General features: G+C 68.1%; 41 protein-coding genes (2 of these 41 cut by a window edge). 9 read left to right on the forward strand and 32 right to left on the reverse strand.

Annotated features, from left to right (window positions below; genetic code table 11):
• On the forward strand, positions 1-551 hold the 3' portion of the coding sequence (locus NMB40_RS17645; protein ID WP_494359270.1) for a hypothetical protein. It extends 88 nt beyond the left edge of the window; only the last 551 of its 639 coding nucleotides appear in the window; the start codon falls outside the window, past its left edge; the stop codon is at positions 549-551.
• Positions 552-609: 58 nt separating this feature from the next.
• Here NMB40_RS17645 and NMB40_RS17650 read toward each other — a convergent pair whose 3' ends face one another.
• The 8 genes from NMB40_RS17650 to rpmB form a co-directional block, all read right to left on the reverse strand.
• A complete protein-coding gene (locus NMB40_RS17650; RefSeq protein WP_494359271.1) occupies positions 610-1,164 on the reverse strand; it encodes a hypothetical protein in 555 nt (184 codons plus the stop codon).
• A gap of 103 nt (positions 1,165-1,267) precedes the next feature.
• Complete coding sequence (locus NMB40_RS17655; RefSeq protein WP_494359272.1) at positions 1,268-1,849, reverse strand: hypothetical protein; 582 nt, start codon at positions 1,847-1,849, stop codon at positions 1,268-1,270.
• Between the two features lie 142 nt (positions 1,850-1,991).
• Entirely contained in the window at positions 1,992-2,315 is a 324-nt protein-coding gene (locus tag NMB40_RS17660) for a low molecular weight protein tyrosine phosphatase family protein (protein WP_494359273.1), read from the reverse strand.
• 15 nt (positions 2,316-2,330) lie between these two features.
• Complete coding sequence (uvrD, locus tag NMB40_RS17665; RefSeq protein WP_282243539.1) at positions 2,331-4,523, reverse strand: DNA helicase II; 2,193 nt, start codon at positions 4,521-4,523, stop codon at positions 2,331-2,333.
• Between the two features lie 55 nt (positions 4,524-4,578).
• Positions 4,579-5,991: an FAD/NAD(P)-binding protein gene (locus tag NMB40_RS17670; protein ID WP_494359274.1), complete on the reverse strand. Its 1,413-nt coding sequence runs from the start codon at positions 5,989-5,991 to the stop codon at positions 4,579-4,581.
• Positions 5,992-6,012: 21 nt separating this feature from the next.
• A complete protein-coding gene (gene cls, locus NMB40_RS17675) occupies positions 6,013-7,431 on the reverse strand; it encodes a cardiolipin synthase (RefSeq protein WP_448143883.1) in 1,419 nt (472 codons plus the stop codon).
• 119 nt (positions 7,432-7,550) lie between these two features.
• Complete coding sequence (gene rpmG, locus NMB40_RS17680; RefSeq protein ID WP_170272460.1) at positions 7,551-7,718, reverse strand: 50S ribosomal protein L33; 168 nt, start codon at positions 7,716-7,718, stop codon at positions 7,551-7,553.
• 10 nt (positions 7,719-7,728) lie between these two features.
• Entirely contained in the window at positions 7,729-7,965 is a 237-nt protein-coding gene (gene rpmB, locus NMB40_RS17685; protein ID WP_005411638.1) for a 50S ribosomal protein L28, read from the reverse strand.
• A gap of 302 nt (positions 7,966-8,267) precedes the next feature.
• Here rpmB and NMB40_RS17690 point away from each other — a divergent pair, with 302 nt between their 5' ends.
• Complete coding sequence (locus NMB40_RS17690) at positions 8,268-9,503, forward strand: glycosyltransferase (RefSeq protein WP_494359275.1); 1,236 nt, start codon at positions 8,268-8,270, stop codon at positions 9,501-9,503.
• Between the two features lie 2 nt (positions 9,504-9,505).
• On the opposite strand, the gene NMB40_RS17695 is transcribed toward NMB40_RS17690, so the two are convergent.
• The 14 genes from NMB40_RS17695 to NMB40_RS17760 form a co-directional block, all read right to left on the reverse strand.
• Positions 9,506-12,694, reverse strand: coding sequence for an efflux RND transporter permease subunit (locus tag NMB40_RS17695; protein WP_494359276.1), 3,189 nt, complete (start codon positions 12,692-12,694; stop codon positions 9,506-9,508).
• A complete protein-coding gene (locus tag NMB40_RS17700) occupies positions 12,684-13,664 on the reverse strand; it encodes an efflux RND transporter periplasmic adaptor subunit (RefSeq protein ID WP_494359277.1) in 981 nt (326 codons plus the stop codon). Before NMB40_RS17700 ends, NMB40_RS17695 begins: the two co-directional genes overlap by 11 nt.
• Complete coding sequence (locus tag NMB40_RS17705) at positions 13,661-15,004, reverse strand: TolC family protein (protein WP_494359278.1); 1,344 nt, start codon at positions 15,002-15,004, stop codon at positions 13,661-13,663. The genes NMB40_RS17700 and NMB40_RS17705 overlap by 4 nt, the downstream gene beginning before the upstream one ends.
• Before the next feature lie 55 nt (positions 15,005-15,059).
• Complete coding sequence (locus NMB40_RS17710) at positions 15,060-15,461, reverse strand: DUF2946 family protein (protein ID WP_282243556.1); 402 nt, start codon at positions 15,459-15,461, stop codon at positions 15,060-15,062.
• 58 nt (positions 15,462-15,519) lie between these two features.
• Entirely contained in the window at positions 15,520-16,752 is a 1,233-nt protein-coding gene (locus tag NMB40_RS17715; protein WP_494359279.1) for a membrane-targeted effector domain-containing toxin, read from the reverse strand.
• 165 nt (positions 16,753-16,917) lie between these two features.
• Positions 16,918-18,699, reverse strand: a complete 1,782-nt coding sequence (locus NMB40_RS17720; protein ID WP_494359280.1) for a DUF885 domain-containing protein — start codon at positions 18,697-18,699, stop codon at positions 16,918-16,920.
• Between the two features lie 167 nt (positions 18,700-18,866).
• Entirely contained in the window at positions 18,867-19,208 is a 342-nt protein-coding gene (locus NMB40_RS17725) for a lipid-A-disaccharide synthase N-terminal domain-containing protein (protein ID WP_392922168.1), read from the reverse strand.
• Positions 19,208-19,930: a glycosyltransferase family 2 protein gene (locus tag NMB40_RS17730; RefSeq protein ID WP_494359281.1), complete on the reverse strand. Its 723-nt coding sequence runs from the start codon at positions 19,928-19,930 to the stop codon at positions 19,208-19,210. The genes NMB40_RS17725 and NMB40_RS17730 overlap by 1 nt, the downstream gene beginning before the upstream one ends.
• An 87-nt stretch (positions 19,931-20,017) precedes the next feature.
• Entirely contained in the window at positions 20,018-20,983 is a 966-nt protein-coding gene (locus NMB40_RS17735) for an NAD-dependent epimerase/dehydratase family protein (protein WP_494359282.1), read from the reverse strand.
• A gap of 54 nt (positions 20,984-21,037) precedes the next feature.
• A complete protein-coding gene (locus NMB40_RS17740) occupies positions 21,038-21,343 on the reverse strand; it encodes a helix-hairpin-helix domain-containing protein (protein WP_068847862.1) in 306 nt (101 codons plus the stop codon).
• Between the two features lie 34 nt (positions 21,344-21,377).
• Complete coding sequence (locus NMB40_RS17745; RefSeq protein ID WP_494359283.1) at positions 21,378-22,301, reverse strand: ParB/RepB/Spo0J family partition protein; 924 nt, start codon at positions 22,299-22,301, stop codon at positions 21,378-21,380.
• Positions 22,301-23,098 carry a ParA family protein gene (locus tag NMB40_RS17750; protein ID WP_494359284.1) on the reverse strand — a complete coding sequence of 266 codons (798 nt, stop codon included), beginning with the start codon at positions 23,096-23,098 and terminating at the stop codon, positions 22,301-22,303. Before NMB40_RS17750 ends, NMB40_RS17745 begins: the two co-directional genes overlap by 1 nt.
• 64 nt (positions 23,099-23,162) lie before the next feature.
• Positions 23,163-23,801 carry a 16S rRNA (guanine(527)-N(7))-methyltransferase RsmG gene (gene rsmG, locus NMB40_RS17755; RefSeq protein WP_448143890.1) on the reverse strand — a complete coding sequence of 213 codons (639 nt, stop codon included), beginning with the start codon at positions 23,799-23,801 and terminating at the stop codon, positions 23,163-23,165.
• A gap of 51 nt (positions 23,802-23,852) precedes the next feature.
• Positions 23,853-24,452, reverse strand: coding sequence for a 4'-phosphopantetheinyl transferase family protein (locus NMB40_RS17760; protein ID WP_282243567.1), 600 nt, complete (start codon positions 24,450-24,452; stop codon positions 23,853-23,855).
• Between the two features lie 96 nt (positions 24,453-24,548).
• On the opposite strand from NMB40_RS17760, the gene NMB40_RS17765 reads away from it, so the two are divergent.
• Complete coding sequence (locus NMB40_RS17765) at positions 24,549-24,800, forward strand: GlsB/YeaQ/YmgE family stress response membrane protein (protein ID WP_494359285.1); 252 nt, start codon at positions 24,549-24,551, stop codon at positions 24,798-24,800.
• Between the two features lie 48 nt (positions 24,801-24,848).
• On the opposite strand, the gene xth is transcribed toward NMB40_RS17765, so the two are convergent.
• Complete coding sequence (xth, locus tag NMB40_RS17770) at positions 24,849-25,616, reverse strand: exodeoxyribonuclease III (protein ID WP_494359286.1); 768 nt, start codon at positions 25,614-25,616, stop codon at positions 24,849-24,851.
• 113 nt (positions 25,617-25,729) lie between these two features.
• On the opposite strand from xth, the gene NMB40_RS17775 reads away from it, so the two are divergent.
• Positions 25,730-26,890 (forward strand): Fic family protein, encoded by a 1,161-nt coding sequence (locus NMB40_RS17775; RefSeq protein ID WP_494359287.1) that lies wholly within the window; start codon positions 25,730-25,732, stop codon positions 26,888-26,890.
• An 18-nt stretch (positions 26,891-26,908) separates the two neighbouring features.
• Here the strand turns inward: NMB40_RS17775 and NMB40_RS17780 are convergent, their stop codons facing one another.
• Positions 26,909-28,324, reverse strand: coding sequence for a coniferyl aldehyde dehydrogenase (locus NMB40_RS17780; protein ID WP_494359288.1), 1,416 nt, complete (start codon positions 28,322-28,324; stop codon positions 26,909-26,911).
• 145 nt (positions 28,325-28,469) lie between these two features.
• Between NMB40_RS17780 and NMB40_RS17785 the strand changes: the two genes are divergently transcribed.
• Positions 28,470-28,799 carry a hypothetical protein gene (locus tag NMB40_RS17785; RefSeq protein WP_494359289.1) on the forward strand — a complete coding sequence of 110 codons (330 nt, stop codon included), beginning with the start codon at positions 28,470-28,472 and terminating at the stop codon, positions 28,797-28,799.
• Positions 28,800-28,859: 60 nt separating this feature from the next.
• Here the strand turns inward: NMB40_RS17785 and NMB40_RS17790 are convergent, their stop codons facing one another.
• Together NMB40_RS17790 and NMB40_RS17795 are read right to left on the reverse strand one after the other, a co-directional pair.
• Positions 28,860-30,515, reverse strand: a complete 1,656-nt coding sequence (locus NMB40_RS17790) for an MFS transporter (protein ID WP_494359290.1) — start codon at positions 30,513-30,515, stop codon at positions 28,860-28,862.
• A 63-nt stretch (positions 30,516-30,578) separates the two neighbouring features.
• Entirely contained in the window at positions 30,579-32,006 is a 1,428-nt protein-coding gene (locus tag NMB40_RS17795; protein WP_282244603.1) for a DcaP family trimeric outer membrane transporter, read from the reverse strand.
• A 236-nt stretch (positions 32,007-32,242) separates the two neighbouring features.
• Here NMB40_RS17795 and acs point away from each other — a divergent pair, with 236 nt between their 5' ends.
• From acs to mntP, 3 genes are all read left to right on the forward strand, one after another.
• Complete coding sequence (gene acs, locus NMB40_RS17800; protein WP_494359291.1) at positions 32,243-34,186, forward strand: acetate--CoA ligase; 1,944 nt, start codon at positions 32,243-32,245, stop codon at positions 34,184-34,186.
• An 18-nt stretch (positions 34,187-34,204) separates the two neighbouring features.
• On the forward strand, positions 34,205-34,870 hold the full coding sequence (locus NMB40_RS17805) for a response regulator transcription factor (protein ID WP_282244608.1): 666 nt from the start codon (positions 34,205-34,207) through the stop codon (positions 34,868-34,870).
• Between the two features lie 329 nt (positions 34,871-35,199).
• The gene (mntP, locus tag NMB40_RS17810) at positions 35,200-35,778 is read left to right on the forward strand and encodes a manganese efflux pump MntP (protein ID WP_494359292.1); all 579 of its coding nucleotides are present in this window, start codon (positions 35,200-35,202) and stop codon (positions 35,776-35,778) included.
• A gap of 31 nt (positions 35,779-35,809) precedes the next feature.
• Here mntP and NMB40_RS17815 read toward each other — a convergent pair whose 3' ends face one another.
• The 3 genes from NMB40_RS17815 to NMB40_RS17825 all read right to left on the reverse strand — a co-directional run bounded on the left by NMB40_RS17815 (position 35,810) and on the right by NMB40_RS17825 (position 41,875).
• Entirely contained in the window at positions 35,810-36,955 is a 1,146-nt protein-coding gene (locus tag NMB40_RS17815) for a hypothetical protein (protein ID WP_494359293.1), read from the reverse strand.
• A gap of 75 nt (positions 36,956-37,030) precedes the next feature.
• Positions 37,031-40,477, reverse strand: coding sequence for a hybrid sensor histidine kinase/response regulator (locus NMB40_RS17820; protein WP_494361098.1), 3,447 nt, complete (start codon positions 40,475-40,477; stop codon positions 37,031-37,033).
• A 51-nt stretch (positions 40,478-40,528) separates the two neighbouring features.
• Entirely contained in the window at positions 40,529-41,875 is a 1,347-nt protein-coding gene (locus NMB40_RS17825; protein ID WP_494359294.1) for a sensor histidine kinase, read from the reverse strand.
• 109 nt (positions 41,876-41,984) lie between these two features.
• Here NMB40_RS17825 and NMB40_RS17830 point away from each other — a divergent pair, with 109 nt between their 5' ends.
• Positions 41,985-43,850: a tetratricopeptide repeat-containing diguanylate cyclase gene (locus NMB40_RS17830; protein WP_494359295.1), complete on the forward strand. Its 1,866-nt coding sequence runs from the start codon at positions 41,985-41,987 to the stop codon at positions 43,848-43,850.
• Between the two features lie 42 nt (positions 43,851-43,892).
• Here the strand turns inward: NMB40_RS17830 and NMB40_RS17835 are convergent, their stop codons facing one another.
• The 3 genes in view from NMB40_RS17835 to NMB40_RS17845 are tightly spaced (at most 10 nt apart) and all read right to left on the reverse strand, a layout consistent with a single transcriptional unit that may run on beyond the window.
• Complete coding sequence (locus NMB40_RS17835; protein WP_494359296.1) at positions 43,893-44,903, reverse strand: OmpA family protein; 1,011 nt, start codon at positions 44,901-44,903, stop codon at positions 43,893-43,895.
• Between the two features lie 10 nt (positions 44,904-44,913).
• The gene (locus NMB40_RS17840) at positions 44,914-48,267 is read right to left on the reverse strand and encodes a hypothetical protein (protein ID WP_494359297.1); all 3,354 of its coding nucleotides are present in this window, start codon (positions 48,265-48,267) and stop codon (positions 44,914-44,916) included.
• Positions 48,264-57,671, reverse strand: partial view of an SdrD B-like domain-containing protein gene (locus NMB40_RS17845; protein ID WP_494359298.1) — the 3' portion only. The gene runs 135 nt beyond the window's last position; the window shows 9,408 of its 9,543 coding nt (coding positions 136-9,543); its start codon lies off the right edge, out of view; its stop codon occupies positions 48,264-48,266. Before NMB40_RS17845 ends, NMB40_RS17840 begins: the two co-directional genes overlap by 4 nt.

A 57,671-nucleotide genomic window follows, 5' to 3' on the forward strand; every position in this document is an offset into this window, starting at 1 on the left:
TCCGCGTGAACCCCGAGCAAGGACCCGTCGTCGTTGTAGGCGCCGTGCAGGACGTCCGCAAGGACATCCTGGAAGCTGTACCTACCGCGGACAGGTCAAGAAATGTTGGGGGATTTGCACGTGGGGGCAATGGATCGCTGGTCAATCTTGAATCCGGCACCGTCGCCGACAAGACCCGCGAGATCCTGATCCAGGCGCTACGCAACATGGGTTACAGGACCGCAGCCTCATGCGAGGCTTCATGCACCTACGTGGACGCTTCAATGACGAAGTTCTCGGTCACCATGCCATTCGAGTTCTGGCGAGCGGCCGGATGGTCTCAACGGATGCTGGCAGAGATCTCCATAGACGTTACCTCACGCAGTGACGGTCAGACCAAAAGGTTCACTGCGGAGGGCCACGGCTCCAACGTGTACCAGGTGGTCTCACGAGAGAACTGGGAAATAGCGCTGGAGCGGGCAGTCGCGGATTTGACCGCCAATTTCAAACAATCCATGTCTGGGCAGGGCCAATCCGAGGACATTCCGGACCACCAGCAGTCAGGCCACTGACGGTCCAGTGATCAATTGCATGGCGCCCGCGGCTCAGCCCGGCGCTATGCGAATCGCGTCAGGCGATCTGAACCACCCGCGCGCCCTGGCACAGCGGGTAGGTTGCCACCAGCTCGGCGATGCGCTCGCGCAGGGTCTCGAACGAGGCGCCGTACAGGTACAGCGCGGTTTCGCTCGGGCCCTGCCACCAGCTGCAGACTTCGCCGTGGCCGTCGATGCGCTCGACGATCTGGTCGAACACGTAGTTCGAGTCGCACTGCTCGTAGACCTCGTCGGGCAGGTCGGTGCCATTGAGGTACAGGCCCAGGCCTTCGGTGATGCCGAACGATACATCGGCCTCGCCTTCGCGCTGGATCAGCGAGCCCTTCGGGGCGCCGAGCTGTTCGAGCAGTTCGATGACGGTCGGCAGCGCAGCCGGGTCGTGCAGCTGGATTTCCAGGTCACCGTATTCCACTTCGCCTTCGTCGGTCAGCGCGGTGCCACCGCCCATGATTTCGCCGATGCCGGCAGCTTCAAGCATCGCCTCGAGCGGGTCTTCGAACAGCTGCAGGCGGTGCTCGGGCTGGAGCCGGGCGTTGAGTTTGACGTTGATGGCGACGAGGGAGGTGGACATGGGGCACGCCTGGAAAGGTGGGTGGGTCATTGTAGAGCCACGCCATGGGTGACCCTAAAAGTACGGCACTTTCCCCACCAACAGCAGCCGTCCCGCATTTGGGTCAGGGTGCGGCGTTCTGCAACCCGACCTGGTCACAGAGCTCGATGAATTGGCGCTCAGCCACAGGAGCGCTTGGGCAAGGCGTCCACGCCGCGCGAAGCCCGACCAGATACTCCAACCTGTCATGGAAGAGCTTGAAATCATCAATGTTGTTATCGGCCGTCACCGGCAGGTTCGACTTGAGACCAGGATGGAACATCCCTGCAGGTTCGGCGTTGAGATACGTGAAGCGCGCGCGCGTCCCGCCTGCTTCCTCGTCGAACGTCACGTCGTACCAGGTAGCTCCTTGCGCCTGCACTTTTGAAAACGACGTCGTACTTCCGACGTACCCAATGCGGTTGGCGATGTAGCTGTAGGAGTGCCTGGCGCGAACTTCATTCTCCTTCACCTCCACCCTGATCCTGTCCGGCGCGAGCAGGGTCAAGGCCTTCTCTGCCGCCGACTTCAGCTCTACTGCGCTTTTGCCCGGGTAGAAGCGGCTGGACGCCGCTGTCTGTTCGGGAGTGACCTTCCTGGCGACTGTTCCACAGCCACTGATGAGTGACACGACAGCGATGATCGCAATTGCTCGCACGATGTACATTCCTTTGCAGGTGTTTCGGTGGGGTGCCGTCCGGCAGGGGGGAAATTATGAGGGCACAAGGTGCCAGCCGGCATAGGGCAATTCCCTACACGCTTGCAATAACCATCCATCGTTTACCTACGCGGACCGCCATCGCACGGCCCTAGAGGTGCGGAACTACCTTCTTTTTCAGCAGTTCGACCAGTGCCGGCGCCATGAAGTCGTAGTCGTCCGGAATATCCAGGCAGATCACCCGCTTCCCGTTCAACCACTGCCGGTACCGGCTGGCCAACCGGGTGCGGTGCGCCCGCTCCATCACGAAGATGACCTCCGCCCACTGCAGCAGCTCCGGGCTCACCGGCACATCCGCATCGGCGAGCACGCCGGCCGACGCGGTTTCCACGCCAGGCCAGTCGGCGAATACCTGCTCAGCGGTCGGGCTGCGCAGGCGGTTCTGGCTGCAGAGGAAAAGCACATGGCGGGTCATCCGTGACACGCCCGGTCAGATCACGGTGAGGTTGGCGTAGGCCATCACCAGCCACTTGCTGCCGGCCTCGGCGAACTCCACCTGCACGCGCGCGTGCGCGCCGCTGCCTTCGTAGTCGGTCACCATGCCTTCGCCGAAGCGGGCGTGGGTGACCATCGCGCCCAACTTGAGCGGCGGCGCTTCCAGCGCAGCGTGGCCGGCCGGGCGGCTGGCACCGAGCGAGGCACCACGCGAGACCTGCACCTTGGGGCGCACTTCGTTGAGCAGCTCACGCGGGATCTCGCGCAGGAAGCGCGAGGGCACGTTGTAGTTTTCCTGGCCGTGGATGCGGCGCGATTCGGCGTAGCTGAGCACCAGCTTCTGGCGCGCGCGGGTAATGCCCACGTAGGCCAGGCGGCGCTCTTCTTCCAACCGCCCGCTTTCTTCCAGCGAACGCGCGCTCGGGAACAGGCCATCTTCCATGCCGGCCAGGAACACCAGCGGGAATTCCAGGCCCTTGGCCGAATGCAGCGTCATCAGCTGCACGCCCTCCTCACCCGCCTGGGCCTGGCCTTCGCCGGCTTCCAGTGAGGCGTAGGACAGGAAGGCGACCAGCTCGCTCATGGTCTCGCCGGTTTCCTCGATGTCGTCCTCGCGCCGGGTGAAGCGCGAGGCCACCGAGACCAGCTCGTCCAGGTTGTCCGCGCGCGATTCCGAATCCAGCGCGTTGCGGCTTTCCTTGGACCAGTGCTCGCGCAAGCCCGAGCGGATCAGCACGTGGTCGATGCGCTCGGCCAGGGTCATCTCGCCGGCTTCGGCATGCAGCTGGTTGACCAGGGTGAGGAAGCCTGCCAGCGCGTTGCGCGCGCGGGCGGCCAGCTCGTTGCCCTGGGTGGTGAGCATGGTGGCTTCCCACAGCGAGATCGCCTGGGTGCGCGCCAGCCGGCGCACTTCGTCCAGGGTGCGGTCGCCGATACCGCGCGTCGGTGTGTTGACCGCGCGCTCGAAGGCGGCGTCATCGTTGCGGTTGGTCATCAACCGCAGGTAGGCCAGCGCGTCCTTGATTTCGGCGCGCTCGAAGAAGCGCATGCCGCCATACACGCGGTACGGCACCTGCTCGGAGAGCAGCGCTTCTTCGAATGCACGCGACTGCGCGTTGCTGCGGTAGAGCACGGCGGCGTCGCCATAGCTGCCGCCATCGCGCACCCACTGGCGCGCGCGCTCGACCACGTAACGCGCCTCGTCCATTTCGTTGTAGGCCGCGTACAGGTCGATGGGGTCGCCATCGCCACTGTCGGTCCACAGTTCCTTGCCGATCCGGTCCGGGTTGTGCGCGATCACCGCATTGGCCGCGCCCAGGATGTTGGCGCTGGAGCGGTAGTTCTGCTCCAGGCGCACGGTCTGCGCGCCGGGGAAATCCTTCAGGAAGCGCTGTACGTTCTCGACCTTGGCGCCGCGCCAGCCGTAGATGGCCTGGTCATCGTCGCCGACCACGAACACGTGGCCGCTGTCGCCGGCCAGCACGCGCACGAAGGCGTACTGGATGGCGTTGGTGTCCTGGAACTCGTCCACCAGGATCTCGCGGAAGCGCGAGCGGTAGTGGGCCAGCAGCGCCGGGTTGTCGCGCAGCAGTTCGTGCGCGCGCAGCAGCAGCTCGGCGAAGTCGACGAGGCCGGCACGGTCGCAACGCTCCTGGTAGGCCGCGTAGGCCTGGCGCATGGTTTCCAGCCAGGCATCGTTCGGCTCGGGCTGGATGTGCTGCGGGCGGCGGCCTTCGTCTTTCTGCTCGTTGATCCACCACGCGATCTGCTTGGGCGGGTGCTTGCTGTCGTCGATTTCCAGCTGCTGCACCACGCGCTTGACCAGCCGCAGCTGGTCGTCCGAATCCAGCACCTGGAAGCTGTCGGGCAGCTTGGCTTCCTGGTAGTGCAGGCGCAGCAGGCGATGGGCCAGGCCGTGGAAGGTGCCGATCCACGCGCCACGGCTGCCCTGCGGCAGCTGCACGTCGATGCGGTGGCGCATTTCGCCGGCGGCCTTGTTGGTGAAGGTCACCGCGAAAATGCCATGGGTGGGCACGCCGCAGACTTCATTGAGCCAGGCGATGCGGTGGATCAGTACGCGGGTCTTGCCGGAACCGGCACCGGCAAGCACCAGATGGTGGCCAGGCGGGGCGGACACAGCTTCGCGCTGAGCGGGGTTGAGCCCGTCGAGCAGGTGGGAGACATCCATGCGCTCATTTTACCCCGCCCGCCGCCCCACGGGGGCCGGCCAGCCAACCGGTAGGTCACGACCGTGGGTCGTGACCCGACGCTGCCATGGCGGCCTGTTGCGCCTGAATCCGAAGCTCAGGAATGGCCAGGCTTTCCCACAGGGTGCCGATGCGCAGGCTGCCCACCAGCTGCACGCCCGGCTGCGGCCTGCCCTGCGCATCCAGCAGGAACCCTGCCCCGTCGCTGTCCAGCCCCAGCCCATGCGGGCCGGTGCGCGCATGGCCATCGGCCAGCAGCTGCTGCAGCAGCGGGTTGCGCATGGCCAACGCGCGGGTTTCCACGCCGGTGGCGTTGATGACCGCGCCTACGTTCAGCGGCTGCATGCCGCCCTGCGGCCCGTGCGCGTGCAGCTGCAACGTACCGTCCAGCACCAGCACCGCATCCAGCCGCGCACGGTGGCGCTGCAGCTGGCCCGATTGCTCCAGTTCCGCCAGCTGCGCATGCACGGTTTCGGCAATGCGGTGGCGGTGCACGTCCCAGTAGCGCACCACGTGGCGCAGGAAACGGCGCTGGTCAGCCGCATCGAGTCCCTGCCACAGCGCCTGGCCCAGAGGACGGATGCGGTCCATCACGCCCTGCCACGGAATGCCCTTCGCCGCCGCGTCGCGCACATGGCCGCGCAGCGCGCGCATGCGGGCGCGCAGTGGCATCGCCAGCAGCGGCTGCGGATCGAACTTGGCGATGCCGCCGTGCGCGTGTGGCAGGGGCAGCAGTGCGTGCCGCGACAGCACGTGGATGCGGCCGCGATGACCCGCCGTGGCCAATGCCACCACGCTGTCGGCCATGCTCAGGCCCGAGCCGATGATGGCCAGGTCGCCATCGCCGGCCAGCAGGCGTACGCCGTCGTAATCCCATGCATCGACCACACGGCCGGGCGGCAGGGCCTCGGCGCCGGGCGCGGGCAACGGGCGCATGCTGTTGCCGCAGGCCAGGACCACCTGCGGCGCTTGCCACTGCCCGCCGTCGGCCAGCAGCAGTGTGTGCAACGGCATGCCCGGCACCAGGGAGACGACCGGAGCGTGCACCACCTGCAGCTGCGCCGGGCTCTGCGCCTCGGCGTCGGCAAGGCGATGCTGCAGGTACGCCGCGTAATGGCGGCGCGGAACAAAGGTCTCGGCCAGTGCATCGCGCGACAGGCCCGGCAATGCGTCGGCCTGCAGCAGGTAATCGACGAAATCACCCGGCTGCTCGGGCAGGCCGCTCATCTTGCCGGCCGGCACGTTGAGCAGGTGCTCCGGCCACGGCGTGGCGTAGGCGATGCCCTGGGCCAGCGTGGACGCGGGCTCGAACAGGACCACCTGCAGCGGCACCGTGGCGCTGCGCAGCGCGTTGAGCGCGACCAGCACACCGGCCGCACCGCCGCCGATGATGGCCAGGTCGGCCTGGAGCATGGGTTCGGAGTCGGTCATGGCCGCATTGTAGGACATGCGCCCGCAACGCCCCGTGCGCTACATCAGCGCATCGGCCAGCCGTGCGATGCCTTCGCGGCTGCGTCGCCACGCGGGCCGCAGCCGCCACGCCTTCAGGTCGAGCTGGCGCGACTGCCGCAGGTAGTCGTCTTCGATCTCGATCAGCTGTCGCACCAGCCCCCGGTCGTAGCAGAGCATGCCGATTTCGGCGTTGAGCGCGAACGAGCGGATGTCCAGGTTGATCGAGCCGACCAGCGCGATGTCCTCGTCCACGGTGAGGTGCTTGGCATGCAGGAAATGCGGCTCGTACAGCGCCACGCGCACACCGGCGCGCAGCAGTTCGTCGTAATACGCCTCCTGCGCCCAGGCGGTGAGGTGCTGGTTGTTGCTGGCCGACAGGATCAGCTGCACCTGCACCCCCGACAGCGCGGCGATGCGCAGCGCGCTCAGGGTGGCCTCATCCGGCACGAAGTACGGGGTGACCAGCACGATGCGGCGGCGTGCGAGGTGGATCAGCGCGTTCACCGCATCGCGCGCGTTGCTGAAGGGGTAGGCCGGGCCGCTGGGCAGCAGCTGGGTGGGCACGTCATCGGCGCAGACCGGTTCGACCATCATCACTTCCAGGCGCTGGCCGGTTTCCATGTACCAGTCGCTGGCGAACACCGCCTCCAGGTGCGCCACCGCCGGGCCACGCACCCGCGCCACCAGTTCGCGGTTGGGGTAGCCGGGCACGAAGCCGGGCTGGGCCAGGTTCTGCGAGCCGATGTAGCCGACCCGGTTGTCGATCACCGCGATCTTGCGGTGGTTGCGCAGGTCCATGCGCCCGCTGCGGCGCCAGCGCAGCCCGCCGGGCAGCATGGCGCGCACGTCAACGCCCAGCGCCTGCAGGCGGTGCCGGTAGCGGCGCAGGCCGCGCTTGGCGCCCACCGCATCCAGCAGCAGGCGGCAGTGCACGCCACGCGCGGCGGCGCGTTGCAGGGCCTCCACCACCGCTTCGCCCACCGCGTCGTCGAACATCAGGTAGTACAGCAGGTGCACGCGGTCGCGGGCCTGGTCGATATCGTCGATGAGCGCCTGCAGCGAGGCGTCGTAATCGGTCAGCAGCTCCACCGCGTTGCCATGCACGGGCATGAAGTCGCCCTGGCGCTCGATCAGCGGCACCATTTCGGCGGTGGCGGTATCGGGCACCGGGTTCCAGCGCAGCGGCGGCTGCAGCGCCTGCTCCTCGCGGATCACCTGCGAGGCCTCGGCCTGGCGCTGCACGCGCTGGCGCGACAGCCAGGGGTGGCCGAACAGGAGGTACAGCGGCAGGCCCAGCAGGGGTACGAAGCCGACCAGCAGCAGCCAGCTGCGCGCGGCGCCGGGCGTGGTGCGGCTGGGAATCCAGAACAGCGCGGCCAGCCGGATCAGCCAGTCCAGCATCAGCAGCCATGAACCCAGCAGCCATTCGAACAGCATCGGTTCGCCCGTTTGGGGTGTGCCGGCATTCTGCCATGGCCGGCGTGCACGTCCCCGGAAACGAAAAAACCCGCCGTGAGGCGGGTTCTTCCTTGGCCATCGAGCAACCCCGTGAGGGATTACTTGATCTTGCCTTCCTTGTACGGGACGTGCTTGCGCACGACCGGATCGTACTTCGAGAATTCCATCTTCCCGGGGGTGTTCTTCTTGTTCTTGTCGGTCGTGTAGAAGTGACCGGTACCGGCGGTCGAAATCATACGGACCTTATCGCGCTTGCCTGCCATGATCGTCTACTCCTCAGACCTTTTCGCCGCGCGCACGCAGCTCAGCCAGAACGGAATCGATGCCGTTCTTGTCGATGGTGCGCAGTGCATGCGCGGAAACACGAAGCTTGACCCAGCGGTTTTCGCTGGCGACCCAGAAGCGGCGCTCGTGCAGGTTGGGCAGGAAACGGCGACGGGTCTTGTTGTTGGCGTGCGAGACGTTGTTACCCGTCTGCACTCGCTTGCCGGAAACTTGGCATACGCGGGACATTGCGCACCTCGATGAAAGTATGTGTCAGCCCATAGCCCGGGCGACGGCGGCCTCGACGGTTTCCCGCCACACGTCATGAGAATCAAAGGGTTACGCTGACGAGGGCAGACCGGATGACGTGTTCCCGGCCGCCAATCCGGACAAATCCGGACACAGCGAGCCGCGCATTATGCCGGAGCCGCCCCGTGGGTGCAAGTTGTCCACAACCGACCTGGCCCGCCGTGGCTGAACGGCCTGCCCCCTCCCTGCACGCCACGGTCGCAGAGGGTGGCGATACTGGCCCCTCTACCCGGGAGGATGGCATGCGGCTGCTGGCGGTGACCTATGGAACAGAAGGCGACTCCCGGCCGCTGGTGATGCTGTGCCATGGGCTGCAGGCGGCTGGACATGAGGTGATGGTGCTGGCCGAGGGTGGCACGCTGGGCAGCGCGCAGGCGCTGGGCGTTCCGCATGCGGCGCTCGAAGGCGACATCCACGACGAGGTGGTGGCGCTGGTGTCGCGGGGCAACGACATGGCTGCGGCATCGCGCGGGCTGGCGCGGATGGCGCAGCGGCATGTGCCGGCCTGGACGCGGCAGGCCGATGCTGCCGCGGCTGGGTGCGATGCGGTGTTGACGGGCGGGCTTGCCGCCTTCGTGGGCATGACGGTGGCCGAGCACCACGGGGTGCCGGCCATTGGCACCGGGATGATTCCGCTGACCCCGACGCGTGCGTTCCCCTCCCCGTTCCTGCCACGGCTGCCGCTGCCTGGCCTGCTCAACCGGCTCAGCTACGGGCTGGTCAACCAGGCGGTGTGGCGGACCTTCCGCGCACCCATCAACGACGCACGGCGGGCGCTGGGCATGCCGGCGCGACGATCGCTGTGGCGCGGCCTTCCGATGCTGTATGGCATCTCGCCGAGCCTGATGCCGCCGCCTGCGGACTGGCCGGCCAATCACCATGTGTGCGGGCAGTGGCGTGCACCGGATGCGGACTGGCAGCCAACACCGGAACTGCAGGCCTTTCTCGATGCGGGCCCGCCGCCGGTGTATGTGGGATTTGGCAGCATGACCGGATTTGATCGCGACACGGTATTGCCTGCGCTGCTGGCGGCACTGGCACCACGCCGCGTGCTGCTGTTCCCGGGGTGGGCAGGCCTTCCAGACGGTCCGTTGCCAACAAACGTATTCGTCATTGGTCCTGTTCCGCACGAAGCGCTGTTCCCACGCTGTTCGGCGGTGATCCATCACGGCGGCAGCGGCACAACGCATTCGGCATGCCGCGCAGGCGTGCCGTCGTTGGTGATGCCGTTCGCGGCAGATCAGTTTTTCTGGGCAGCGCGATTGCAGGAGATCGGCGTCGCTGCCGAACCTCTTTCGCCAAAACGCCTGGACACCGAGACGTTGGGGCGTGCGATTGCCGTTGCCGAGCATGCGGACACGCGGGCACGTGCAGCTGCGTTGGGACGGGCCATGGCGACGGAGGATGGCGTGGCGAAGGCCGTTCGGCTTATCGAGCACGCGCAACGCCCGACCAACGGTCGGGCGCTACGCGGGTGACGTTACTTCCCTCTGTGCAGCCAGCGGTACAGCACCGGCAGCACCAGCAGGGTGAGCAGCGTGGAGGAGACGATGCCGCCGATCACCACCGTGGCCAGCGGGCGCTGGACTTCGGCGCCGGCGCCGACGTTGAAGGCCATCGGCACGAAGCCGAGTGATGCCACCAGCGCGGTCATCAGCACCGGGCGCAGGCGGCCCAGCGCGCCTTCCCGCACCGCATCGGCCAGCGGCATGCCACCCTCGCGCAGGCTGCGCACGAAGCTGATCATCACCAGGCCGTTGAGCACCGCCACGCCCGAAAGCGCGATGAAGCCCACGCCTGCGGAGATCGACAACGGAATGCCACGGGCGGCCAGCGCCAGCACGCCACCGGTGAGCGCCAGCGGTACGCCGCTGAACACGATGGCCGCGTCCCTGACCGAGCCGAACGCCCAGAACAACAGCGCGAAGATCAGGGTCAGGGTGACCGGCACCACGACCGCCAGGCGCTGGCTGGCCGAGATCAGCTGCTCGAAGCTGCCGCCGTACTCGATCCAGTAGCCATTGGGCACCTGCACATCGCGGTTGATCGCCTGCTGCAGGTCACTGACGAAACTTCCCAGGTCGCGATCGCGCACGTTGGCGGTGACCACGATGCGGCGCTTGCCGTTCTCGCGGTTGATCTGGTTCGGGCCCTCGCTGTTGGCCAGCGTGGCCAACTCGCGCAGCGGCACGGTACGCGCGGTGCCGCTGGTCCAGCCGCCGGCCTGGCTGGATTCGTCGGCATCGCCCTCCAGGGCCGGCGCCAGCGACACCGGCAGGTCGGCCAGCGCGGCCGGGTCCTGGCGCAGCGCCTCGGGCAGGCGCACCACGATGTCGAAGCGTCGGTCGCCTTCGAACAGCTGGCCAGCCACCTGCCCGCCAACCGCCGTAGCGACGGTGGACTGCACCTGCCCCGGGTTGAGCCCGTAGCCCGCCAGTGCGCTGCGGTTGGGGGTGACCGTGAGCAGCGGCAGGCCGCTGGTTTCCTCCACCCGCACATCGGCCGCGCCCGGTACGCTGCCGGCCACGTTGGCGATGCGCTTGCCCACCTTCAGCAACGTCTCCAGGTCATCGCCGAACAGCATCACCGCCACGTCGGCACGCACGCCGGAGATGAGCTCGTTGGTGCGCATCTGGATCGGCTGGGTGAACTCGTAGTTGTTGCCGGGCAGCTGCTCCACCGCCGCTTCGAGCTCTGCCAGCAGCGCCGCGCGCGGCTTGCGCGGGTGCGGCCAGTCCTTGCGCGGCTTCATCATGATGAAGGTATCGGCCACCGACGGCGGCATCGGGTCGGAGGCCACCTCGGGCGTGCCGATCTTGGAGAACACCTTGCTTACTTCCGGAAACTGCACCAGGCGGTTCTCGATCAGCTTCTGCATCTCGATCGATTGGCTCAGGCTGGTGCCGGGAATGCGCATGGCGTGCATGGCCACGTCGCCTTCGTCCAGGTTGGGCACGAACTCGCTGCCCAGCCGGGTGGCAAGCAGGCCGCAGCCCACCACCAGCACCAGCGCGCCACCCACCATCCAGCGCCCGCGCCGCAGCGAGAACGCCAGCAGGGGTTCGTAACGCCGGCGCACCCAGGCCATCACCCGGTTTTCCTTCTCCTGCACGCGGCCGCCCAGGAACAAGGCAATGGCGGCCGGTACGAAGGTCAAGGCCAGCACCATCGCACCGCTCAGCGCGAGCACCACGGTGATCGCCATGGGGTGGAACATTTTTCCTTCCACGCCCGACAGCGCGAAGATCGGCAGGTACACCGCAGTGATGATGCCCAGGCCGAACAGGCTGGGTCGGATCACTTCAGCGGTAGCACGGGCGGTTTCGGCAAAGCGCTCCTCGCGGGTCATGTCGCGGCCCAGCGCGTGCTGGCGTTCGCCGAAGCGGCGCAGGCAGTTTTCGATGATGATCACCGCGCCATCGACGATCAGCCCGAAGTCCAGCGCGCCCAGGCTCATCAGGTTGGCCGAGACGCCGCCACGCGCCATCCCGGTGAGGGTGAACAGCATCGCCAGCGGAATCACGGCAGCAGTGATCAAGGCCGCGCGGAAATTGCCCAGCAGCAGGAACAGCACCACGATCACCAGCAGCGCGCCTTCCACCAGGTTTTTGGCCACGGTCTGGATGGTGCGGTCCACCAGGGTCGTGCGGTCGTAGCTGGCGGTGACGGTGACGCCGGCCGGCAGGCTGCGCTGCGCCTGTTCCAGCCGCGCGGCCGCAGCCTGGGCCACATCACGGCTGTTGGCACCGATCAGCATCACCACCGTGCCCATCACCACTTCATGGCCATTCTGGGTGGCGGCGCCACTGCGCAGTTCGGGTCCATCGGCGACGTCGGCCACGTCGTGCACGTGGATCGGCACGCCTTCGCGGCGGGCCAGCACGATGTTGCCGATCTCGTCCAGGTTGGCCACCTGGCCGGGAATGCGCACCAGGAACTGCTGCCCGTTGCGTTCGATATAACCGGCGCCGACGTTCTGGTTGTTGCGCTCCACCGCCTGGGCCACGTCTTCCAGGGTGAAGCCCAGCGCGCGCAGGCGGGCCGGATCAGGCGTGATGTGCACCTGGCGCTGGAACCCACCGATGGTGTTGACCTCGGTCATGCCCGGCACGTTGCGCAGCTGCGGACGGATCACCCAGTCCTGCAGGGTGCGCAGGTCGGTGGAGGTGTAGGCGCTGCCATCGGGTTTGCGCGCCGCCGGATCGGCGTCGATGGTGTACATGAAGATCTCGCCCAGGCCGGTGGAGATCGGCCCCAGCTGCGGGTCCAGCCCGGCCGGGATCTGCGACTTCACCTGTTGCAGGCGTTCGGCCACCTGTTGCCGTGCGAAGTAGATGTCGGTGCCGTCTTCGAACACGACGGTGACCTGCGACAGCCCATAGCGCGACAGCGAGCGTGCCTGTTCCATCCGTGGCAGGCCGGCCATCACGGTTTCCACCGGGTAGGTGATGCGCTGTTCGGCTTCCAGCGGCGAATAGCCCGGGGCGGCGGTGTTGATCTGCACCTGGACGTTGGTGATGTCCGGGGTGGCATCGATGGGCAGCTTGGTGAAGCTCCACGCGCCCACGGCGATCAACGCCAGGGTCAGGCTCATCATCAGCCAGCGATGGGCGATGGAGGCGGCAATGATGCGTTCGAGCAGGGCGGGGCGCGTGTATTCAATGCTCATGCGACGCTCCCGCCTTGCCGATGTCGGCCTTCACCACGTAGCTCTGCGCGGTGACGACGTCATCGCCGAGGGTGAGGCCTTCCAGCACTTCCACCTGGTTGGCATCGCGCGCGCCGAGGCGCACCGGACGGGCGGTGTAGGTCTCGCCGGTGCGCACGAACACCACGTCCTTGCCGTCCATGGTCTGCAGCGCGCTGAGCGGCACCACCTGCGCGGCGGGCCGGGTGGCGACTACGATGCGCGCCTTCACCGCAGCGCCCGGCCGCCACAGGCCGTCGTCGTTGCGCAGCGTGGCGCGGGCCACGGTGCTCTGGCTGGCGGTGGCGGTGCCGGGCAGCACGCGTTCCAGCGTGGTGGCCTGGGTGACCCCGTCGGTCATGCGCGACACCGTGACCGGTACGCCGGCGGTGATGTGCTGGGTGTCGTTGCCGAAGATGTGCAGGTCCACCCACAGCGTGGACAGGTCGCCGATTTCGAACAGCGGCGTGCCCTCGCCCGCCACGCCGCCAACCTGCGCCTGGCGGGCCAGCACCACGCCGCTGATCGGGGCGCTGACCGTGTAGGTGGTGAGGCTGAGGTTGCTTTCGATGCTGGCCAGTACCTGGCCGGCCTTGATGGTGTCGCCCACGTTGGCTCGCAGCGAGCGGATCGGGCCGGGGAAGCGGGCCATCACCTGCGCGACACGGCCGTCCACCGGGGTCAGCAGGCCCTGCACGTCGTGTTCGTCGGCGATGGTGCCGGCGGCGACCGGGGCGACGCGGATACCGGATTGTTCGGCCATCGCCGTGGGAATGGTGGTGCTCTCGGGGGCGTCGTCGTGGTCTTCGCTCGTGTCGGTGTGGCCCGGTTCGCCGTGGCCGGCGTCGGTGTTGGCGGTTGCCGTCGGTGCGTCCCTGGCGCAACCGGCCAGTGCGAGCAGGCACAGCAGGAGGGCGGCGATGCGCGCCGCGCGGGGGATCGAAAGGTTCATCGGCGGTCCTCCGTGGACACGGTCGCGGTAGCGGGGGCGGTGCTGGCGTGGGCAAGCAGGCCCTGGCCGGTCAGTCGCTGCAGTTCGATCAGCGCGCTCTGCGCGGCGATGGCGGCATCGAGCTGGCGTTTCCGCGCCTCGATGCGCATGGCCTGCAGCTGCGCCCATTCCATGTAGCTGATGGCACCCGCGCGCCAGGCTTTTTCGGCGGCGTTCTCGGCGCGCCGCAGTTGCGGCAGTACATCGCTCGCCATGCGGGTGACTTCCAGCCGCGAGGTTTCATAGCGGCCATGGGCCTCGGCCAGCGTGGTGTACAGCTGCAGCGCGCGCGCATCGCGTTCCACCCCGTTCAGGGCGAGCTCGGCTTCGGCTGCACGGATCTCCGGACCAGCGCGTCGCACGCTGCCCAGTGGCAGACTGAAGCCGCCGACCAGCGCGGTATCACCGCTGTCGCGGCTGTTGCGCACGCCGACCTGCCAGCTGATATCCGGCCGTGCCTGGGTGCGTGCCAGCTGCAGCTGCGCTTCGCGCACGCGACGTTCGCCCGCCAGCACGGCCAGTTCCGGCGTGCGCTCCAGCTCATCGGCGAGGACGTCGAACGGTTGCAGCGCCGGCAGCTGCAGCGGGTCACCGCTGACCACCTCGAAGCCGGGCTCGCGTTCACGCCACAGCGCCGACAGCGCCAGACGCGCGGCGCGGTCGGCCTGCCGGGCGCGATCGCGGTCCACTTCGGCCTGCGCCAACATCGCCTGCGCGGTCATCAGCACCGATTCGGGCGACGCGCCCGCCTGCAGCCGCACGCGCGCGGCCACCACGGCGCGCTTGCGCTGGTCGATGTCGGTGTCGGCAATGGCCAGCTGGACGCGGGCTTCGGCGATGGCGAGGTAGCGCTGGGCCACGGTGGCCATCAGGTCCAGCCGCGCGGTTTCGCGCTGCGGTGCCAGCGCATCCAGGTTGGCCTGGGCCAGCACCCGGCGCGCATCCAGCTTGCCGCCGCGCTCCAGCACGCCTGCCAGGGTGACGGTCAGCTCGGCGGCATCGAACCCACGGCTGCCGCCGGTACCCAGCGCGTTCTCCAGCTCCACGCCGACCGTCAGTGGCGGGCCGAACGCGGCCGCCTCACGGCGCGCTTCCCAGACCGGGCGCTGGGCATCGGCCAGGCGCAGGTCGGGGTGGTAACGGGCGACCCGGGCGATGGCCTCGTCCAGGGTCAACGGGGGGTTCGACGCCGCTGCAGCGGGCGGCGCTGCTTGGGCAGAAGGGGTAACAGGCGCCGTGCCCTGCGCATACGCGCACGGCACGAACGCAATGGCAGCAACGGCTGCCAGACGCATCCACATGGGAATCTCCAGAAAGCGGTTCAGAGGTGAAGCCGCGGCCGTTGGCCGCGTGGCATCACGCCGCTATCGGGGGGCGCAGCAGGCTCTCGGGCGGCTGCGCCAGCAGCTGCGCGGTCAGGCCGCCCGGCACCAGGTGTGCAGGCGCAGCTGGCAGCGACCATGCCGATGCGGCCAGCGGCAGCACGCCGCCGTGGCCATGGCAATGCCCGCAGTGGACCAGCGCGTGCAGCAGGCGCGCGCTGTCGTCTTCGTCGTGATCGGCGTCGGCATCCAACGCCGCGGTGTCATCCACCGGCTGCGCATGCGACAGCGCATGGGCCAGGCCGGTGTCGCTGTGCGACAGCGCGTGCAGGTCACCCAGCGCCGACGCCAGTGCGCCACCGGCCGTGCCGAACAGCACCACCACCAGCATCAGCAGGCGGAGGGGCAGCGACAGGCGGCGGCGCAGGCGGGACATCATCGGCGCAGGGTAGCGGCGGCGCTGCCCGTTACACAATCGCAGCGAAGGCGCGCGTTCATGCGCTGCGTGCCTCGGGCAGACCACAGATGGCCTGACGCACCTCGCGCAGGCGCAGTGCTTCGGCGGAGGTGCAGGGGGCCGGCGTCTCGGGCTGCGGACGTCCCTTGCGGGCAGGCACCTTGAGCAGGTAGTCGCACTGGATCTGGCCGCCACTGCGCTGCAATGTTGGCGGAACCGTCCGGCCGGGGTCGCAGCCGACCTGCACCCAGGTGCTCCAGGTGGGGCTGGCGTCTTCCATGCGCAGGCTGGGAACGCCCAGGCGCTCGGCAATGCCGGGCGTGGTGTTGAAGGTTCCCGCATGGGCATTGCCGACCAGCGCCACCCAGCGCTGCGGCCCAGGCTTGCCGACCTGCTGCCGCTGGTCATGGCCGATGCGCTCGACCGCCACGTGGTTCATGACGTTGATGCGGGTTTCCAGCCCGTCCGCCGCAATGCCTTCCCGGCTGCGGTGCAGCCCGCGCAGGTGATAGCTGGTCATCAGGTCCAGCGCCACGATGCGCATGCCTACCTTGAACGCGGCATCGACCAGATTGCGGAACGTGGCGCCGCTGTCCGCGTCGGTCATGTGGCCGCTGTCCTGTTCGGCAAGGAACCGTGCCAGTGCGGGCGAGAGGACGCCAGTGCGGTGGTGCCGGTCCAGGTCGGCCTGGTGGACATCGCCCTGCAGGTGTTCCAGGTACAGGGTATCCACGCCCAGATGGCGCAGGTGCGGCATGCTGTCGATCAACAGCTGTTTGCTGGCCCGGCCCGCGTGGACTTCCGCCACGATCAGGCCTTGGTTGCTGCCGAGCAGTTGCCCGAGCAGGGCGGCGTAGCTGCGCACGGGGGCGAGATCCGGCCACGCACGCAGCGCGTGGTTGGCGCGCGGCACGCTGGACAGCGCCGCGTCCAGCAGCTGCAGGCGTTTGCCGAAGAAGCTGTCGAGCGCGGCACGTTGCTCCGGTTCCACCTGCATGTAGTAGTCCGGGTCGAGCACTTTGCGGTGACGTTGCAGCAGGGCGACCAGCAACGTTCCCTGTTCGGGCGACATCGCAAACGGGTGCAGCGGATCCGGCTCAGAGGCGCGTTTTGGCAGGGATCGGGCACAGCGGGCCGCAAGCCGGAGCGTGTCGGCATCGGGCAGGTTGCGCAGGGTGAGCAGGGTGGGTTCGGCGCGGGCGCGGCGCGGCGGCGGCGACGCGCAGGAAGGCAACAGACGGTGTTTCAGCGCGGACAGGGCATCCAGCATGGTCAGGCTCCTTGTGGGGGAAAGCGCGCCGCAGTGGGCGCGCCCTGACCAGCCTAGTGATCTGCTGCAACAGCGCTGCGATGCGCTAAGCAGTTTCGGGTGTCGTACTTCAGGCCGTGTGCCGATGCGTGCGCGAGCGCACATCGGCACCGACCAGTTGCGACATCAGGGCGCGCGGCGCGCGTCGATGTACGCGCGGATCTGCGCATCCAGCACCGGCAGCGGCACCGAGCCCTGGCTGAGTACCGCGTCATGGAACGACTTGACGTCGAAGCGGTCGCCCAGCGCCTTCTCGGCCTCGCCACGCAGGCGCACGATCGCGATTTCACCCAGCTTGTAGCTGAGTGCCTGGCCCGGCCACGAGATGTAACGGTCCACTTCGGTGGTGACTTCGTGCTCGCTCAGCGCGGTGTGGTCGCGCAGGTAGGCCAGGGCCTGGTCGCGGGTCCAGCCCTTGTGGTGCACGCCGGTATCGATCACCAGGCGCGCGGCGCGCCACATTTCATAGGTCAGGCGGCCGAAATCCTCGTACGGGGTTTCGTAGATGCCCATTTCCACGCCGAGCTTCTCGCTGTACAGGCCCCAGCCTTCGCCGTAGGCGGAGATGTAGGCGTTGCGGCGGAACTCGGGCTGTTCACCCTGCTCGGCCGCCAGCGCGCCCTGCAGGGCGTGGCCGGGGTCGGACTCATGCAGGGTCAGCGCCGGCAGGTTGTACAGCGGGCGGGCCGGCAGGTTGTAGGTGTTGACCCAGTAGGTGCCCATGCCGCCACGGCCGGCGGTCCAGAACGGGGCGATATCCGGCGGCACCGGCACGATGGTGAAGCGTGCGCGCGGCAGGGTCATGTACTTGCCGATGACGCCGTCCACGCGCTTGGAGATCCAGGCGGCGCGGTGCAGCAGTTCGTCGGGGGTCTTGGCGTAGAACTGCGGGTCGGTGCGCAGGAAGGCGAGGAACTCGGCAAAGCTGCCGTTGAACTTGACCTCCTTGATGACCTCGTTCATCTCCTTCTGGATGCGCGCCACTTCCTTCAGGCCGATCTCGTGGATCTGCTGCGGGGTAAGGTCCAGCGTGGTGTATTCGTGGATCTGCTGCTGGTAGTACGCCTTGCCATCGGGCAGCGCTTCGGCGGCCAGGGTGGTGCGCGCCTGCGGCACGTACTCGCCGACGAAGAAGGTACGCAGCTTGACGAAGGCCGGCACCACGTTGGCGCTGATGGCCTGGCGTGCCTGCGCCTGCAGTTCGGCCTGTTCGGCGGCAGGAATGCTGGCCGGCAGTTTCTTGAACGGCGCGTACAAGGGGGACTGGGTCGGGTCCTTCAGCTCGGCCACGGTGGCGATGGAGACTTCACGGCCATCGAGCACGGCGCGCGGCACGCTGAAGCCGCGCTTCAGGCCGGCCCGCATGTTGTCGGCCTGCTGGTCGAAGTAGCGCGGCACGTCGTTGAGCCGGGCGATGTAGTTGCGGTAGTCGGTGGCGGTCTTCATCTCGCGACGCGCCATGAACGAGAGGTTGGACCAGAACGAGGAATCCGAGTTGAACGGCATCTCGTAGCCGCGCAGGCGCACTTCTTCGGCGAGGTTGAACACCTGGTCGCGGTAGATCGCGTAGTTGACCTGGTTGGTGGGCGAGAGCGCCTTGGTATCGACCTTGCCGAGCTGGGCCAGCACGTCATCCCACACCGCAAGGCGCGCCTGCTGCGCCACCGCGCCCACGTCGGGCATGCGGGTGGCGGTGGCCGGGCCATCGCCATCTTCGCTGGCTTCGCCGCCACCGGCCTGGCGCCAGGCCCATTCCTTCTCGTAGATGGCGCGGAACGCGGCGTCGGCCGGCGATTCGTTGGCCAGGCTGGCCGGCGCGGCCGCCGGTGCGGAGGGCGGTGCGGCCAGCGCCGCATGGGCAGGAAGGGCCAGGGCGAGCAGCAACGCAGCAACGAGCGGTGATTTCACGAGCAGGGGTTCCCGGGAGACGGCAAACCCCGATCATGGCACCCCGATCCAAGCTACGCATGGATCAAAGGTCCTGCCCGCGCAGCGGGCAGGACCGGGGATCGGCCAACGGCCGAGACCCACGCGCCAACGGCGCGGTAGCTACCGACCGTCGGTCGGTAGACCGTTCAATGTTCCGCCTTGTCCCGCTTCCACCCACGGTGCTGGATATCCAGCTTCAAGCTGTAAAGCGCGGTAAACGCCGGAAACAGGTTCTGCAGCACGCCCACCGAATCCTGCTTGGCCGAAAACAGGAAGTAGCTGAGCGTCATCAGGCTGCCCACCACGCTCATGTACCAGAACAGGCGCGGGATCACCGGCTTGCCGGCCCGGCGCGAGGCGACGAACTGCACCAGCCAGCGGCCGCCGAACATCAGCGCGCCGGTATAGCCGATCAGCTTCCAGCCGGTCACGTGCAGGCCGGTCCAGAACAGCCAGGTCAGCGGTTGGTCGAGCCAGTGCAGTTCCATCAGCGTTCTTCCACGGCCGTGCGCTTGCTGCGCGTGATCAGCCAGGCCACCCCGCGCAGGTCGCGGATGCCGACCAGCGCACGGCCCAGGTTGTTGTACTTGGACACCCCGGCGGTGCGGTGGCGGTGGTTGACCGGCACGCTTACCGTCTTCCAGCCGGCGCGCTGCATCAGCGCGGGCAGGTAGCGGTGCATGTGGTCGAAGTACGGCAGCTCCAGGAACGCGGCACGCTCGAACAGCTTGATGCCGCAGCCGGTGTCGGGGGTGTCGTCCCGCAGCATGCGGGCACGGATCGCGTTGGCCCACTTGCTCGCCCAGCGCTTGCTGCCGCTGTCCTGGCGGTTGACCCGCCAGCCGGCGAACAGCTTCACCTGGGGTTCGGCGGTCGCACGCGCGGCCAGCAGCTTGGGAATGTCGGCCGGGTCGTTCTGGCCGTCGCCATCCAGCGTGGCGATCCACGGCGCACGGGCATGCTTGACCCCGTTCTTCACCGCCGTGCTCTGCCCGCTCTGGGTGACATGGTGCAGGACCCGCAATTCGGTGTTGGCCGGCTTCAACGACTCCAGCACGGCCAGGGTGTCGTCGCGCGAGTGGTCGTCGATGTAGACGATCTCGAACTCCACCTGGCCGCGCAGCGCCGCGGTGATCTCCTCGATCAGGGGCTGCACGTTGTCGCGTTCATTGAATACCGGGACGACGACCGACAACTGGGGTTGGCTCATGATCGGGCTCTGCGAAAGGCCAGGAATGAAAAAGACCGCGCATTTTCCGAAATCAAGGTTATCCGAAGATGAACCTGCCGATGTGAGTCAGGCGCGATCACCGAAATAATCGCGGCACCACGCCACCACCGGCGGCAGGCCGCGCTCGATCGGGGTGACCGGCTCGTAGCCGAAAGCGTCATGCGCACGCCGGGTGTCGGCCATGGTGCGGACCATGTCGCCGGGCTGCATCGGCTTGTAGACCTTCTGCGCCGGGCGTCCGGCGGCGGCCTCGATGACCCCGATGAAATGTTCCAGCTCGATCGGGGTGTGGTTGCCCAGGTTGAAGACACGGTGTGGTAGGTCCTCGCCGGACGGATGCGCCAGCGCGCCGAGGATACCGGCCACGATGTCGGAAACATGTGTGAAGTCGCGCTGCATCTTCCCGTCATTGAACACATCGATGGGGCGCCCGGCCAGCACCGCGCGCGAAAACAGCAGCGGCGCCATGTCGGGGCGGCCCCACGGGCCGTACACGGTGAAGAAGCGCAGGCCGGTGGCGTGCAGGCCGTACAGCTGGGCGTAGGTGTAGGCCATCAGCTCGTTGGCCGCCTTGGTGGCCGCATACAGCGAGCGCGGCTTGTCGATGCGCTGGTCTTCGGAGAACGGCGGGGTGGCCGAATCGCCGTAGACCGAGCTGCTGGAGGCGTACACCAGGTGGGCCACGCCGCGATGGCGGCACAGCTCCAGGATGTTGACGAACCCGGTCAGGTTGCTGTCCACGTAGGCATGCGGGTTTTCCAGCGAGTAGCGCACGCCGGCCTGCGCGGCCAGGTGGATCACGCGGGTCGGCTGGACCTCGTCGAACAGCGCGGCCAGGCCGTCGCGGTCGGTCAGGTCCAGCACGCGGATATCCGCTTCCGGGCACAGCGCGGCCACGCGATCGCGCTTGATCTGCGGGTCGTAGTAGTCGTTGTAGTTGTCCAGGCCGACCACCGTGTGCCCGGCATCGAGCAGGGCACGCACGGTATTGGCGCCGATGAAGCCTGCAGCGCCGGTGACAAGAAGGGTCATGGCAATCGTCCCGGAAGTTCCAGGCGACAGGATAGCGCCGTTACCTTGACGTCACTACAGGCTCAGCGGCGCCTCGCGCGCCAGCGTGGCCTTGCGTTCCTTGCTGAAATCCCACCAGGGACGGGGTGCTTCGCCCTGCATGAAGCGCACGATGGAGAGGAACACATCGATCACGCAGGGGTCGTGCAGCACCCCGGTGCGCATGCACAGCTGCGCGTACATGTCGTAGGCATCGCGGCCGCGCACGTGCGCGGGAACACGGATGCCGATCAGACGAAGATCCTTCTCACAGGCCGGCCCGACGTTTGGCAGGTCGGTCAGGCGCAACAGATGGTTGCGATCGACCTTGGTGGGGTTCATCAGGTGAGTGGGTTCCTCTTGCGTGGTGGGGGACTCAGCCCTTGCGTACGCGGAGCTTCTCGAGCACGCCGTCCAGCGTGTCCAGGTCGGTGTAATGGATGATCAGCTTGCCCTTGCCGCCGCGGCCGTGGTTGATTGCCACGCGGGCGCCCAGCGATTCGGACAGCTCGGTTTCCAGCGAGGCGATATCGGCCTGCGGGGCGGTCGCGCTCGGCTTGCGGCGCAGCGAGGCGGGCACCTTGCCGGCGGCGAACTGCTGCGCACGGTGTTCCACTTCGCGCACCGACCAGCCCTGGTCAGCCGCTTCCTGGGCCAGCTTGCTGGCCAGTTCCGGGGCCAGGGTCAGCAGTGCGCGGGCATGGCCCATTTCCAGCCGACGGGTTTCCAGCAGCAGGCGGATCGCCACCGGCAGCTCCAGCAGGCGCAGCAGGTTGGACACCGCCGCGCGCGAGCGGCCGACGGCCTGGGCGGCCTCGGCGTGGGTCAGGGCGAATTCGCTGATGAGCCGCTGCAGGGCTTCGGCTTCTTCGAGCGGGTTGAGGTCTTCGCGCTGGATGTTCTCGATCAGCGCCATCGCGATGACGGTGCGGTCTTCCAGCTCGCGCACCACCACCGGCACTTCGTCCAGCCCCGCCAGCTGCGACGCGCGCCAGCGGCGTTCGCCGGCCACGATCTCGAAGCTGTCCGGGCCGAGCTGGCGGACCAGGATCGGCTGGATCACGCCCTGCGCCTTGATGGAATCGGCCAGCTCGGCGAGCTTGGTTTCGTCCATGTCGCGGCGCGGCTGGTACTTGCCCGGCTGCAGGTGCTTGACCGGCAGCTTGCGCAGCACTTCACCCGGCAGCGGTTCGATCACGGCCGCGGCCTGCACCTGTGTCACCGCGCCCTTGGGCCCCAGCAGCGCATCGAGGCCACGGCCGAGGCCGCGTTTCTTGCCGGGGGCGGGCTTGGTGCTCATCAGGCGGTCTCCATGGCCTTGCCGGCCGTGTTGCGTTGTTGGTGGCGGCGGATGATCTCGCCGGCCAGGCCGAGGTAGGCGACGCCGCCGCGCGAGGCGCGGTCGTAGCCGACGATGCTCTGGCCGTGGCTGGGCGCCTCGGCCAGGCGCACGTTGCGCGGCACGATGGTGCGGAACACGCGGTCGCCGAAGTGGTCGGTCAGTTCGGCCGACACGGCGTTGGCCAGGTTGTTGCGCACATCGAACATGGTGCGCAGCACGCCCTCGATCTCCAGGCTGGGATTGAGGTTGGCGCGCAGCGCATCGATGGTTTCCACCAGCGCGCTCAGGCCTTCCAGCGCGTAGTACTCGCACTGCATCGGCACGATCACCGAATCGGCGGCGGCCAACGCGTTGAGGGTGAGCAGCGACAGCGCAGGCGGGCAGTCGATCAGGATGAAGTCGTACTCGTCCTGGATCGGGGCCAGCGCACGCTTGAGGCGTTGTTCGCGTTCGCCCTGGTCCATCAGCTGGATCTCGGCGGCGGTCAGGTCGATGTTGCCCGGCAGCAGGTCGAAGCCTTCCGGGGTGGTCACCCGGACTTCGGCCGCGGTGCTTTCGCCCAGCAGCAGGTCGCAGGTGGAGGCGGCAACTTCGCGCTTGTCCACACCGCTGCCCATGGTCGCATTGCCCTGGGAATCGAGGTCGACCAGCAGCACGCGCTTGGGCGCAGCAGCCAGGGCGGCGGCCAGATTGACGGCAGTCGTGGTCTTGCCGACGCCACCTTTCTGGTTGGCGATGGCGATGATGCGGGCCATGCGGGTGAGCCTCATCGGCAGGGGGTGGGACTGGGCATTATGCGGGCATGGGGCGTGTCGTGTCTCACGGACCGGCCACCACCACCAGATGTCGCTCGCCGGTCAGCCCCGGAACATGCAGCGGCAGCACCTGTTCCACCTGCCAGCCGGCCGGCAGCTGGGCGATCTCATCGTGCGGATGGACACCCTTCATGGCCAGCAGGCGTCCGCCGGGGCGCAGCAGGTGTCCGCCGACGGCGATGATGCCGGCCAGGGTGTCCATGGCGCGGGCGGTCAGGTTGTCATAAGCGCCTGGTTCGGCCAGCGCTTCGGCACGGGATTCGGCCACGCGGGCGTTGGTCAGCCCCAGCTGGCGCACCGCTTCGCGCATGAAGCGGGCCTTCTTGCCGTTGCTTTCCACCAGGGTCACCTGCAGCTGCGGGCGGGCGATCGCCAGCGGAATGCCGGGCAGTCCGGGGCCGGTGCCCAGGTCGGCCAGGGTGCCCTGCTCCAGGTACGGCTGCATCGCCAGCGAATCGAGCAGATGGCGGGTGACCATCTCCATCGGGTCGCGGATGGCGGTGAGGTTGTAGGTGCGGTTCCAGCGGTCGAGCAGCGCCAGGTAGGTCAGCAGGGGCGGCGCCAGGGCGGCATCCAGGCCCATGGCAGCCAGGCCGCGCTCAAGCGCTTCGGCCACGCCGGCCGGGAGTTTGTGTTCGGTCATGACCCCATTATCGCAGGCTGGGGGCCTGCTGACTGCGCGGATTCGGTGCGCTTACAGCGCGTGCCAGGCCAACGCGGCGCGGAAATCGTCCGCGGCCTGCCATTCGTGCAGGTGCCAGCGTGGGGCCGGGCCCAGTTCCGGGTCGCACCAGGCCAGGTGCAGGGCGCCGTCGGCGCCGGGCGCCAGCTGCAGGCGGTGCAGGCCGAACGAGATGCCCTGCCCCTGCGCCTTGAGGATGGCTTCCTTGGCGCACCAGACCCGGAAGAACCAATGGGTGCGGGCGTCCTCATCCAGGCCCAGCAGCCAGGCCACCTCGGAAGGGTGGAAGAAGCGTTCGATGATTTCGGCCATGCGCGGGCGCGGGCGCAGCGGTTCCAGGTCCACCCCCAGCCGAACGCCCTCGCCCAGCCCCACCAGCAGCAGGCCGTGGCTGTGGCTCCAGCCGGTGCCGAAATGGGCCAGCGGGCCCTGCAGCTCCGGGCGGCCGCGCGGGTCGCGCTGCAGCGGCAGGCCCTCCGGGCTGCCGCCCAGCTGTTCGGCCAGCAGCACCCGCGCCTGCGGTTCGCCACGGGTGCCGGGCACGTGCGGCAGGCGCCAGACGGTGACCGGGCCGAACCGCCAAGGGCCGTCCAACGTGGCCGGCAGGCTCATGCGAACACCCTGCCAATACGGCTGCACGACGACTTCACGGGGGCTGCCGTCAACTGGCCCCGTCTCATCGGCACACAAACTCTGGGAGTGGACAACATGGGCATCATCATCTGGTTGATCGTCGGTGGCATCGTGGGCTGGCTGGCCAGCATCATCATGCGTCGCGACGCGCAGCAGGGCATCATCCTCAACATCGTTGTCGGCATCATCGGTGCGCTGATCGCCGGTTTCATCTTCGGCGGCGGCATCAATGAAGCGATCACGATCCGAACGTTCCTGTTCTCGCTGATCGGTGCGGTGATCCTGCTGGCAATCGTGAATCTCTTCACCCGCAAGAGCATTCGATAACCTGACACGGTGGGTAACGACCAACGGTCGTTACCTACCTCTCTCCCCTTACCCCAGCTGCACCCACGCCGGTGCGTGGTCGCTGGGCCGGTCCCACGTCCGCGGCTCGCGGTCGATGCCCGAGGCCAGCGCGCGCGCCTTGAGCGCATCCGAAATCAGGGTCAGGTCGATGCGCAGGCCCAGGTTGCGGCGGAAGCCGGCCGCGCGGTAATCCCACCAGCTGAAGACGCCCTCCTCCTCACTGTGCAGCCGGAAGGCATCGTGCAGGCCCAGCTGAAGCAGCTTGTTGAGCGCGCCGCGTTCGGCGGTGGAGGTCAGGATGTGGTTCTCGTTCCAGACCAGCGGGTCGTGCACGTCGCGCGCATCGGGGGCGATGTTGAAATCGCCCATCACCACCAGTTCGGGGTACTTCTGCAGTTCCGAGGCGACCCAGCCGTGCACCGCTTCCAGCCAGCGCAGCTTGTAGGCGTACTTGTCGGTGTCCACGTCCTGGCCGTTGACCACGTACAGGTTGATGATGCGCACGCCGTTGACGGTGCCGGCGATGGCCCGCTTCTGTTCGTCCTCGAACCCGGGAATGCCGATCTGCACATCCTGGGCCGGCTCGCGCGACAGCAGCGCCACGCCGTTGTAGGTCTTCTGCCCGGCGAACACGCTGCGGTAGCCCAGCCCGGCCAGCACCGCGTCGGGGAACTTGTGGTCCTCCATCTTGGTTTCCTGGATGCCGACCACGTCCGGCGCGAACGCGGTGAGCCACTGTTCCAGGTGCGGCAGGCGCACGTTGAGCGAATTTACGTTCCAGGAGGCGATTTTCATGGGGGCATTCTACCTGCTACGGCTGGCGCGTGAGCCGATTAGGGGCCATAATCGGCTCACCATATGAGCCGATTAGCCGGTATATTCGGCTCAGCCCTGCCTGAGGTAAGCCCATGAGCGCGCCCCGCTGGATCTGGCAACAACCCGATTGGCCGCACTTCCGGTGGCAGAACGACGCCCTGGCCCAGCCGCTGCGCGACTGTCAGCAGGCCTACGGACAGCTGCTGGGCATGGCCGGTGCCGTAGCCGGCGACCTGCAGGCAGAGGATGCGCTCGATAATCTGCTGTCCAACATTGTCACGTCATCGGCGATCGAGGGCGAACAGCTGGATGTGGGTTCCGTGCGATCGTCCCTGGCGCGCCATCTCGGGATGGCCGATGTCTCCCCCCGACGCCCGACGCCACGCAGTGAGGGATTGGCCGATCTCATGCTCGACGCGACCGGGCAAGCCGATGCTGCGTTGGATCTGACTCGACTGCTGCAATGGCATCGCTGGCTGTTTGCCGCCCAAGACACGGTTCTGCCGCTACGCATCCGCGTGGGCGCGCTGCGCGGAGAAGAGCCGATGCAGGTCGTCTCCGGCCGCCTGGATCGTCCGACTGTCCACTTCGAGGCACCTCCGCGCGAAGGATTGGAAGCGCAACTCGATGCGTTCCTGACCTGGTTCGCCAGCTCACGCAACGAGGTAACGCTGGACCCGCTGCTGCGCGCCGGCGTCGCGCATTTCTGGTTCGTTACCCTGCACCCGTTCGACGATGGCAACGGTCGCCTTACCCGTGCACTGACTGACCTTGCCTTGGCCCAGGCACAGCCGCAGGCGATCCGCTTCCACGCGATGTCCGCCAGCATCCTGGCCGACCGGTCAGGCTACTACCAGATCCTGGAAACCAGCCAGAAGGACGGGCTCGACATCACGGAATGGCTGATGTGGTTCCTGCATACCCTGCACGACAGCCTGGTGCAGGCACTTCACCGTATCGACCGCGTGCTGGCCAAGGCCCGGTTCTGGCAACTTCATCGGGAGCAGTCGCTGTCGCCGGAGCAGATCAAAGTACTCAATCGTCTGCTGGATGGCGGCGAGCGCGGCTTCAAGGACGGGATAAATGCTGCCCAGTATCAGGTTGTCGCGAAGGTGTCCAAAGCGACGGCTACCCGTCATCTGGCGGATCTGCTGGAGAAAGGCTGCCTGCGCCGCCTGCCTGGTGCCGGCCGAAGTACCCGCTATGAAATCAACATGCCTGCTTCGGATATCGCGCTGCCGGCGCTGCCTTAGTCGGCTCACTTCATACGATCAACGGACCAGCGCCTTCAGCATGCCGGCGATCCTTGAATAGGGCGGCTTGAGCAGGTCGCTCGCTGCCCAGCGTGACTGCCACAGGATCGGCAGCTGTTTGCTCATGGCGTCGAAGCCGGCGCGGCCGTGATAGGCGCCCATGCCGCTGGGGCCGACGCCGCCGAACGGCAGGCCGTTGATGGCGAAATGCAGCAGGGTGTCGTTGACGGTGACGCCGCCGGCCACGATCTGGCCGAGCACGCGCTCCACTACCGGCCGCTGTTCGCTGAAAACGTACAGCGCCAGTGGGCGGTCGCGGCCCTGTACGGATTCCAGGGCGGCATCCAGGTCGGGATAGGCGCAGACCGGCAGGATCGGGCCGAAGATTTCGTCCTGCATCAGGTCCAGGTCGGCCGGCGGGTCGAGCACGATGGTCGGCACGATCAGCCGCTCGCGGCGCGCGCGCCCGGGATCGATGCTGGCCAGTTCGATCACCGGTACGCCGCGCTCGCGCGCCTGGGCCAGGTAGCCGAGCAGGCGCTGGTACTGGCCTTCATTGATGATGCGGGTGTAGTCGTCGGTGCTGCTGAAATCGCCGTAGCGCGCGCGCACCTGGGTCTGCAGCTGCTGCACCAGCTCGCGCTGGCGGCGGCCGTCGATCAGCACGTAGTCCGGCGCGATGCAGGTCTGGCCGGCGTTGAACCACTTGCCGGTGGCCAGCCGCGCGGCGGCCTTGTCCAAGGGGTAGTCGCTGCACACGATGGCCGGTGACTTGCCGCCCAGTTCCAGGGTGAGCGGGGTCAGGTGCTGCGCGGCAGCGGCCATGACCTTGCGGCCCACGGCCGTGGAGCCGGTGAACACCAGGTGGTCCAGCGGTGAGCCGGCCAAGGCCGATGCCAACGCGGCATCGCCCTGCACTACCGCCACCCGGTCGGCGGGGAACACCTCGGCCAGCAGGTCATGCAGGAAGGCGCTGGTGCGCGGGGTGTGTTCGGAGGGTTTCAGGAGGACATGGTTACCGGCGGCAATCGCAGTGGCCAGCGGGATCAGCGCCAGGTTCACCGGGTAGTTCCAGGGCGAGATCACCCCGACCACGCCCAGTGGCACCGGCCGGGTCTGCGCCCGCGCCGGCCAGAACCGCCAGCCCACCCCGACCCGGCGCGGGCGCGTCCACCCGCGCAGGTGTCCCAGCAGGTAGTCGATCTCATTGAGCACGGTCATGCCGTCGGCGATCAGCGACTCGTGGGTGGAGCGGTGGCCGAAATCGGCGGCGATGGCCTCGGCCATCTGCGGCAGGCGCGCCTTGAGGACCGCGCGCAGGCGCTGCAGGTCGCTGCGGCGCTGTTCCAGCGACGGACGGTTGGCCTGCCAGGCGGTTCGCAGGGTGTGCAGGATGGCAGGAAGATCCGCGGGATCGGTGTGGACATCGCTCATGTCGCGACTATAGCGTCACACCATGTGAGGCCGACGGCCAGGAACGCGCGTTCTCCATTCCCGGGTCATGCCACCATCGCACGTGGTGGGGTTATCGGCAGTCGATCGGGATGCGACCCTACCCGTCTGTCCCCGGAGTTCTGGCATGAGCGAGCGTGGCGTGGAATCTCTTGGAATGTTCATCGGCAAGGCCGTGGCGGTCTCCCGTCTGGAGGGACAGGTCTCGATCAGCACCGATGACGGCTGGTCGCTGCACATCTACAACAGGGTCGCGTTCTCCGGACTTCATTCGGCGGATGCGCCTCCCTGGTCCCTTCGTCTTGAAGTGGCCGGCAGCGCTCTCGACGCGGGTGGACTGACGCTGACGTTCGGCGACGGCTCGGCCTTGCACGTGGACCTGAGCGACGGCGGATACGCAGGACCGGAGGCGATGCAGCTGAACGCACGTGACGGCCGCATCAGCGTCTGGAATTGACCCGCCAATGAAAAGGGCCGTGGCAATGCCACGGCCCTTCGGGTTTCACGCCATCACCGGTTACTTGGTGATGTCCACGCCCTTGGTTTCATGCAGGAACAGGCCGCCGACCACGACCGTCATCAGCGCGATGATGATCGGGTACCACAGGCCGTAGTAGAGGTTGCCGGTGCCGGCCACCAGCGCGAAGGAAATCGCCGGCAGGAAGCCACCGAACCAGCCGTTGCCGATGTGGTATGGCAGCGACATCGAGGTGTAGCGGATGCGGGTCGGGAACAGCTCGACCAGGTAGGCCGCGATCGGGCCGTAGACCATGGTCACGTACATCACCAGGATCCACAGCATGAACACGGTGCCGGCGATGTTGATGCGCGCGTTGTCGGCCTTGGCCGGGTAGCCCGCTGCGGTCAGCGCCGCCTTGAGTTCGCCACCGAAGGCATCGCCCTTGGCCTTGAGCTCATCCTTGGTCAGGCCGGCGGCCTCGAACGAGGTCACCTGGGTGTTGCCCACGCTTACCAGCGCCAGCGAACCGGCGGCGGCAGGCTGCACGTCGTACGGCACACCCGCCTTGGTCAGCGCGGCGGTAGCCACGTCGCAGGAGCTGGTGAACTTGCGCAGGCCGACCGGATCGAACTGGAACGAGCAGGTGTTCGGATCGGCGATGACCAGCGCCGGCGAGCTGCTGCGGGCTTCTTCGATGGCCGGGTTGGCGAAGTGGGTCAGGCCCTTGAACACCGGGATGTAGGTCACTGCGGCCAACAGACAGCCGGCCAGGATGATCTTCTTGCGGCCGATGCGATCGGACAGCCAGCCGAAGAAGATGAAGAACGGCGTACCCAGGGCCAGTGCAGCGGCGATCAGCAGGTAGGAGGTGGTGGCATCAACCTTCAGCATGCTGCTCAGGAAGAACAGCGCGTAGAACTGGCCGCCGTACCACACCACGGCCTGGCCGGCCGCGGCGCCGAGCAGGACCAGCAGCATCAGCTTGAGGTTGCCGTCCTTGAGGCTGTCACGGAACGGGGTCTTGGAACCCTTGCCTTCGGCCTTCATCTGCTGGAACAGCGGCGACTCGCTCAGCTGCAGGCGGATCCACACCGAGATGCCGAGCAGGATGATCGAGACCAGGAACGGAATGCGCCAGCCCCAGGCTTCGAACGCCTCGTTGCCCAGGAAGTAGCGGCAGGCCAGGATGATCAGCAGCGACATGAACAGGCCAAGCGTTGCCGTGCACTGGATGAAACTGGTGTACAGGCCACGCTTGTTGGCCGGTGCATGCTCGGCCACGTAGGTCGCCGCACCACCGTACTCGCCACCCATGGCCAGGCCCTGGGCCAGGCGCAGGATGATCAGGATCACCGGGGCCGCAAAACCAATCGAGGCGTAGTTGGGCAGCACGCCGACCAGGAAGGTCGAGATGCCCATGATCAGGATCGTGACCAGGAAGGTGTACTTGCGGCCGATGCGGTCGCCGAGGCTGCCGAAGAAGGCCGCGCCGAACGGACGCACGAAGAAGCCGGCCGCGAACGCCAGCAGGGCGAAGATCATGCCCGTGGTTTCATTGACCCCGCTGAAGAACTGCTTGGCGATGATCGCCGCCAGCGAGCCATACAGGAAGAAGTCATACCATTCGAACACGGTGCCAAGGCTGGACGCGAAGATGACCTTCTTGTGGCCCTTGGTAAGTTCTGCTTTTGCAGGTACGGGTGTGGTGGACATAAGACGCTTCCCCTCCGAAGCAATCATTGGTGGCAGGTGCCGACAATGCGTCGGCACCCATGCTTAAAAACTGTACTTCGTGGTGAATTGCACGCGGTTGATGTCGCCCTTCCGACCATCTTCGATCTCGCGCACGCCGTACATGTACTCCGCGCCGATATCGACCTTGGGCATCGGCGTATAGAAGATGTTGCCGCGGATGCTCTGCACGCTCTTGGTGACCAGCGGGCCCAGCACGCTGTCGTTGTCGTAATCGCTGCGGGCGTAGATCAGGTTGGTGCGCAGCTTCGGGGTGAAGGCGTGGCGCCAGCCGACATAGCCGGCCAGCACGCCGGTGGGGTTGAGCTCGTCCTGTGCCACGTCGTAGGCCGTATCGGCGGTGACGCCCAGGCCCACGTAACGGGCGATGCCTTCGCCGCCGCTGATCTGGTAGTGCAGCTGGTCGCTGCCGCCCATCACCCACTTGCCGCCCAGGGTCAGGCCGCCGCCGATCTTGTCGGCGTCGGCACCGGTGGCCTGGTTGTCGACCTTGAGCTGGCGCACGATACCGCCGACCCCGAAGGTGCCCCAGTCGCCCTTCCAGCCGTAACGCAGGGTCAGGTCCGGCAGGGAGCCGCGGTCGCTGTTGCTGGCCACGTTGGTCCACGCCCCGGTGACGGGGTTGCGGGTGCCGGTGAGCACGGTGGTTTCCGGGTTTTCCAGCGCGACGCTGAAGCCGCCCTGGGTGTAGCGGATCTGCGCCTGGCGCACGAACAGCACGCCGTCGGTGGGACCGACGAAGTCGGCCGCTTCCGGCAGCGAGGCCGCGTCCATGAAGTTCGACCAGGTCTGGCCGGCCATCCAGTTGTTCCAATACATGTATGCGTGGCGCAGGGTCACGCCGTAGGTATTGGTGGCGGTCTGGTTGCCCAGCGAGTTGCCGAAGAAGTCCATCTCGAAGAACGCACCAGACTTGTTGCCCTTGTCCGAGACGTTGTCGATGCCCAGGTTGAAGCGCGAGAACTTGGCGTGGGCGTTGAAGTCCACGTCCGAACGCTCGCCGCTGCCGCCGGCACCGGCCACCGGGGTCTGTCCCGGCAGGTACAGCGCGCGGCCGGTGGCGTCGTCGGCCAGCTGGCCATCGCCGGTCTGGGTGAGCAGGAAGTCGGCCTTGATGAAGCCACCGATCTTGACCGTGGTGCCCGGCGCGGCGCCCGGGGTAATGGTGGTGACCTGGATCGGCTGCTTGCCGGCGGGCACGGTGGCGCCGGCAGGCTGTTGCGCCTGCACGGTCTTCACCGCGGTCACGTCGGTCTGGGCCTGGCTGATCTGGGTCTGTTGCTGCTGGGTGGTGGACAGCAGCAGCTGCACCTGGCGTTCCAGTTCGGCAACGCGCGCTTCCAGCTGCTTCTCCTTGGCGGTTTCGGCAAACGCCATGCCAGGCGCCACCAACGCGACCAACAGGCAGGTCGCCAACGGCTTGCGCATGGTCTTCAACATACGGGTACTCATGTTGCCCTCTCTCCCGGGTGGCAAAGTGATCGCCGCGTGTGGGGTCACGGTCGAGCCGAGCGTGCGGCCGGTTGACGCACCCCGGCTATTGGCAATTGGTCGAAGCCTTGGGTCGGTACGACCATGGTCTAACCATTCCCTTACCTCGCGGCGCGGTGGATGCGGCAAACTGAGCGGGATGAATCGCGGGTTATGCTGCGATCGCACAACCCAGTCCTAGTGCAAGTGAGGGTGCCATGGCCGATCTTTACCCCGTCAAGGCGGACGTTGCCGCCAAGGCGCGCATTGACAAGAACACTTACCAGCAGCTCTACCGTGAGTCGGTGGACAACCCCGACGCGTTCTGGGGCAAGGCCGCCGAGCGGCTGGACTGGTACAGGAAGCCGTCCACGATCCGCAACGTCAGCTACCAGCTCGACGATTTCCGCATCAAGTGGTTCGAAGATGGCGAACTCAACGCCAGCGTGAACTGCCTGGACCGCCAGCTCGAAAAGCGCGGCGACAAGGTTGCCCTGCTGTTCGAACCGGACAGCCCGGATGCACCCGCGCAGGGCGTGACCTACCGCGAGCTGTACGAGCGCACCTGCCGCCTCGGCAACGCGCTGCGCAACCTGGGCGTCAAGAAGGGCGACCGGGTCACCATCTACCTGCCGATGATCGTCGACGCCGCCGTGGCCATGCTGGCCTGCGCGCGCATCGGTGCGATCCACTCGGTGGTGTTCGGCGGCTTTGCGCCGAATTCCATCGCCGACCGCGTGATCGACTGCGGCAGCAAGCTGATCATCACCGCCGACGAAGGCCTGCGCGGTGGCCGCAAGATCCCGCTGAAGGCCAACGTGGATGCCGCGCTGAAGCTGCCCGGCACCACCACGGTGGAAACCGTGCTGGTGGTGCGCCACACCGGCGGCGCGGTGGACATGCAGGCCCCGCGCGACCGCTGGTTCCACGACGTGGTGGACCCGCAGCCGGCGCAGTGCGAACCGGAGCGGATGAACGCCGAAGATCCGCTGTTCATCCTCTACACCTCCGGTTCCACCGGCAAGCCCAAGGGTGTGCTGCACACCACCGGCGGCTACCTGCTGTACGCGGCCTACACCCATGAAGCGGTGTTCGACCTGCGCGAAGAGGACATCTACTGGTGCACCGCCGACGTGGGCTGGGTCACCGGGCACAGCTACATCGTCTACGGCCCGCTGGCCAACGGTGCTACCTCGCTGATGTTCGAAGGCGTGCCGAACTACCCCGACACCTCGCGCTTCTGGCAGGTGATCGACAAGCACCAGGTCAGCATCTTCTACACCGCGCCCACCGCCATCCGCGCGTTGATGCGCGAAGGCGATGCACCGGTCAAGCGCACCTCGCGCGCCTCGCTGCGCCTGCTGGGCAGCGTCGGCGAGCCGATCAACCCGGAAGCCTGGCGCTGGTACTACGACGTGGTCGGCGATGGCCGCTGCCCGATCGTGGATACCTGGTGGCAGACCGAAACCGGCGGCATCCTGATTTCGCCGCTGCCCGGCGCGATCGACCTCAAGCCGGGTTCGGCCACCCTGCCGTTCTTCGGCGTGCAGCCGGCGCTGGTCAACGCCGATGGCGAGATCAAGGACGGCGCCACCGAGGGCAACCTGATCATCCGCGATTCGTGGCCGGGCCAGATGCGCACCGTCTACGGCGACCACCAGCGTTTCATCGATACCTACTTCCGCACCTACCCGGGCAGCTACTTCACCGGTGACGGCTGCCGTCGCGATGAAGACGGCTATTACTGGATCACCGGCCGCGTGGACGATGTCATCAACGTGTCCGGCCACCGCATCGGTACCGCCGAAGTGGAAAGCGCGCTGGTCTCCCACCCGAAGGTGGCCGAAGCGGCCGTGGTCGGTTTCCCGCACGACATCAAGGGCCAGGGCATCTATGCCTACGTGACCCTGGTGGCCGACGAGGCGCCGAGCGAGGAACTGCACAAGGAGCTGGTGGCATGGGTGCGCAAGGAGATCGGCCCGATCGCCTCGCCCGACCACCTGCAGTGGGCACCGGGGCTGCCGAAGACGCGCTCGGGCAAGATCATGCGCCGCATCCTGCGCAAGATCGCCGAGAACGCGCCCGACCAGCTGGGCGACACCTCGACCCTGGCCGACCCGTCGGTGGTGGCATCGCTGGTGGAAGAGCGTAAGGTCAAGTAATTGGTTCCCACCTCCCCCATGACAACCCTGCTGATTGCCGATGACCACCCCCTGTTCCGCGAAGCGCTGCGCGGCGCGGTGCAGCGGGTGATGCCGGGCGTGCAGCTGTACGAGGCCGACAGCGTGGAAGCGCTGTACCAGCTGGCCGACCAGCATGCCGACGCCGACCTGGTCCTGATGGACCTCAACATGCCCGGTGCGCAGGGCTTCAACGCGCTGGTGCACATGCGGGCGCTGCACCCGCAGTTGCCGGTGGTGGTGGTGTCCGCGCGCGAAGAGCCCACCGTGATGCGGCGGGCGCTGGACCACGGCGCGTTCGGGTTCATTCCCAAGTCGGCCGACTCGGACACCATCGGCCATGCGTTGGGGACGATCCTGGATGGCGAAACCTGGGCCCCGCCGGAGGCACACAACGTGCCGCCGACCGGGCGCGAGGAACGCGAAGTCGGGCAGCGCCTGCGCGAGCTCACCCCGCAGCAGTTCCGGGTGCTGCAGATGCTGGGCGCCGGGCGGCTCAACAAGCAGATTGCGTATGACCTCAATGTGTCCGAAGCGACCATCAAGGCGCATGTGACCGCGATCCTGCGCAAGCTGGGCGTGACCAACCGCACCCAGGCGGTGTTGATGGCCGGCAAGCTGACGCTGGATGACGAGCCGTTGGTGTTGCCGCCGGAAGAAGATTGATTCAGCGTGGTTGCCGGGCAGGGCCCGGCACTACCCGCGCAGGCCATAACGCCCATGGCGTTATAGCCTGCGCTATACATCCCAGCATTCCCTGCGCAATTCGCGTGTTTGGGCGGTAAACCGCGTTCGCGGTGCTAAGCTTCGCGTCCCCTTGGGGAGTAGCCTGTTTCCTGCTGAAGGGAAACGCCCGTATCAACATGCTCGGCCAGTGCGCCGTGGTGCGGGCAGCCAGTGATGGTTGGCGAGACCAGCGGTCCGCGTGCGCAACGACAGGTTGGGCGCGAGCGTGGACCGTTGCCCGTCATCGCCCAGCCTGCAAGCACGTCCTGATGTCCCCCATTTCCATGCTGTTGATCGGCTTTGCCATGTCCACCGATGCCTTCGCCGCAGCGGTCGGCAAAGGCGCGGCCATGCGCAAGCCCCGCTTCCCCGATGCACTGCGGGCCGGTTTGATCTTCGGCGTGATCGAAGGCATCACCCCGGTGATCGGCTGGCTGCTCGGCCGTGCCGCCTCGTCCTACGTGGAAGCCTTCGACCACTGGATCGCGTTCGTGCTGCTGGGTGCGCTGGGCGTGCACATGATCATCAACGGGGTGAAGCAAGACAAGGACGACGCCGACGAAGACCCCGACAAGCACCACGGTTTCTGGCACCTGGCGGTGACGGGGTTTGCCACCAGCATCGATGCGATGGCGGTGGGCGTGGGCCTGGCCTTCCTGGACGTGCATATCGGCGTGATGGCGGCGGTGATCGGCCTGTGCACGCTGGTGATGGTCACCACCGGCATCATGCTGGGCCGGGTGCTGGGCAATCTGATCGGCAAGCGCGCGGAGATCGCCGGTGGCGCGATCCTGATCATCGTGGGCAGCGCGATCCTGTACGAGCACCTGAGCGGCGCGGTCGGCTGACGGGTTGCCGGGCAGGGCCCGGCACTACGCATCAGGTGCGTGGACGGTGGTAGTCGACGATGTCGACCAGTTCGTGGCCGTCGGGGGTGTTCCGGTGCAGCAGGCGCCAGGCGTTGCGGCCGGGACTCTGCCGGCCCTCCCAGTGGATGTCGTTGGCGTAGAACAGCACGCCATGGAAACGTACCGGGTGGCCGCACGGGCGGTTGGCGGCGAGATCTTCCTCGATCCGGTTCAGCTCGCGCCAGGTGCGACTGTCTGCCGTGAGATCGGCAAGCTTCTCCCGCAGTAGCGCGCTCCGGAACACTTTTTCCTTGGCCGGACTGGCCGATGCGACCAGATCCGGCATCGACACCGCGTCGCCGTGAGCGGTTGCGCGGCGACGGGTGTGCCGACGGTTGACCACGCTGACCAGCTTGCCCGGCTCCAGCGTCTCCAGGGTTTCTCCGGGCAAGGTCTGCACCGAATGCACCCGCATTTCGCCATCGCACTCGTCGGTGGTGAACGCGCAGGCATCGCGCAGCGCCGTGTTGGCCAGATCCACGCGCAGATAGGGGCAGTGCAACCGGCGCAGCACGGTGCCAGCAGGTGCGCCCGGCTGGTTCAGCGCGTCGGCAATCGCGCTGGCCTGCTCCGCGCGCGCCGCCACCAGATAGCAGGCCGTGGCGCTGCGCCGGCTCAGCAGCATCACCCCGCGCAAGCCGCAGTGGGTCAGGTAGAAATGACGGATGACGCCGGCCATCAGCGGGTTCGGCGGCACCTCACGGCTGCGGCAGTAGTCATTGAACTGGGTGATCATCCGGCCGAATTCGGTTTCGAGCTGGCTGGCCAGCGATTTCAGCGCGTCCAGGTCCTCCACGCTGGTCCCCACGTCGCGCAGCCGCTGGCGCACGGCGGGATAGTCGACCAGCGCCTTTTCATGCGGCTGCAGTTGCCGCGAAGGCTTCTCCGGGTCCAGCCATCGCATCGCGTTGGCGCAGCCGATCCCCATCCAGCCGGAGATCAGCGCCGGCTTCACGATCTCGGCGACGCTCCATGCGGGGCCGGCGGCATTGGTGCAACCGCGGAACACCAGCTCGAATCCTGCGCCCACCACGGCACCCAATGTGCCTGCGAGTGTAATCGCCGCGCCGGAATGCAGCGGGGTGGCAAGGAGGGAACGCAACGAGGGAACGGGCACGGGAACTCCGCAGCGGGGTGGTCGGCTGCGCAGCATAGACAGCACGACCGCGCGGTGGTCGCGCGCCTGTCGCCTTCAACCTTTGAGGGTCGAGTGCGCGGCCAGGTACGCGCGCAGCGACGCCGGCTTGATCGGCTTGGTCAGCAGGCGGTAACCCCGCTCGCGCGCCATGCGCTTGAGTTCGTCGCGGCCATCGGCGGTGAGCAGTGCGCCGGGAATGTCGCGCCCGGCGCGCTCGCGCAGTGCCACCAGCGTGTCCAGTCCATCCAGGCGGTCATGCAGGTGGTAATCCACCAGCATCACGTCCGGCTGCGCCTGCACTTCTTCAAGCGCCTGGTCCACGGTGCTGGCGGTGATCACCTGCACCTGCCAGCGGCCCAGCAGCGCGCGCATGCCGTCCAGGATCTCCTGGTCGTTGTCCACGCACAGCACGCGCATGCCGGCCAGCGAATCGGTGCGGGTGCTGTGCTCGGGCACGCTGGCCTGCGCTTCGCTGGCCGGCAGATCCGGCACCTGCGCGCGCGGCAGCAGGATCGAGAACATGCTGCCGCTGCCCACCCGGCTGCGCGCGTTGAGGCGGTGGTCGAGCAGGCGCGAGATGCGCTGGCAGATCGACAGGCCCAGCCCCAGCCCCTGCTCCCCCCAGTCGAACGGCTGCTGGTAGCGGTGGAACTCGTTGAAGATCTGCTGCATGTGGTGCTCGGGGATGCCCGGCCCGGTATCCCACACCTGCAGTTCGATCTCGTCGCGCCGATGGCGCACGGCCAGCACGATGCGGCCCTGGCGGGTGTAACGCAGCGCATTGGCCAGGAAGTTCTGCAGCACCCGGCGCAGCAGCCGGCGGTCACTGCGCACCCAGGCCGGGCGCGCGAACAGGTCCAGGCGCAGGCCGCGCCCGGCCGCCACCGGCGAATACTGCGCGGCCAGTTCGCGCATCAGCAGGCTCACGTCGAAATCGCCGATCACCGGGTGCAGGCCGCCGGCATCCAGCCGCGACACGTCCAACAGCCCGTCCAGCAGTTCCTCGGCGGCACGCAGGGAAGCATCCACGCGCTCGGCCAGGTGGCGCTGCTCGTCGTTGTTGTGGTGGCTGTCGCGCAGCGCCGAGGCGAACAGGCGCGCCGCGTTCAGCGGCTGCAGCACGTCATGGCTGATCGCCGCCAGGAAACGGGTCTTGGACTGCTGCGCCACTTCGGCTTCATGCGAACGTTCGGCAACGCGCTGTTCCAGCGTTTCGTTGGCTTCCAGCAATGCGGTTTCGGCGTGCTTGTAGTCGGTGATGTCGTTGTAGCTGGTGACATAGCCGCCGCCGGGCAGCGCCTGGCCGCGCATTTCGATCACCCGGCCATCGCTGCGGGTGCGCTCGAAGATGTGCGGCGAACCGGCGCGCATGTAGCCAATGCGGCGGTTGATCTGCACGTCGATATCGCCCTCGCCCAGCTCACCGCGCTCGGCGTTGTAGCGGATCAGGTCGGCCACCGGGCGGCCCACGTACAGCATGCCGTCGGGGTAGCCGAACATCTGCTGGTAGCGGCGGTTCCAGGCGGTCAGGCGCATGTCCGGGTCGACCACGCTGACCCCGGCGCTGATGTTCTCCAGCGTGGTGGACAGGATCTCGCGGTTGAAACGCAGTTCCTGGCCGGCTTCGTCCAGCACCGCCACCACTTCCCCCAGGTCCATGCCCGAGCCGCGCAGCAGGCTGGTCAGCAGCAGGCGCGCCGACGCCGCACCGATCGAGGCCGCCAGCAGGCGTTCGGTGAACTGCACCCAGGCGCGGTCGGCAGGCGCGGAGGCCTGCAGTTCGCGGCCCAGCGACTGCGCCTGCTCGAAGAACGAACGGCGCGCGTGGCGGTCGCCGACCACGCGCGAGGCCAGCGCCAGCAGGTCGCCCACGTGCACGTGACCCGGCCAGGCACCGGCCACCGAAGGGCGCTCGGCATACGGGTCCAGGAACGGGGCGGCGCGCAGGCGCTCGTCCACGCCCGGGCGCCAGCGCACCGACACCAGCAGCATCGCGGCGGCGTTGACCAGCAGCGACCAGAACGTGCCGTGGGTGAGCGGATCCCAACCGGTCATGCCGAACAGGCGCTGCGGCTGCAGCCAGGAGATGCCGAACGGGCCTTCGCTCAACCAGCTCGCATCCATCCAGCCCGCATGGGTCAGCGCCGGCAGCAGCAGGGTGTAGATCCAGGTGCCGAAGCCGAGCAGGATGCCGGCCTCCACGCCCTTCCGGCTTGCGCCGCGCCAGTACAGGCCGCCGATCAGGCCCGGCGCGAACTGCGCCACCGCGGCGAACGCCATCAGCCCGTACGACGCCAGCGTGCTGTCGTTGCTGCTGCCGCGGTAGTAGCTGTAGGCGGCCAGCGCCAGCAGCAGGATCGCCATGCGGCGGATCCACAGCACCCGCGAGGCGACGTCGGCTGCTTCCTGGTGGTCGCCACTGCGGCGCAGCAGCACCGGCATCACCAGGTCGTTGCTGACCATGGTGGCCAGTGCGATGGAGGACACGATGACCATGCCGGTGGCGGCCGAGAAGCCGCCCACGTAGGCCACCAGCGCCAGGAATTTACGGCCTTCGGCCAACGGCAGCGCCAGCACCATGCTGTCGTCGGCGATGCTGCCGCCGGTGCCGAACAGGGTCACGCCGGCGGTGGCGATGGGAATCACCATCGCCGAAATGATGATCAGGTAGCCGCCGAACATCCAGCGCGCGCGGCGCACGTCGCGCACGTCGCCGCATTCCACCACGGCCACGTGGAACTGGCGCGGCAGGCACACGATGGCCAGGAAGCTGAGCAGGGTCTGCGAGATGAAGCCCACCGGCGGCAGCCCGGTAAACAGCGTATGCGCGCTGCGCACCACGGTTTCGCCACGGTCGGCCAGCCACAGGTAGGCGAACAGGCCCAGCGCCACCATCGCGATCAGCTTGATCATCGATTCCAGCGCGATGGCCAGCATCATGCCGTGGTGGTGTTCGGTGGCGTCGACCTGGCGGGTGCCGAACAGGGTTGCGAACAGCGCCATCAGCAGCGCCACGTACAACGCAGGGTCGCTGAAGTACCCGGTGGGGCCGACGCTGCCGGTCAGCACCTGCAGGCTCATCGCCACGGCTTTGTACTGCAGCGCCAGGTAGGGAACGATGCCGATCAGCGCGATCACCGCCACCAGCGCGGCCAAGCGCCGCGAGCGGCCGAAGCGCGAGGAGATGAAATCGGCGATGGACACCACGTTCTGGCTGCGCGCGATCAGCGCCAGCCGCTCGATGATGCGCCAGCCGAACAGCAGCAGCAGCAGCGGGCCCAGGTAGATGGGCAGGTAGCCGATGCCGTTGCGCACCGCCGTACCCACCGCCCCGTAGAAGGTCCACGACGAGCAGTACACCGCCAGCGCAAGGCTGTAGACCACCGGGCGCAACCACGGGCGGTCGGGGTACATCGGCCGGCGGTCGCCCCACCAGGCCACGCCGAACAACAGGGCGGCATAGGCCACCGACACCAGCAGCAGGATCCAGCTAGAAACCACGGGCATGTTTCCGCGAGCGTGACCGGCAGTGTAGCCGCTGCATGCCGTTGCTCACGCCGCCAGCGGCCGCGATGGGAACTGCAGGTCGATCCGGGTGCCGTCGCCCGGGCGGCTGTGCACCTGCACCGCACCGCCGGCCGCCTCGACCAGGCTGGCCGTCACCGACAGGCCCAGCCCGGTGCCCTGCCCGACCGGCTTGGTGGTGAAGAACGGCTCCAGGCATCGTGCGCGCACGGATTCGCTCATGCCCTGGCCGGTGTCCTGCAGCTGCAGCACCAGACGCCCATCAGGGTCGGGGGGCTGCAGCCGCAGCGTGAAGCGGCCGCCATCTGGCATCGCCTGGTTGGCATTGACCGCCAGGCTGAGCAGGATCGATTCGAGCTGGGCCGGGTCGAAATGGATCAGCCGCTGTACGCCGCCGGTGTCCACCTCGCAGCGCACGCCTGCATCGAACACCTGCTCCAGCGTGGGCGCCAGGGCGACCAGGGTGGCGGCCGCATCCAGCAGCTGCGGCCGGCCCGGTTCAAGCCGGCTGAAATCCAGCAGCCGGCGGCTCACCGCGCTGGCCCGGCGGGTCGCCGAATCGGCGCCCTGCAGCGCCCCCTGCAGCGCCTCGCCCTCGCTGCGCCGTGCTTTGGCCACGTAGCCCTGGATCAGCGCCAGCAGGTGGTTGAAATCGTGCGCGATGCCGCTGGCCAGCCGGCCCACGTTGTCCATCTTCATGGCGTGCACCAGCTGGTCGCGCGAGCGCTCGCGTTCCTGCATTTCCACCTGCAGCTCATCGCGCTTGCGGGCCAGTTCCTGGCTGCGCTGGCGGGCCTCCTGCAGGCTTTCGCGCAGCCCGGTCACGCTGTGGTGGAACAGCCACGCGGCCATCAACGCGCCAAAGGCCGATATGGCCAGGTCGGTGGCGGCGTGCAGTACCCGGTCCGGGCGGAACAGCGCCCCGGCCGCATCGACCCACGCGCCCAGCGCCATCAGCCCGCACAGCCAGGCGGTGGTCCAGGCCAGCGGACGGCTGCCCAGCACCGCGGCCACCAGCAGCACCGGCACCAGCTGCACCATCTGCACCCGTACCTGCGCGGCCAGGCCCCAGTAGCCGTAGGCCAGCACCAGCAGCAGCAGTTCACCGGCCAGGAAGGTCACCGCCGCATGCAGGCTGCGGCCGGCCCGGTGTTCGATCAGGCAGAGCAGGCACAGCAGCACGTGGGAAGCGGCCATCGCCGGCACCATCATGTCCAGCCCGCCCCCCAGCCGCACCGTCATCCAGGCCGCCAGCAACGGGTGGTACAGCCCCACCATCACCAGCAGGCCACGCAGCATGGCGTCGGTGCGCCGGCCCAGCGCGGTGGGGCGTTCAGCAACGGCGACGCGGGCGGAGAGCGACGGCTCGGGCATGCGGGAGGGGATCGACAGGCGGCGCCGGCGCGCGGCGGCAACATCGGTATATTAGCAGTGCGCTGTAGATCGTCTGCACTCGACCGGGGAAGTCGTTGTCGCCATGCCTATGTTGTCGCTAGTCCGGCGCGGACTGCCTGCGCTTGCCGTTCTGCTGTCGCTGACCGCATTGCCCGCACACGCGCAGCGCCCGATGGAGGCCGCGCCGCGGATGGCGCAGGTCGAACAGTGCCACACCCTGCTCACCAGCGATCCGCAGGCCTCGTTGCAGCTCGCGCGCAGCCTGATCGCCACGCCGGCGCTGTCGACCTCGATGGAAATCGGCGCGGTGGGCTGCCTGGGCGTGGCCCTGCGGGCGATGGGGCAGCTGGACCAGACCACCGACCTGCCCGACCGCCTGCTGGCCGCAGCGGCACGCGACGACGCCAGCAACGATGATATCCAGCGCGCCCGCACCATGGCCGCGCACCTGCTGCTGTGGCGCGGCGACCGCGCACGTGCGCTTACCCTGACCAGCACCCTGCTGGACGACGCCGTGCGCCAGCGCGACGTGCAGGGCCAGATCAGCGCGCTGATGCAGATCGCGATGATCCGTGGCGATGCGATGGGCGATGCCGAAGGCGCGCTGACCTACCTGCAGAAAGCCACCGCGCTCAGCGAACACCTGCACCGGCCGCCGAACCCGGGCGACCTGATCCTGTACTACAACTACGGCTATGCGCTGCTGATGCTGCAGCGGCATGACGAGGCCATGGCCGCGTTCAAGCGGGCCGAAGCGATCGGCACGCGGCTGAGCGGACAGGAGCTGTTCCTGAACCGCATCGCCAGCCACCGCGCCGAGCTCCGCCGCCTCGCCGGGCAGCTGGATACCGCCGAAACCGGCCTGCGCGGCGTGCTGGCGTGGCAGGCCGCGCAGGATCCGCAGGGCCAGGTGGTCACCCTGCAGCGCCTGGCGCGGCTGGCGCTGGACCGCCGCCAGCCCGACGCCGCGCTGCCGCTGGCCACGCAGGCGCAGGGCCTGGCCGAACGCGGGCGGTTCGTCGAGGAAGTCCGCAACGGGCTGGACCTGCTGGGCGACATCCACACCCTGCTCGGCCACCGCGAACAGGCGCTGCAGTACGTGCGCCAGGGACGTGCGCTGGACCAGGCCCGCAGCAAGGGCGAAACCCTGGACCAGCTGGCCCGGCTGCAGGCCTCGGCCGAGCGCAGCATCGCCCCGGCGCAGGTCAATGCGGAGCAGGACCTGGGCCGCGTGCGGGTGCTGCGCAACACCGCCGTGGTCGCGCTGCTGGCGGTGTGGGTGATCGCCACGGTGGTGGTGCTGCGGCTGCGCCACCAGCGCCGCCAGCTCACCCTGCTCAGCCGCACCGACGGCGTGACCGGGCTGCTCAACCGGCGCGAGGCCGAACGGCGGCTGGAGGAACGCGCCGCGCGCAGCGGTACGTCGGAACGCAGCGCATTGCTGCTGCTGGAACTGGATGACTTCAAGGCATTGAACGAGTGCCACGGCCAGGCGGCAGGCGACAGCGTGCTGCGCAGCGTGTCCGACTGCCTGCGCGGGGCCTGCGACCACCACGACCTGCTGGCGCGCTGGGGCGGCGCGGCGTTCCTGGTGGCCCGCCATGACACCAGCGCCGAAGCGGCGCAGGCGCTGGCCGGCCATCTTCGGTTGGCGATCGAACGGCTGGTGGTGGATATCGAGCCCGGCCAGCACCTGACCCTCACCGCCAGCGTGGGCGTGGCACCGCTGCCGCTGTTCGCCGATGCACCGCTCGTGCTGGATGACAGCCTGCGCGCGGCCGACCGTGCATTGCAGGGTGCGCGGCAGAGCGGGCGCAATGCGTGGGCAGGAATCTGGGGCGAACGTGGGGGCGATGCACCGCATCTGCATGCGGTGCTGGGCAATCCCATGGATGCGATGGAAGCTGGGTGGGTGACCCTCAGTGGCAGCCGGGCGATCCATTGGACGCCTTGACCGCGCAGCCACGCAGGGCGTGGCTCTACCGCCGGTGCCTCGTCAACGCGTGACGTCGAACCGCACTTCCACCCGGCGGTTCGGCAGCAGGCATTCCAGCAGCGCCGCGCGCGGGCGCACGCCATCGCACTGCTGCACCTGCTGGGTGTCGCCGCGGTATTCGTAGCGGATCGCCGCCGGGTCCAGCCCGCGTCCGATCAACAGTTCGCGCACCGTGCGTGCGCGCCGCTCGGACAGCGCCTGGTTGGCATCGAAGCCACGCCCCTGCAGGCGGTCGGCATGGCCGACCAGCACCACCTCCTTCAGCTGCAGCTTCTCGCTGGCAATGCTTCCCAGCGCGCGGTCGATGCTTTCCAGCGAATAGGTGCGGATGTCGCGGTAACCGTCGCGGTCGAACTCGAACAGCACGTTGGCCACCAGCGGACCCGGCGCTGCCACCACCGCCGGTGCCACGTCGCACTGGCGGGCCAGCGCCTCGGCGTCGTTCACCAGCTCCTCGGCGATCTGGATGTACGGCTTGGAATGCCGCCACTGCTGCTGGTTGAACTCGTTGCCGGCGTGCACCAGCTCGACCTCGCCGCAGGCCACCTGCTGCGCGGCGCAGGAAAATCCCGCCGCGCCGTGCAGCACGCGCAGGCGCTGCCACAGGTCATCGCGCAGGTACTTCGCATTGTTCACCAGCGGCGTATCGGTCGGCAGCGGGCGGGCGCCCTGCTCCATGCCGATGATCAACCGCTCCGATTCACCCAATGCGGCCTGCGGGAAATCGCTGCGGTCGTTGCGGCTGTATTCGTGGAACGATACGTCCAGCCAGCACTGCGCCTTGGACAGGTGGTAATCGCGGATCGGGCGGCCGCCGTCGTTCAGCGCCTGGATGCGGCCCTGGGTGGCCTCATACGTGGCATGGTCGGCATGGATCGCCTCGTCGGTGATGCGCTGCCGCTGCGGCAGCAGCTGCGCCGTCTGCGCATGTGCGGCACCGGCAACGACGGCAAGGATGGCCGCGCCCAGCAGCGGGCGCGCGAAACGGAAGGTCGGGTTGGCGTTCTTCATCAGGGCATCCTCAGCGTGCCGGGTCGCGGTAGCGGACGGGGTCCGGCCGGAAAAGGTCTTCGTCGAACTTGAAGCGCAGGCGCACGAACACGCCCTGCTGGGTGTACTCGTAGCCGTTCAGGTCGCGGTCGCCGGCAAAGCCGGTCCAGTTGTAGCCGGCCGACAGCCACAGGTTCTGCCGCAGCAGGCGGCCGACTTCCATGCCGTAGGCGTACTGGTTGGCGCCGCTCTGGCCACGGAACGTGGAGCCGAGCACGCCGATGTCCCAGTTTTCGGTGATGTCGTACACCACGCGGCCAGACAGCAGCGTGGCGCGGAAGTCACTGTTGACCCGGCCACCATCGGCGTACGCGAACTGGTCCCGCTGCCACTTGCCGGCCACGCGCCCGGTGAACCACCACGGCCGCGACGGGTGCCAATCGGCGTGCGCCGAAACGATGTGCGCGCGGGTGCGCACATCCTGGCTGCTGCCATCCACCGTGCTGCCATCCACCAGGGTCAGCCCGCTTTCGTCGCGCTCGAGCTTGTACTCGTAACGGGCCAGCGCGTTGATCCGGTTGCGGTCGGTATCGCGGTAGGCCACGCCCAGCTGGAAGCGGTCCTGCAGCACATCGCCGCGTGCGTCATAGCGCGTGCTCAGCAGGTAGTTGCGGGCCAGCAGCGTCCAGTCGCGGCTGAGCTTGCGGGCCAGCATGAACTGCAGCAGCGTGGTGTTGAACGCCTCGTTGGTGTCGGTGTCCGGCACGTCCTCGGAGATGCGGTGCTCGGCGCGGATCGCGCCGCGCCACAGCGGGTTGGCGCCATAGTCCAGCGCCAGCGCCAGGCCCGTGCTGTCGCCGGTGCTGCCGTCGATCACCTTCACGTGCTCGGCCGAGCTGGACAGGCGCAGGCCCTCGGCGATGTCCCAGTTGTTGCGGATACCCGAAGCGGCCTGGACATCGCGGCCACTGATCGCATCGCGCAGGCGGTACTCGCTGAAGGTCTGGGTATCGCGCAGGTAGCTGCTGTCGATACCGAACACCAGCGCATCGGCCTCTCGGTCGGTGGTGGTGATGCCGTATGCGCTGGTCAGGCCGGTCTGCTTCTCGTAGCGGCCATACAGGCGGCTGCGTTCGAACACCTGGTAATCCAGGCCGGCGGCCAGGCGGCGGCGTTCTTCGCCGTTCACACTGTGCTCGATCTCGGCACCACTGCTGAGTTTGTCGCTCAGGCGATAGCCCAGGCCGAAGCGGGCGCTGTCCGATTCCAGCTCGGTGCCCACCGGCAGGTCGCTGGTGATCGGGCTGCCGGTGCTGCTGCCGTTGATCACCATCAGCCCGGTGGCCGGGTCCAGCGCCTGCTGGCCGTAGCCGAGCGCGCCGCCACCGGCACCGGTGGCGAAGCCGCCGGTCAGCCCGCCGGCATTGCCGAACGGCACCCCGGACGACCACGGCGACGTCACGCCGATGGTCTCGCGGATGCTGCGCACGCCAAGGTCCACGGTCAGCCGCTCGGTGGCGCCAATGCGCACGCCGGCGCCGCCGGCATCGCGCTTGCCACCCTCCGGGTTGCGGTCTTCACTGCACAGCCCTTCCACGTACAGCTCCAGGCGCGGCCCAAGCTGGTAGGCCACGCGTGCGTTGTATTCCCCGCGGCCGCCGTACAGCGGCGCGGCCGGGTTGTTGAACGCCGGGTCGGTGCGGGCGGCGAACAGCCGCGCTTCCAGCTTTTCGGTCTGGTGCGCGAATTCCACGCGCCAGGCATCGCCTTCCACCTCGCCGGTAACATCCTTCAACCCCTGCGAGGTGATCTGGTTGATGCTGTTGGTGTTGACCTCGCTCTGGGTGCGCGCGAACTCGGCCACCAGCAGGGTGTTGTCGCCGAACCGGTAGCTGGCGTTGGCGCTGCCCATGCGGAACTCCGCATACGGGTTGCGGTCGTCCACCGCCGCCGCGCCCACTTCCAGGCGGTTGGTGAGCTTCACCTGCGCGTCGGCGCCGACCACCCAGAACTTTTCGGTGTCCTGGTCCAGTTCATAGGTGATGCGCAGCGAGACCGGGTTGAGGTCGCTGTCAAACGCCGGCAGGAACTGGTTGAGCAGGATGCGCCCGGAGAACGGCTCGAAGCTGTAGTCCACCAGCCGCGCCAGCGGCCGCACCGACACGATGCGGGTGGGTTGGTTGCGGTCGCGCGAGATGACTTCCACGCGCTCGCTGCCTTCCAGTACCGCATTGTTGCGCAGCGCATACGGGCCGCTGCCCTGGCTGCGGAATTCTTCGATCACCTGGCGCAGGGAGTCTTCGATGGCGAACACATTGCTGCGCACGCGCTCGCTTTCGAAATGCCAGCCCAGCCCGGTGGCGGTGCGGTTGTAGGTGCCCAGGCTGCGCTGCGGGATGGGACCGCTGCCGCCGATGCCGGTAGCCGTGGCCAGCCCATCACCGGTCTGGAAGTCACCGTACAGCAGGTAGCTGCGCTGGTTGTCGATGCGCACGTACAGGCGTTCGGCCGAGCGCGCGTCGAAGCCGCGCAGGGACGAATCGCCATAGACCGGGTAGAACTCCTCGGGCTGGATGTCGCGCAGCAGGCGGCCGCGGGTGTCCTTGTCCGAATCGTAAGCGGCGGTCAGCAGCGCATCGCCCTTGATCCGGCCCTTGACGAAGAACGCGGTACGCGCGGCGGCGTTGGCCTTGCCGTTGTTGAACTGGCGCTCCCAACGGCGGATGTCGCGGTCGAACGCGTCGTTGTGTTCCACCGGCGAAACCAGCCCCCCGTTGCCCTTGCGACGGAAGTTGACCACGCCTTCGATCAGGCCGGTGGCGATCATCTCGCGCATTTCCGGCACGAAACCGATGCTGCCCTGCGCGGTTTCGGCACCTGCGGTGATGCGCAGCAGCACATCCTGCGGCTCATGCGGGGCGACCAGGTCGAACTCGGCCACGCCATCGGCCACCTGCAGCTGCACGCCGGGGGTGACCTTGTCGGCATCCAGCGCACCCGGACCGAACTCATCCGTACGCGAACCCGGCAGACGGATCCGGCCACCACTGTTTTCAATCGTCGCGTAGGTGGTGCCGGCCAGCGGCAGGCCGCTGGGGTCCAGCAGCTGCACGCGCACATGCACCGGGCTTTGGCCATCGGCCGGCACGCCGTCGCGGTCCAGTTCCACCACGATGCGGTCCAGCGTGCCCGTGGCCGCGCGCACCGACACCGGCGCGCCGTCCACGCTGGCCGGGCTGCGCGGGTACAGCGTGCTGGCGTCGCCCAGCACCGGGGTGAAGCGGCCCGGCGTGCCCACGCTCTGGGCCATGGCCGGCAGGGTGGCCAGCGCACAGGCCAACAGGCTCAGGCGCGGCAGCTGGCGCACTACGGAAGCACGGCTCATGGCTGGCCCTCCGTGGCAGCGGCGGCGGGCGGTGTGGCTCTGGGATGCACGATCGGTCTCTGGTTGGCCGTGTCGGTCGCCTGCTGCGGCGCCCGTGCGGGTTTGCTCTCGAAGCGCAGCGGCGCCTGGCCCGGTTCGGTTTCCGGCGCCTGCACCTCACCCTGGGTGCGGCGGGCCTTGACCTGCTCCAGCACCGGGTTGGCACAGCTGCCTTCGATGAAGTCGGCGCGGTGCAGCTCGCCGTTCTTCAGGTCGAGCAACAGGCTGTCGGCGTCGCCCAGGTTGCGGTTGCTGCTGGTGGTCAGGCGCGCGCCGACCGGCAGCGTGCTGGCATCCACCTTCAGCGTGTGGCTCTGCGGGGGCAGGCCGCAGAAGCTGTACTTGCCTTCCGAATCGCTGATCAACCAGGTGCCGTCGGAGAAGTACAGGCGCACGCCCGGAATGCCCAGCTCTTCGCGGTCCTGCAGGTGGTTGTTGTTGCAGTCCATGAACACCTTGCCGAGCACGCAGGCCTGTTCGGTGAACACACCCCCGGTGACGCGCACGCGGTACTCGGCACGGTTGGAGGCCAGCGAACCGGGCAGCGGGGTGACCGCCACCGGGTCAATGCAGCCGCCATTGATGGAGCAGCCGTGGGCCTGCGCCCGGTTGATGCCATCGCCCTGCTGCGCGCCCACGCCCACGCGGACCCGGTAGGTCAGCACGATCTGGCCACCGACGTTGATCGGGCCCAGTGCGAAGCCCAGCAGCGGGCCCGGCTTGCCGGTCGGGTCGGCCACCGCACGGCCGTCGGCACGCGCGGTGCCGTCGATGTAGGTGAAGCCACGCGGCAGGCGGTCGATCACGTTCAGCGCGGCCAGCGCACTGCCGGCGGTCTGCCGCACGGTGATGGTGTACTGCACGGTGTCGCCGATCTCGGCGGTCTGGCGGTCACCGGTCTTGGTGATCGCCAGGCCCGTGGCTACCGCGGTATCCAGCGGCAGGTGGTTGTGCACGATCGCCGCCGTGGCCGAACCGGCGAACAGCGTGAGGTAGTACTGGGTGGCCGTGCCCACCGCGCCGGTCGGCGCCTGGGTATTGGGCTGCACCACGTGGTTGGCACCGGCGCTGCCCGCCGGCGACAAGGCCCCAGCCTGCGGCGGGATCATCGTCGACACGAAGGTGTAGCCGCCTGGCGGGGTGACGGTCAGCTGGAATTCGCAGCGGGCCGGCGCGGCCGGCGCGAACGCGAACTGGTAGAAGCCTTCGCTGCCCACCGTCATCGCAATGGTGTTGCCTTCGATGCGGTAACCGCCACCGGCGGCGTTGAGCACGCCGGTACGCGGGTCATACCCACTGCACAGGCCGACCGGCGCCAGGCTCACCACCGAACCCGGTACCGGGTCGCGGGTGGTGGCGTCATACACCACGCCTGAAGGGTCCACCGGCAGGCTCTGCTGCGGCAGGTGCCCGCCGGCGCGCAGCACCACTTCCAGCTGGCTGGTGCCGTTGTCGGTGGTGCGGCAGGCGCTGACCCCACCCCGCGCGATCGCCGCATCGGCGTCGCAGGCTTCCTGCACGCCACCGGCGGTTTCGCGGGTGACCGGGAACGGCCACAGCACGGTCGAGCGCGGGTCGCGGAAGCGGATGTTCCACTTCACGCCCGGCACCACGTCACCGAAGCGGTAGCTGCCATCGGCTGCGGTCACGGTGGTCTTCAGCACCTGGCCGTTGGCCGGGTCCACCAGTTCCACGATCCACGACGGCAGGCGGCGGTCGCCGCCATCCAGCAGCTGGTCGTCACTGCCCACGTCGAACCAGACGGTGCCGCCGACCGAGGCGGCCAGCTGCACGCTGTTGGGTACGCGGCAGGCGTTGTGGGTGATGCCGTCCACGCATGCCGGCAGGTTGCCCACTTCGCCCTCGAACGCGGCGCGTTCGGTCGGGGTCGGGGCGCGGAACGGGTTCTCGCCGCCGCCCTCCACCAGCACGGCATTGTTGACCGTACCGGCTTCGGCCGCCGCTGCCGCCACGCGCACCACCACGGCGATGCTGTCCGGCGATACCGCACCGGCCGCCAGCACGCGCTGGCTGGTGCAGCTGAAACGCACCGCGCCGGGTTCGCCGGTACAGGTCCAGCCGGTCCCCACCGGCTGGCTGTCCAGGCTCAGGCCCGCCGGCAGGCGGTCATGCACCACGTATTCGCCGCGGCTCGGCTGCTGCCCGGCGTTGCGCACCTGGATGGTGTAACCGGCCAGGTTGTTGACGGTGAAGCGGGTGCTGGTGGACGCCTTGCTGACCATCAGGTCGGGCGAATCACCGATCTCACCGAAGTTGTAGTCCAGCGCATCCACGCCCAGCGGCAGCACGATCTGGCTGATCGCCGACGGCACGCTGGCACGGTCGCTGGCCACGCCGACGGGGGCGGCGTTGACGGTACCGGCGCTGGTGATGCCGTTGAGTGTCTGCGGCGGCTGGGTCGGCTCGGTCACGGTGTAGGTGCCCGGGCGCAGGCCCTCGAAGCGGTAACGGCCGTCGGCGTCGGTGCTCAGCGTAAGCGAGACCGGCTGGCCAAGGTCGTCGGTGCCGGTCAGCACCACGCTGACCCCGGCAATGCCGCCTTCGCCGCTGTCGACGGTGCCGTTGTCGTTGCTGTCGTTGTAGACGCGGCCGGCAATGCTCGCCGTCGGAATTTCACCGAAGTTGTTGTTGGTCGACTGCTGGTTCACGCCCAGCACCACCGCGTTGATCTGCGAAGGCACGGTGCCCGGCGCGGTCACGCTGCCACCGGTGCTGCCGGCCACGGTGCGGCCATCGCGGGTGCCGGTGGGCTGCTCCGGCTCGGTCACCACGTAAGTGCCCGGCGGCAGTTCGGCGAAGCTGTAGCTGCCGTCGGCATCGGTCACGGTGTCGCGGCTGATCGGGTTGCCGGCCAGGTCGGTGCCGGTCAGGGTGATGCGCACGTTGGCCAGGCCGGTTTCGCCCGGATCCACCACGCCATCATTGTTGCGGTCGATCCAGACCTTGCCGCTGATGCCGCTGTTGAGCGGAATCTCGCCGAACAGGTTGTCCACCGACGCGCTGCCCGGGGTGGTCAGGTCAATGGTGCTGATCCGGCTGGGCACGGTGGTGATCGGCGTGGCGGTGCCACGCGGGGTGCCACCCACGGTGCCGGCGGTGGTGATGCCGTTGCTGGTACCGGCCGGCTGCTGCGGCTCGGTCAGGGTGTAGGTACCCGGGCGCAGGTTCTCGATCGCGAAGCGGCCATCGGCATCGGTCTGCACGCTGAGGCTGACGCTGGCGCCGGTATCGTCGGTGCCGGTGACCAGCACGGTCACCGCCTCGATGCCGGTTTCCGCCGCGCCATTGCGCAGGCCGTCGTTGTCGACGTCGAAGAACACGGTGCCGGAGATCGCCACCGGCAGCACTTCAGCGAAGTCCTGCTCGATCGACGCCTTGCCGGCCGGCAGCACGATCGTGCTGATCGCGCTGGGCACGGTGGCAACGGGCGTGGCCACGCCGGCAGCGGCGCCGTCGACGGTGCCCGCGCGGGTGATGCCGTTGAGGGTCGGGCCACCATTGAAGGTCGGCTGCACGGCCTGCTCGGTCACCGTGTAGGTGCCCGCCAGCAGATGCTCGAAGCGATACCGGCCATCGGCATCGGTGACCGCAGCGGCCACTGCGTTGCCCAGCGCATCCACGCTGCCGGCCGGCAGCTGCAGCTGCACGCCGGGCAGCCCGGGTTCACCGGCGTCCTGCACACCGTTGTTGTTGCGGTCCAGGAACACCGCGCCGGACAGCGACGCGGCGCGTTCGCCGAAGTCATTGCCGCTGGCACCGGCGACCGGCAGGTTGCTGAGCGTGATCACGTTGCCCGGCTGCTCGCGGCCTTCGCCCAGCCCGGTCGGCTGGCTCTCGGTGATGCGGTAGTCCTGGCCGGCGATCGCGCCGGGGTAGCTGTACTGGCCATCGGCGTTGGTGACCAGGCTCACACTGGTGTCGTCGGGCGTGCCGAAGATGCCGTCATTGCCGGCACCCACGATGGTGATGGACACTCCGGGGATGCCGATGTCGCCGACGCTGTGGTCGCCGTCGTCGTTGCGGTCCAGGTAAACGGTGCCGCTGATCGGCGCGTTGGCCAGCTCGCCGAACAGGTAGCCGGTGGCGTCCTGGCCGGCGCTGATGGCAATGCCGGAGATCACATTGGCCACGGCGGTGCTGCCCGGCGTGGTGGCGTTGCCGGCGGTGTGCTTGCCGTCCAGGTAGCCGGCCGGCTGCGTTTCAGTAAGCGTGTAACCGGTGCCGGCCTGCGGCGGCAGCAGGTCGCTGAAGCGGTAGCTGCCGGTGCCATCGGTGGTGGCGGTGAATGCCACCGGGTTGCCGAGCACGTCGGTACCGGACAGGGTCACGCTGGCGTTGGCGATCGGATTCTCGCCGGTGTCGTGGCGGCCGTTGTTGTTGTTGGCGGCCACGTTGGAGAAGTCTTCATAGACCGCGCCGCTGAGCGAACCCAGCGCTTCGCCAAAGTCGTTGCCGCTGGAACCGGTCAGTGACAGCGCGTTGAGGGTGATGACGTTGCTGGGGTTCTCGGCCGCATTGGCATAGCCCTGCGGCTGGGTTTCGGTGATGCGGTAGTTCTGCCCGACCACGAGGTTGTCGAAGTCGTAGCGACCCTGCGCATCGGTCTGTACCACTACCGGCGGCAGGTCGTCGGCATTGCCGAACACGCCGTCGGCGCCTGCGCCGGTCAGGGTGATCGTGACGCCCTGCAGGCCACCATTGGCCTGCGAGTTGCGGGTACCGGCATCGCCGGCATCGAAGTCGCCATTGCCGTTGCGGTCCAGGTAGACGTGCCCGGAGATGGCGGTGATGGCGTCTTCGCCGAAGTTGAATTCGGTGGCGTCATCGCCACGCGACAGGTCGATGGTGCCGATCCGGTCGGTAGTTGCGGCGTCGCCGGCCGCGCCGGTGGCCACGGTGCAGCCCACGCAGGCGGCAGTGCCGACCTGGCCCGGGTTGATCGCGCTCGGGCGGTTGCGGTAGCTGCCGGTGGGCAGCACTTCGCGCAGCGTGTACAGCGCCAGCGGGTTCAGTGCGTTGAACGCGTAACTGCCGTCGGCGGCGGTAGTGGTGCTGGCCACCACGGTGCCGGCCGCATCCAGCAGCTCGACCGTGGCGTTGGCAATCGGCGCGTCGCCGGTGTTGCGGGTGTTGCTGTAGTTGCTGTCGACGTAGACGAAGCCGGACAGCGACGGACGGCGCACTTCCGGGAAGTTGTAGCGCAGCGCATCCACACCCGCGCCGAGCGCGATGGTGGTGTAGACCGAGTTGGCGCTGATGGCCGGGTCGACCACGGCGAAGGTACCGCCGGCCGAAGGAGCCAGGGAGCCCGTTTCGGGCGGTGCCACCGGGCCGTTGACGTACGCCGCCGGCTGGACCTGGGTCAGCGTGTAGCCGCCCGTTCCCGCAGGTGCGAGGTTGTCGAAGCGGTACGCACCGTTGCCGTCGGTGGTGGCGGTAAGCGCCACCGCGTTGCCATAGGCGTCGGTGCCGCTGAGGCGGACCTCGACACCGGAAATGGTCGGTTCGCCGGCCTGTGGCGTGCCGCCGTCGGCACCGCTGCGCTCGCGGTCCTGGAACACCACGCCGGCCAGCGACGAACGCACCACGGTGTGGTTGCTGGTGCTTTCGTTGTTGCCCGAGTTCGGGTCGACCTGGTCGCTGGTGGCGCGCGCGGTGTTGATGCCGGCGCCATTGGCCGGCAGCGTGGTCCAGCGCGCGGGCACCAGCACGCGGGTGCGGCCGTCCAGTGCCAAGTCGCCCATGCGGCAGGTGAGGTCGCGGCCGTTCAACGTGCAGGTGCCGCTGCCGTTGCTGACCACGCCGGCATCGGCGGTGGTGCCGACCTTCTGCCAGGTGGTGGCTTCGGCGCCACCGATCACTTCCAGCCCTGCCGGCAGCGTATCGGTGACCACCACGCCATCACCGCGCACCGGGTTGTCGCCACTGCGGTCGCGCGACAGGCTGTGGCCCGGGCCGTTGTTGACCACGTCCAGCACGTACCAGAACGGCTGGCGCAGGCTGACCGTGGTGGCTGCGGCGGGCAGCGGCTGGGTCGGGTCGGCGTTGGGCGCCAGCACCACGCTGGCCTTGCTCATCGCCAGGTCCGCGCGGATGCGGATGCTGGTTTCCTGCACGGCACTGTTGTTGCTGGTGTCACGCTCGGTTTCGGCCGACCGCGCGGTCACCGCGTTGAACAGGGTCGCGCCGGTGGCCGGCGGTGTGGTCAGGTACTGATAGACCAGGTACAGGTAGCTGGTCTGGTTGGCGGCGATCACGCCCTGTTCGGTGGTGGACACGCCCACGCTGGGCATGCTGCACGACAGGGTCTGCGCGGCCGTGGTCGGATTGCTGCTGCCCGGTGCCACGGTGCAGCGCACGCCCGGTGCTTCCAGCGCGCCCTGCGGGGTGGTGCTGGTGCCGATGCGGCTGCCGACGAAGGCGACATTGGCGCCGCTGGCCGGGGTGATGGTGTCTTCGATCAGGGTGCGGGTGGCCAGCGACGGGCCATCGTTGCGCACGCTCACCTGGTACAGGATGTAGTTGTTGGCTTCCTGGCCCACGCGCGAATCGAAGCCCAGCGGATCCACGCCGCCCACGAAGTTCTGGTCGATCTTGTTGACGATCAGGTCCACTTCGCCGGCGCTGAAATCCAGCGCCGCCGAACGCAGGTCATCGTCGGTGCGGCTGTTGTAGTTGTAGCTGCGCCCGTTGCCGTCGACGCCGCTGGCCGGCACCGCGGTGCCGGTGTTGGCCGGGTCGAAATGGAACGAGCCATCGTTGGTGAAGCGGCGGCCAGTGTTGCCGCTGTTGACGTTCGGGCGGATCACCACCGTCATCGTCTGGGTGGAGTTGTTGGCCATGTCCAGCGGCGCGCAGGTCAGCCGCAGCGTAGCCGGGGTGCCGCCGGTGTTGAACCACGAGGTGCCGTTCGGCGCAGGCGCCGAACTGATCGCCGGGTCGCTGGAGGTCACGCTGCAGGCGGTGCTGCCGGTACCGGTGCGCACCGCCGAGACCAGCACGAAGCCGGCATCCTCGGCCGGCAGGGTGAAGGTGTCGCTGAACACCACGCCACGGGCGGTGGACGGACCACGGTTCTGGTAGGTGATGCGGTAGGTGGTGTTGACGCCGGCGCGGCCCGGGCTGCCCGAGGTGATGTCCTTGGCGGTGGTGGCCATGTTGGCCACCGGGTCGATCTGCACCCAGTCCGAGGCGCTGTTGTTGCCGGGGTTGGCTTCACCGATCGAGCCACTCACGGTCGGATCGATGCTCACGCCTGCGGTGTTGCAGAAGCGGCCGGCCGGCATCGCCACGCCGCCGCAGCTGCCTGCGCCCTGGCTCTGGCTGTCGAACAGCCCACGATTGACGGTGAACACAATGGTCGCGGTGGCACCGGCGGCCAGCGCCGTGGCGCCGGAGCGGCAGATGTAGCTGCTGCCGACCGGGTCGCAGGTCCAGCCGCCGGGCACGGTGTTCCTGGTGACGGTGGTGACCCCGGTGACGAAGCCCGGGATCGGGTCGTTGACCACCACGCCGGTGGTGGTCGCGCCGCCGTTGGTGACCTGCAGGGTGTAGGTCACGCCGCCATCGGCTTCGCGGATGATGTTGTCGGCATCGCCGGGCGTGTTGGTGCGCTTGGTGATCGACAGGTCCGCACGCGCATCGGTGGCGCGGCTGCCTGCGCCGGTACAGTCGTTGGTGGTGTTCGGGTCCAGGTTGATGCCACCGCCCGTGGTCGGCTCGGCCGAACCGCCGCTGCCGCCGGTGCACGCGGTGTTGCTCAGCGTGCCCTGCAGGCGCGCCAGCGTGTACAGGGTCAACGCGGCGGAATTGCCATTGACCGCAACCGGGTAAGCGGCGCTCTGCGTGCAGGTGACCACCTGGCCGGTGGTACCGTTCCATGCACGGTCCGCGATGCAGCTGAAGCCACCTACGGTGACCGCTGCGCCCGGTGCATACGGCTGGCCACTGGCGTCCACCCACTCTTCGCCCACGGCCAGCGCATCAACCAGCTGCAGGTTGCCCGTGACGGTGCGCGGCCCCAGGTTCTGAGCGCGAAGCGTAGAGGTCATCACGCTGTCGGTGCGCAGCCCGGTGCTGTTCCACACCGGCACCAGCGCCGGCGTCTTGGTCTTGCTCATGCGCAGGTCGGCGCCGTCGGGAATGACGGTCAGGCCGACGCTGCCGGTGTTGTTGGTCAACACCGGATCCGGCGTGGCGGCGCTGATCTCGGCCGTGTTGGTGACCGTGCCGCTGCTGTTGGTGCCGGTGGACGGCCCCTGCGCCTGGATGGCGATCTGCGCCTGCGCGCCCGGCGCGACGCTGGCCGCGTTGCAGGTGACGACGGTGCGTTCGGTGTTGACGGTGCACGACCAGCCGTTGGGCCCGGACACTCCGTTGATGACGAAGCCTTCCGGCAGCGCATCGCGCAGCACCACGCTGGTGGCGGCGCTGGGGCCGTCGTTGCGCGCGGTCAGGGTGTAGGTCACCACCGAGCCGGCGGCCGCGGGCGCCGGCGACACCGACTTGGACACCAGCAGGTCCGCACCGGCGGTGACCGCCGTGGTCACCTGCGCGGCGTTGTTGTCCGGCACCGGGTCGGGCACGTTGCCAGCGCTGACCACCGCCGAATTGACGATGTTGCCGGTGCCGACGTTGACCTTGCCGCGGAACTGGTAGCTGGTGCTGGCGCCCACCGCGAGCGTGCCGTTGTAGGTGCCGTTCTGCTGGGTGAAGGCCCAGTCCGCACCGACCGGGGTGCCGACCAGGGCGACGTTCGGCGGCAGCGTGTCGGTGATGCGGAAGCCGGTGGTCACGCTGGGACCGTTGTTGCGAACTGTCAGGGTGTAGAGGACTTCACCGCCGCCGATCACCGGGTTGGGCGTGGCGCTCTTGCTCAGCTCCAGGTCCGCAGCGGCCTGGATGGTGGTGTTCTGGCTGGTGCGGTTGTTGGCAACGTTGGTATCGCTGCCGAAGAACGGGTCGGTGTTCTGCAGCGTGTTGATCGGCGTGGTCGCCGGCGGCAGCGCGTTGGCAAAACCGATCGCGGCGCGCACGGTGATCGTGGCCGGCTGCGAGGCGATGGTAGTGACGGGCAACTTGAATTCGTAGGGCGCGGTGGTGGCGTTCAACGCCGGGTTGGTGCACACCACGCGCGTGGTACCGGCGGCGCCGGCCGAGCTGCTGCAGCCTGCCGGTGCGGTGCTGCCCAGCGCGGTGCCGGCGGGCAGGTCGAACAGGGTCACGCTGCCGCTGGCGGTGTCGTTGGCGCCGTTTTCAACCTTGACGTTGTAGATCACCGTAGTGCCAGCCGGCACCGGGTCGTAGCCGGTGTCGGAGAAGTCGGTGATCTGCAGGTCGATGGC

This window comes from Stenotrophomonas sp. FBCC-B152 (assembly GCF_059134105.1).

Bases quoted from the DNA above. Each gene is read 5' to 3' on its own strand.
- NMB40_RS17650 (WP_494359271.1), bottom strand. From the start codon at position 1,164: ATGTCCACCTCCCTCGTCGCCATCAACGTCAAACTCAACGCCCGGCTC.
- NMB40_RS17655 (WP_494359272.1), bottom strand. From the start codon at position 1,849: ATGTACATCGTGCGAGCAATTGCGATCATCGCTGTCGTGTCACTCATC.
- NMB40_RS17660 (WP_494359273.1), bottom strand. From the start codon at position 2,315: ATGACCCGCCATGTGCTTTTCCTCTGCAGCCAGAACCGCCTGCGCAGC.
- uvrD (WP_282243539.1), bottom strand. From the start codon at position 4,523: ATGGATGTCTCCCACCTGCTCGACGGGCTCAACCCCGCTCAGCGCGAA.
- NMB40_RS17670 (WP_494359274.1), bottom strand. From the start codon at position 5,991: ATGTCCTACAATGCGGCCATGACCGACTCCGAACCCATGCTCCAGGCC.
- cls (WP_448143883.1), bottom strand. From the start codon at position 7,431: ATGCTGTTCGAATGGCTGCTGGGTTCATGGCTGCTGATGCTGGACTGG.
- rpmB (WP_005411638.1), bottom strand. From the start codon at position 7,965: ATGTCCCGCGTATGCCAAGTTTCCGGCAAGCGAGTGCAGACGGGTAAC.
- NMB40_RS17690 (WP_494359275.1), top strand. From the start codon at position 8,268: ATGCGGCTGCTGGCGGTGACCTATGGAACAGAAGGCGACTCCCGGCCG.
- NMB40_RS17695 (WP_494359276.1), bottom strand. From the start codon at position 12,694: ATGAGCATTGAATACACGCGCCCCGCCCTGCTCGAACGCATCATTGCC.
- NMB40_RS17700 (WP_494359277.1), bottom strand. From the start codon at position 13,664: ATGAACCTTTCGATCCCCCGCGCGGCGCGCATCGCCGCCCTCCTGCTG.
- NMB40_RS17705 (WP_494359278.1), bottom strand. From the start codon at position 15,004: ATGTGGATGCGTCTGGCAGCCGTTGCTGCCATTGCGTTCGTGCCGTGC.
- NMB40_RS17710 (WP_282243556.1), bottom strand. From the start codon at position 15,461: ATGTCCCGCCTGCGCCGCCGCCTGTCGCTGCCCCTCCGCCTGCTGATG.
- NMB40_RS17715 (WP_494359279.1), bottom strand. From the start codon at position 16,752: ATGCTGGATGCCCTGTCCGCGCTGAAACACCGTCTGTTGCCTTCCTGC.
- NMB40_RS17725 (WP_392922168.1), bottom strand. From the start codon at position 19,208: ATGGAACTGCACTGGCTCGACCAACCGCTGACCTGGCTGTTCTGGACC.
- NMB40_RS17730 (WP_494359281.1), bottom strand. From the start codon at position 19,930: ATGAGCCAACCCCAGTTGTCGGTCGTCGTCCCGGTATTCAATGAACGC.
- NMB40_RS17735 (WP_494359282.1), bottom strand. From the start codon at position 20,983: ATGACCCTTCTTGTCACCGGCGCTGCAGGCTTCATCGGCGCCAATACC.
- NMB40_RS17740 (WP_068847862.1), bottom strand. From the start codon at position 21,343: ATGAACCCCACCAAGGTCGATCGCAACCATCTGTTGCGCCTGACCGAC.
- NMB40_RS17745 (WP_494359283.1), bottom strand. From the start codon at position 22,301: ATGAGCACCAAGCCCGCCCCCGGCAAGAAACGCGGCCTCGGCCGTGGC.
- NMB40_RS17750 (WP_494359284.1), bottom strand. From the start codon at position 23,098: ATGGCCCGCATCATCGCCATCGCCAACCAGAAAGGTGGCGTCGGCAAG.
- rsmG (WP_448143890.1), bottom strand. From the start codon at position 23,801: ATGACCGAACACAAACTCCCGGCCGGCGTGGCCGAAGCGCTTGAGCGC.
- NMB40_RS17760 (WP_282243567.1), bottom strand. From the start codon at position 24,452: ATGAGCCTGCCGGCCACGTTGGACGGCCCTTGGCGGTTCGGCCCGGTC.
- NMB40_RS17765 (WP_494359285.1), top strand. From the start codon at position 24,549: ATGGGCATCATCATCTGGTTGATCGTCGGTGGCATCGTGGGCTGGCTG.
- xth (WP_494359286.1), bottom strand. From the start codon at position 25,616: ATGAAAATCGCCTCCTGGAACGTAAATTCGCTCAACGTGCGCCTGCCG.
- NMB40_RS17775 (WP_494359287.1), top strand. From the start codon at position 25,730: ATGAGCGCGCCCCGCTGGATCTGGCAACAACCCGATTGGCCGCACTTC.
- NMB40_RS17780 (WP_494359288.1), bottom strand. From the start codon at position 28,324: ATGAGCGATGTCCACACCGATCCCGCGGATCTTCCTGCCATCCTGCAC.
- NMB40_RS17785 (WP_494359289.1), top strand. From the start codon at position 28,470: ATGAGCGAGCGTGGCGTGGAATCTCTTGGAATGTTCATCGGCAAGGCC.
- NMB40_RS17790 (WP_494359290.1), bottom strand. From the start codon at position 30,515: ATGTCCACCACACCCGTACCTGCAAAAGCAGAACTTACCAAGGGCCAC.
- NMB40_RS17795 (WP_282244603.1), bottom strand. From the start codon at position 32,006: ATGAGTACCCGTATGTTGAAGACCATGCGCAAGCCGTTGGCGACCTGC.
- acs (WP_494359291.1), top strand. From the start codon at position 32,243: ATGGCCGATCTTTACCCCGTCAAGGCGGACGTTGCCGCCAAGGCGCGC.
- NMB40_RS17805 (WP_282244608.1), top strand. From the start codon at position 34,205: ATGACAACCCTGCTGATTGCCGATGACCACCCCCTGTTCCGCGAAGCG.
- mntP (WP_494359292.1), top strand. From the start codon at position 35,200: ATGTCCCCCATTTCCATGCTGTTGATCGGCTTTGCCATGTCCACCGAT.
- NMB40_RS17825 (WP_494359294.1), bottom strand. From the start codon at position 41,875: ATGCCCGAGCCGTCGCTCTCCGCCCGCGTCGCCGTTGCTGAACGCCCC.
- NMB40_RS17830 (WP_494359295.1), top strand. From the start codon at position 41,985: ATGTTGTCGCTAGTCCGGCGCGGACTGCCTGCGCTTGCCGTTCTGCTG.
- NMB40_RS17835 (WP_494359296.1), bottom strand. From the start codon at position 44,903: ATGAAGAACGCCAACCCGACCTTCCGTTTCGCGCGCCCGCTGCTGGGC.
- NMB40_RS17840 (WP_494359297.1), bottom strand. From the start codon at position 48,267: ATGAGCCGTGCTTCCGTAGTGCGCCAGCTGCCGCGCCTGAGCCTGTTG.